This window comes from Rhodococcus tukisamuensis NBRC 100609, from assembly GCF_001894985.1.
In the GTDB taxonomy this organism is placed as follows: domain Bacteria; phylum Actinomycetota; class Actinomycetes; order Mycobacteriales; family Mycobacteriaceae; genus Rhodococcus_G; species Rhodococcus_G tukisamuensis.
In genome coordinates this window covers 1-56,438 of the sequence record NZ_BCXG01000026.1, presented here as the reverse complement: position 1 = coordinate 56,438, position 56,438 = coordinate 1, and the positions used below count along the sequence as shown (strand labels likewise).

General features: G+C 70.5%; 53 protein-coding genes and 1 pseudogene (1 of these 54 running past the window's edge). 25 read left to right on the top strand and 29 right to left on the bottom strand.

The window, feature by feature from the left end:
• Positions 1–913, top strand: the end of a protein-coding gene (locus tag RT2_RS20900) for an SEC-C metal-binding domain-containing protein (RefSeq protein ID WP_245709473.1). Its footprint begins 1,025 nt before the window's first position; 913 of the gene's 1,938 nt are visible here — the last part of the coding sequence; its start codon lies off the left edge, out of view; it ends in the stop codon at positions 911–913.
• Between the two features lie 138 nt (positions 914–1,051).
• Here RT2_RS20900 and greA read toward each other — a convergent pair whose 3' ends face one another.
• Positions 1,052–1,546, bottom strand: coding sequence for a transcription elongation factor GreA (greA, locus tag RT2_RS20895; protein WP_072846725.1), 495 nt, complete (start codon positions 1,544–1,546; stop codon positions 1,052–1,054).
• 249 nt (positions 1,547–1,795) lie between these two features.
• On the bottom strand, positions 1,796–2,221 hold the full coding sequence (locus RT2_RS20890; protein WP_072846724.1) for a DUF4307 domain-containing protein: 426 nt from the start codon (positions 2,219–2,221) through the stop codon (positions 1,796–1,798).
• A 208-nt stretch (positions 2,222–2,429) separates the two neighbouring features.
• Here RT2_RS20890 and mca point away from each other — a divergent pair, with 208 nt between their 5' ends.
• The 3 genes from mca to RT2_RS20875 are packed head-to-tail and all read left to right on the top strand — an operon-like array spanning position 2,430 to position 5,665.
• Positions 2,430–3,326 (top strand): mycothiol conjugate amidase Mca, encoded by an 897-nt coding sequence (gene mca, locus RT2_RS20885; protein ID WP_072846723.1) that lies wholly within the window; start codon positions 2,430–2,432, stop codon positions 3,324–3,326.
• The gene (locus tag RT2_RS20880; RefSeq protein WP_072846722.1) at positions 3,323–3,646 is read left to right on the top strand and encodes a hypothetical protein; all 324 of its coding nucleotides are present in this window, start codon (positions 3,323–3,325) and stop codon (positions 3,644–3,646) included. The genes mca and RT2_RS20880 overlap by 4 nt, the downstream gene beginning before the upstream one ends.
• On the top strand, positions 3,647–5,665 hold the full coding sequence (locus RT2_RS20875) for a thioredoxin domain-containing protein (protein ID WP_072846721.1): 2,019 nt from the start codon (positions 3,647–3,649) through the stop codon (positions 5,663–5,665).
• Positions 5,666–5,696: 31 nt separating this feature from the next.
• Here the strand turns inward: RT2_RS20875 and trhA are convergent, their stop codons facing one another.
• Complete coding sequence (gene trhA / locus RT2_RS20870) at positions 5,697–6,362, bottom strand: PAQR family membrane homeostasis protein TrhA (protein ID WP_072846720.1); 666 nt, start codon at positions 6,360–6,362, stop codon at positions 5,697–5,699.
• Between the two features lie 174 nt (positions 6,363–6,536).
• On the opposite strand from trhA, the gene RT2_RS20865 reads away from it, so the two are divergent.
• Positions 6,537–7,304: an isoprenyl transferase gene (locus RT2_RS20865; RefSeq protein WP_072846719.1), complete on the top strand. Its 768-nt coding sequence runs from the start codon at positions 6,537–6,539 to the stop codon at positions 7,302–7,304.
• A gap of 69 nt (positions 7,305–7,373) precedes the next feature.
• Here RT2_RS20865 and coaA read toward each other — a convergent pair whose 3' ends face one another.
• Positions 7,374–8,306, bottom strand: a complete 933-nt coding sequence (gene coaA / locus RT2_RS20860) for a type I pantothenate kinase (RefSeq protein ID WP_072846718.1) — start codon at positions 8,304–8,306, stop codon at positions 7,374–7,376.
• Between the two features lie 149 nt (positions 8,307–8,455).
• Here coaA and RT2_RS20855 point away from each other — a divergent pair, with 149 nt between their 5' ends.
• Positions 8,456–9,676: a DUF885 domain-containing protein gene (locus RT2_RS20855; protein ID WP_072846717.1), complete on the top strand. Its 1,221-nt coding sequence runs from the start codon at positions 8,456–8,458 to the stop codon at positions 9,674–9,676.
• A 3-nt stretch (positions 9,677–9,679) separates the two neighbouring features.
• On the opposite strand, the gene RT2_RS20850 is transcribed toward RT2_RS20855, so the two are convergent.
• Positions 9,680–10,153, bottom strand: a complete 474-nt coding sequence (locus tag RT2_RS20850) for a nuclear transport factor 2 family protein (RefSeq protein ID WP_072846716.1) — start codon at positions 10,151–10,153, stop codon at positions 9,680–9,682.
• Between the two features lie 191 nt (positions 10,154–10,344).
• On the opposite strand from RT2_RS20850, the gene glyA reads away from it, so the two are divergent.
• From glyA to phoH2, 3 genes are all read left to right on the top strand, one after another.
• Complete coding sequence (glyA, locus tag RT2_RS20845; protein WP_072846715.1) at positions 10,345–11,658, top strand: serine hydroxymethyltransferase; 1,314 nt, start codon at positions 10,345–10,347, stop codon at positions 11,656–11,658.
• A 226-nt stretch (positions 11,659–11,884) separates the two neighbouring features.
• Positions 11,885–16,126, top strand: a complete 4,242-nt coding sequence (locus RT2_RS20840) for a bifunctional nitrate reductase/sulfite reductase flavoprotein subunit alpha (RefSeq protein WP_072846714.1) — start codon at positions 11,885–11,887, stop codon at positions 16,124–16,126.
• 301 nt (positions 16,127–16,427) lie between these two features.
• A complete protein-coding gene (gene phoH2 / locus RT2_RS20835; protein ID WP_072846713.1) occupies positions 16,428–17,738 on the top strand; it encodes an RNA 5'-3' helicase PhoH2 in 1,311 nt (436 codons plus the stop codon).
• Between the two features lie 59 nt (positions 17,739–17,797).
• On the opposite strand, the gene RT2_RS20830 is transcribed toward phoH2, so the two are convergent.
• Together RT2_RS20830 and RT2_RS20825 are read right to left on the bottom strand one after the other, a co-directional pair.
• Entirely contained in the window at positions 17,798–18,232 is a 435-nt protein-coding gene (locus tag RT2_RS20830) for a carboxymuconolactone decarboxylase family protein (protein ID WP_072846712.1), read from the bottom strand.
• Positions 18,229–18,762, bottom strand: coding sequence for a limonene-1,2-epoxide hydrolase family protein (locus RT2_RS20825; RefSeq protein ID WP_083577527.1), 534 nt, complete (start codon positions 18,760–18,762; stop codon positions 18,229–18,231). The genes RT2_RS20830 and RT2_RS20825 overlap by 4 nt, the downstream gene beginning before the upstream one ends.
• A 90-nt stretch (positions 18,763–18,852) precedes the next feature.
• On the opposite strand from RT2_RS20825, the gene RT2_RS20820 reads away from it, so the two are divergent.
• Complete coding sequence (locus RT2_RS20820; RefSeq protein ID WP_072846711.1) at positions 18,853–19,503, top strand: L,D-transpeptidase family protein; 651 nt, start codon at positions 18,853–18,855, stop codon at positions 19,501–19,503.
• A gap of 8 nt (positions 19,504–19,511) precedes the next feature.
• Here RT2_RS20820 and RT2_RS20815 read toward each other — a convergent pair whose 3' ends face one another.
• The 3 genes from RT2_RS20815 to RT2_RS20805 form a co-directional block, all read right to left on the bottom strand.
• The gene (locus tag RT2_RS20815) at positions 19,512–20,915 is read right to left on the bottom strand and encodes a class II fumarate hydratase (protein WP_072846710.1); all 1,404 of its coding nucleotides are present in this window, start codon (positions 20,913–20,915) and stop codon (positions 19,512–19,514) included.
• Positions 20,916–20,994: 79 nt separating this feature from the next.
• On the bottom strand, positions 20,995–22,035 hold the full coding sequence (glpX, locus tag RT2_RS20810) for a class II fructose-bisphosphatase (protein ID WP_072846709.1): 1,041 nt from the start codon (positions 22,033–22,035) through the stop codon (positions 20,995–20,997).
• Between the two features lie 116 nt (positions 22,036–22,151).
• On the bottom strand, positions 22,152–23,417 hold the full coding sequence (locus RT2_RS20805; RefSeq protein ID WP_072846743.1) for a hypothetical protein: 1,266 nt from the start codon (positions 23,415–23,417) through the stop codon (positions 22,152–22,154).
• Positions 23,418–23,516: 99 nt separating this feature from the next.
• On the opposite strand from RT2_RS20805, the gene RT2_RS20800 reads away from it, so the two are divergent.
• Positions 23,517–24,086: a DUF4245 domain-containing protein gene (locus RT2_RS20800; protein ID WP_072846742.1), complete on the top strand. Its 570-nt coding sequence runs from the start codon at positions 23,517–23,519 to the stop codon at positions 24,084–24,086.
• Between the two features lie 46 nt (positions 24,087–24,132).
• Here the strand turns inward: RT2_RS20800 and RT2_RS20795 are convergent, their stop codons facing one another.
• Genes RT2_RS20795 through RT2_RS20785 form a run of 3 tightly spaced genes read right to left on the bottom strand, consistent with a single transcriptional unit; the run spans position 24,133 to position 26,242 of the window.
• Entirely contained in the window at positions 24,133–24,351 is a 219-nt protein-coding gene (locus RT2_RS20795; RefSeq protein WP_072846708.1) for an exodeoxyribonuclease VII small subunit, read from the bottom strand.
• A complete protein-coding gene (gene xseA / locus RT2_RS20790) occupies positions 24,348–25,634 on the bottom strand; it encodes an exodeoxyribonuclease VII large subunit (protein WP_072846707.1) in 1,287 nt (428 codons plus the stop codon). The genes RT2_RS20795 and xseA overlap by 4 nt, the downstream gene beginning before the upstream one ends.
• The gene (locus RT2_RS20785; RefSeq protein ID WP_072846706.1) at positions 25,631–26,242 is read right to left on the bottom strand and encodes a lipid droplet-associated protein; all 612 of its coding nucleotides are present in this window, start codon (positions 26,240–26,242) and stop codon (positions 25,631–25,633) included. Before RT2_RS20785 ends, xseA begins: the two co-directional genes overlap by 4 nt.
• A gap of 96 nt (positions 26,243–26,338) precedes the next feature.
• Here RT2_RS20785 and RT2_RS20780 point away from each other — a divergent pair, with 96 nt between their 5' ends.
• On the top strand, positions 26,339–27,352 hold the full coding sequence (locus RT2_RS20780) for a 4-hydroxy-3-methylbut-2-enyl diphosphate reductase (RefSeq protein ID WP_072846705.1): 1,014 nt from the start codon (positions 26,339–26,341) through the stop codon (positions 27,350–27,352).
• 24 nt (positions 27,353–27,376) lie between these two features.
• Here RT2_RS20780 and RT2_RS20775 read toward each other — a convergent pair whose 3' ends face one another.
• Both RT2_RS20775 and RT2_RS20770 read right to left on the bottom strand, forming a co-directional pair.
• Positions 27,377–28,246 carry a DUF6542 domain-containing protein gene (locus tag RT2_RS20775; RefSeq protein WP_307718222.1) on the bottom strand — a complete coding sequence of 290 codons (870 nt, stop codon included), beginning with the start codon at positions 28,244–28,246 and terminating at the stop codon, positions 27,377–27,379.
• A 59-nt stretch (positions 28,247–28,305) separates the two neighbouring features.
• The gene (locus RT2_RS20770) at positions 28,306–29,475 is read right to left on the bottom strand and encodes a DNA recombination protein RmuC (protein WP_072846703.1); all 1,170 of its coding nucleotides are present in this window, start codon (positions 29,473–29,475) and stop codon (positions 28,306–28,308) included.
• 95 nt (positions 29,476–29,570) lie between these two features.
• Here RT2_RS20770 and RT2_RS20765 point away from each other — a divergent pair, with 95 nt between their 5' ends.
• Positions 29,571–30,749: an exonuclease SbcCD subunit D gene (locus tag RT2_RS20765; RefSeq protein ID WP_072846741.1), complete on the top strand. Its 1,179-nt coding sequence runs from the start codon at positions 29,571–29,573 to the stop codon at positions 30,747–30,749.
• Positions 30,746–33,727 carry an AAA family ATPase gene (locus RT2_RS20760; protein WP_072846702.1) on the top strand — a complete coding sequence of 994 codons (2,982 nt, stop codon included), beginning with the start codon at positions 30,746–30,748 and terminating at the stop codon, positions 33,725–33,727. The genes RT2_RS20765 and RT2_RS20760 overlap by 4 nt, the downstream gene beginning before the upstream one ends.
• A 44-nt stretch (positions 33,728–33,771) precedes the next feature.
• Here the strand turns inward: RT2_RS20760 and RT2_RS20755 are convergent, their stop codons facing one another.
• The 7 genes from RT2_RS20755 to RT2_RS20725 all read right to left on the bottom strand — a co-directional run bounded on the left by RT2_RS20755 (position 33,772) and on the right by RT2_RS20725 (position 42,023).
• The gene (locus RT2_RS20755; protein WP_072846701.1) at positions 33,772–35,028 is read right to left on the bottom strand and encodes an AI-2E family transporter; all 1,257 of its coding nucleotides are present in this window, start codon (positions 35,026–35,028) and stop codon (positions 33,772–33,774) included.
• A 34-nt stretch (positions 35,029–35,062) separates the two neighbouring features.
• Positions 35,063–35,566 carry a methylated-DNA--[protein]-cysteine S-methyltransferase gene (locus tag RT2_RS20750; RefSeq protein WP_072846700.1) on the bottom strand — a complete coding sequence of 168 codons (504 nt, stop codon included), beginning with the start codon at positions 35,564–35,566 and terminating at the stop codon, positions 35,063–35,065.
• Positions 35,563–37,068, bottom strand: coding sequence for a DNA-3-methyladenine glycosylase 2 family protein (locus RT2_RS20745; protein WP_072846699.1), 1,506 nt, complete (start codon positions 37,066–37,068; stop codon positions 35,563–35,565). Before RT2_RS20745 ends, RT2_RS20750 begins: the two co-directional genes overlap by 4 nt.
• A 91-nt stretch (positions 37,069–37,159) precedes the next feature.
• Complete coding sequence (locus RT2_RS20740; RefSeq protein ID WP_072846698.1) at positions 37,160–37,351, bottom strand: YbdD/YjiX family protein; 192 nt, start codon at positions 37,349–37,351, stop codon at positions 37,160–37,162.
• A complete protein-coding gene (locus RT2_RS20735; RefSeq protein ID WP_072846697.1) occupies positions 37,351–39,651 on the bottom strand; it encodes a carbon starvation CstA family protein in 2,301 nt (766 codons plus the stop codon). The genes RT2_RS20740 and RT2_RS20735 overlap by 1 nt, the downstream gene beginning before the upstream one ends.
• Before the next feature lie 102 nt (positions 39,652–39,753).
• Positions 39,754–41,331 carry an FMN-binding glutamate synthase family protein gene (locus RT2_RS20730; RefSeq protein WP_072846696.1) on the bottom strand — a complete coding sequence of 526 codons (1,578 nt, stop codon included), beginning with the start codon at positions 41,329–41,331 and terminating at the stop codon, positions 39,754–39,756.
• Positions 41,332–41,450: 119 nt separating this feature from the next.
• Positions 41,451–42,023, bottom strand: coding sequence for a LysM peptidoglycan-binding domain-containing protein (locus RT2_RS20725; RefSeq protein WP_072846695.1), 573 nt, complete (start codon positions 42,021–42,023; stop codon positions 41,451–41,453).
• A gap of 147 nt (positions 42,024–42,170) precedes the next feature.
• Between RT2_RS20725 and RT2_RS20720 the strand changes: the two genes are divergently transcribed.
• Positions 42,171–42,749 (top strand): class I SAM-dependent methyltransferase, encoded by a 579-nt coding sequence (locus tag RT2_RS20720; RefSeq protein WP_083577525.1) that lies wholly within the window; start codon positions 42,171–42,173, stop codon positions 42,747–42,749.
• An 8-nt stretch (positions 42,750–42,757) separates the two neighbouring features.
• On the opposite strand, the gene RT2_RS25595 is transcribed toward RT2_RS20720, so the two are convergent.
• A complete protein-coding gene (locus tag RT2_RS25595; protein ID WP_139191249.1) occupies positions 42,758–42,982 on the bottom strand; it encodes a hypothetical protein in 225 nt (74 codons plus the stop codon).
• A gap of 257 nt (positions 42,983–43,239) precedes the next feature.
• Between RT2_RS25595 and ychF the strand changes: the two genes are divergently transcribed.
• Positions 43,240–44,319 carry a redox-regulated ATPase YchF gene (ychF, locus tag RT2_RS20715; RefSeq protein WP_072846694.1) on the top strand — a complete coding sequence of 360 codons (1,080 nt, stop codon included), beginning with the start codon at positions 43,240–43,242 and terminating at the stop codon, positions 44,317–44,319.
• A 12-nt stretch (positions 44,320–44,331) separates the two neighbouring features.
• On the opposite strand, the gene RT2_RS25190 is transcribed toward ychF, so the two are convergent.
• Positions 44,332–44,565 carry a tyrosine-type recombinase/integrase gene (locus tag RT2_RS25190; protein ID WP_245709474.1) on the bottom strand — a complete coding sequence of 78 codons (234 nt, stop codon included), beginning with the start codon at positions 44,563–44,565 and terminating at the stop codon, positions 44,332–44,334.
• A gap of 301 nt (positions 44,566–44,866) precedes the next feature.
• Here RT2_RS25190 and RT2_RS20705 point away from each other — a divergent pair, with 301 nt between their 5' ends.
• On the top strand, positions 44,867–45,541 hold the full coding sequence (locus RT2_RS20705) for a hypothetical protein (protein ID WP_139191250.1): 675 nt from the start codon (positions 44,867–44,869) through the stop codon (positions 45,539–45,541).
• A gap of 258 nt (positions 45,542–45,799) precedes the next feature.
• Here the strand turns inward: RT2_RS20705 and RT2_RS20700 are convergent, their stop codons facing one another.
• Positions 45,800–46,390 carry a TetR/AcrR family transcriptional regulator gene (locus tag RT2_RS20700; RefSeq protein ID WP_072846692.1) on the bottom strand — a complete coding sequence of 197 codons (591 nt, stop codon included), beginning with the start codon at positions 46,388–46,390 and terminating at the stop codon, positions 45,800–45,802.
• Between the two features lie 166 nt (positions 46,391–46,556).
• Between RT2_RS20700 and RT2_RS20695 the strand changes: the two genes are divergently transcribed.
• Positions 46,557–48,269, top strand: coding sequence for a DUF3556 domain-containing protein (locus RT2_RS20695; RefSeq protein WP_072846691.1), 1,713 nt, complete (start codon positions 46,557–46,559; stop codon positions 48,267–48,269).
• A 10-nt stretch (positions 48,270–48,279) separates the two neighbouring features.
• The gene (locus RT2_RS20690; RefSeq protein WP_072846739.1) at positions 48,280–49,725 is read left to right on the top strand and encodes a phytoene desaturase family protein; all 1,446 of its coding nucleotides are present in this window, start codon (positions 48,280–48,282) and stop codon (positions 49,723–49,725) included.
• A gap of 23 nt (positions 49,726–49,748) precedes the next feature.
• Here RT2_RS20690 and RT2_RS20685 read toward each other — a convergent pair whose 3' ends face one another.
• The 3 genes from RT2_RS20685 to RT2_RS20680 form a co-directional block, all read right to left on the bottom strand.
• Positions 49,749–50,741, bottom strand: a complete 993-nt coding sequence (locus RT2_RS20685) for a pseudouridine synthase (protein ID WP_072846690.1) — start codon at positions 50,739–50,741, stop codon at positions 49,749–49,751.
• Positions 50,742–50,924: 183 nt separating this feature from the next.
• Complete coding sequence (locus tag RT2_RS26595; RefSeq protein WP_255312561.1) at positions 50,925–51,059, bottom strand: hypothetical protein; 135 nt, start codon at positions 51,057–51,059, stop codon at positions 50,925–50,927.
• A 131-nt stretch (positions 51,060–51,190) separates the two neighbouring features.
• Positions 51,191–52,171 carry an NAD(P)-dependent alcohol dehydrogenase gene (locus RT2_RS20680; RefSeq protein WP_072846689.1) on the bottom strand — a complete coding sequence of 327 codons (981 nt, stop codon included), beginning with the start codon at positions 52,169–52,171 and terminating at the stop codon, positions 51,191–51,193.
• A 157-nt stretch (positions 52,172–52,328) separates the two neighbouring features.
• Here RT2_RS20680 and RT2_RS20675 point away from each other — a divergent pair, with 157 nt between their 5' ends.
• Both RT2_RS20675 and RT2_RS20670 read left to right on the top strand, forming a co-directional pair.
• Complete coding sequence (locus RT2_RS20675; protein WP_072846688.1) at positions 52,329–52,655, top strand: ArsR/SmtB family transcription factor; 327 nt, start codon at positions 52,329–52,331, stop codon at positions 52,653–52,655.
• 2 nt (positions 52,656–52,657) lie between these two features.
• A pseudogene (locus RT2_RS20670) lies at positions 52,658–52,867 on the top strand (SRPBCC domain-containing protein); the annotation flags it as partial.
• 62 nt (positions 52,868–52,929) lie between these two features.
• On the opposite strand, the gene RT2_RS20665 reads toward RT2_RS20670, so the two are convergent.
• Entirely contained in the window at positions 52,930–53,295 is a 366-nt protein-coding gene (locus RT2_RS20665) for a VOC family protein (protein WP_072846687.1), read from the bottom strand.
• 155 nt (positions 53,296–53,450) lie between these two features.
• Here RT2_RS20665 and RT2_RS20660 point away from each other — a divergent pair, with 155 nt between their 5' ends.
• The 4 genes from RT2_RS20660 to RT2_RS20645 form a co-directional block, all read left to right on the top strand.
• Positions 53,451–53,852 carry a hypothetical protein gene (locus RT2_RS20660; RefSeq protein ID WP_072846686.1) on the top strand — a complete coding sequence of 134 codons (402 nt, stop codon included), beginning with the start codon at positions 53,451–53,453 and terminating at the stop codon, positions 53,850–53,852.
• A 215-nt stretch (positions 53,853–54,067) separates the two neighbouring features.
• Positions 54,068–54,775, top strand: coding sequence for a GntR family transcriptional regulator (locus RT2_RS20655; protein WP_245709475.1), 708 nt, complete (start codon positions 54,068–54,070; stop codon positions 54,773–54,775).
• Between the two features lie 341 nt (positions 54,776–55,116).
• Entirely contained in the window at positions 55,117–55,905 is a 789-nt protein-coding gene (locus RT2_RS20650) for a TauD/TfdA dioxygenase family protein (RefSeq protein WP_174556738.1), read from the top strand.
• An 83-nt stretch (positions 55,906–55,988) separates the two neighbouring features.
• On the top strand, positions 55,989–56,438 hold a 450-nt coding region (locus RT2_RS20645; RefSeq protein WP_503826518.1), incomplete at its 3' end, for a Rossmann-fold NAD(P)-binding domain-containing protein.

Genomic DNA, 56,438 nt, shown 5'->3' with positions numbered 1-56,438 from the left:
GCTGCTCGAACACGCGCCGCGGCGGGCGAAGGCGTCGGCGCACTGGATCGCGGCCAAGGCCGCGGACCGGCTCGGCGACGTCTCGGCGGCGGTGGCGCACTACGAGAGCGCGCTGGACCGGGACCCGGACTGGGTGCCCGCGATCTTCGACCTCGCGCTGCTCGCCGCGGACGCGGGCGACGCGACCCGGGCGCAGTCGCTGCTCGGGCGCATCGAGGGCGGGGAGTCGGAGGCGCTGCACGAGGTGCTGCAGCGGTACCAGGCCGCCGAGCATCCCGGCCTCGGCCGCAACGACCGGTGCTGGTGCGGGTCCGGCCGCAAGTACAAGTCGTGCCACCTCGGCCGGTCGGAGCTGACGGCCGACGACCACGCGACCTGGCTGTACACCAAGGCGCAGCTCTTCGCGCGGACACCGGAACTGTTCGACCTGCTCTACAGCCTCGCCGAGATCCGGGCCGGCTACTGGTCCGACGAGGACGCCCTGCCCCGCGCGCTCGAGGGCGGCCTGGCCGTCGACGTCACGTTGTTCGAGGCCGGCGTGTTCGAGCTGTTCGTCGAGCGCCGGGGCGAACTGCTGCCGGCCGGGGAACTCGAGCTGGCCCGCCAGTGGCTCGGCACCGCGCGATCGGTGTACGAGGTGCTGGCGACGGCGCCCGGCGAGTCGTTGACGCTGCAGGACCTGCGCGGCGGTGACCCGGTCGAGGTCACCGACGAGTGGGGCAGCCGCAGCTTCGACGTCGGGGCACTGCTGTGCGCCCGGGTGCTGCCCACCGGGGAGTCGATGCGGGCCCTCGGCGGGATGGAACCCGTCGACCCGGATGCGCGCGACGAGCTGCTCGACCTGCTCGCCGCGGACGACGTGGAGCCGGATCAGCTGGTCGAATTCCTGGGCCGGCACTTCGCGTCGAGCTGACCGCCCGGTCCCGCCGCCCGCCCCGCACGTCCCGGTCCCACCGTGGGACCGGGACGGCACCGGGCGCCGGCCGGCACAACACAAAACCCCGGCCCGAGCCGAGGCTCGAACCGGGGTCGTGAAGGAAGCAGACGCGCGTCAGGCGTGGTAGGGCTCCGCGCTGACCAGCGTGACCTTCATGGTCTTGTTGTTCGGCAGCGTGTACTCCCGGGTGTCGCCGACGGTCGCGTTGAGCAGCGCCGCGCCGAGCGGGGAGTTGGGGGAGTAGACCTCGAGCTCGTTGTTCCGAACACCCTCCTCACGAGTGGCAATCAGGAACGTCTCGGTGTCGGTGTCGTCGCCGTCGTAGTAGACCTTCACCACGGAACCGGGCAGCGCCACGCCGGACTGGGTGGGCGCCTCGCCGACCTTGGCGTTGTTCAGCAGGTCCTGCAGCTGACGAATCCGCGCCTCCTGCTGACCCTGCTCCTCGCGCGCGGCGTGGTAGCCACCGTTCTCCTTGAGGTCGCCCTCTTCGCGGCGCTCGTTGATCTCGGCCGCAATGACCGGACGGTTGGCAATGAGCTGGTCGAGTTCGCTCTTGAGCCTGTCGTGGGAATCCTGGGTCAACCAGGTCACCTGGGTCTCGGTCATGCTCGATCACTCCTCGTAGTCGGAACCCTCGCGGGCCCCCCGGGCTGACCGCTGAACTCCAGCGGTCGACGGTGGCAGCGCGCGCGGTCCCCCGGAAAGTGTGATCCCCCGGTTGGCTCAGTCATGTGAGCAGTACACCCTGCCGCCAATGCAGCAATACACGGTTCCAGTCAGGAACCGTGTACCTGCGAATTCTAGCACGAAGGGGGTTTTTGCAGACGGAGGTCGAGTTCCGGTGCGCGTCGCCGGTCAGCCGGCGGTGAGGTATCCGGGGGTCTCGTTGCCGCAGCCGTAGATCTCCGCGATCGCCGGTCGCTGCGAGGTTCGGATGGGCAGGGTGATCTCGACAGTGCCGCTCTCCGACGGCGAGACGTACACCTCGCGGCGGCCGGTCTCCGAGCCGTCCTGGGAGCGGGCCCGCACGATGCACACAGCGGGGTCGGACGGCACCTCGCGGGTGACGGTGAACCGGACCCCGATGGTGGACTCGTTGACGATGTCGTAGGAGATGACCTGCGCTTCGACGTCCTTGTTGTCGAACTTGTTGTAGCCGAGGAACGCGAGCGCGACGCCGAGGGCGATGACGCCGATACTCAGCACGACCGCGAGGATCCGGGACCCGCGCAGGCTGCGCTGGGGGGTCGGGTAGCGGTCGGCGGGCAGGTTCTCGGTCATCGGCTCAGCTCTCGTACAGCGGTCCGGGCGAGCTGCGTCGCCCGGCGGGGCGCACCATCTTCCGGCGGCTGGGCAGGGCCACGGCTGACGTCGGAGGTATCGGGTGGAACTATAGGGGAAGGACAACGGCGTGCCGGTGGCGCGGTCCGCCGAACCGTCCGGCAGGGCCCACTGTGGCCGACAGGCGAAGCTGAGGTGAAGGAACACTGTGAGCGGATTGCGTCTCATGGCCGTGCACGCCCATCCCGACGACGAGTCCAGCAAGGGTGCCGCGACGATGGCCCGGTATTCGGCCGAGGGCAACGACGTGCTGGTGGTCACCCTGACCGGCGGCGAGCGAGGAGACATCCTCAACCCCGCGATGGACGTCCCCGGGGTCCGGAACCGGATCACCGAGGTGCGCAAGGAGGAGATGGCCGAGGCGGCCCGGATCCTCGGCGTGCAGCAGACCTGGCTGGGCTTCACGGACTCCGGACTACCCGAGGGCGACCCGCTGCCGCCGCTGCCCGAGGGCTGCTTCGCGTTGGTCCCCCTGGAGGAGCCGACCGAGGCGCTGGTGCGTGTCATCCGCGAGTTCCGTCCGCACGTCATGACGACGTACGACGAGAACGGCGGGTACCCGCACCCCGACCACATCCGCTGCCACGAGGTCTCGATGGCGGCCTACGACGCCGCCGCGGACCCGGAGCAGTTCCCCGACGCGGGCGAGCCGTGGGAGATCTCGAAGCTCTACTACTCACACGGCTTCATCCGCAAGCGCCTGCAGCTGTTCCAGGAGGAGTACGACCGTCGCGGCGAAGAGTTCCCGATGGCGGAGTGGCTCAAGAAGTGGAAGACCGAGCAGGGCGACCTGATGGCCCGGGTGACCACCCAGATCACCTGCGGTGACCACTTCCCGCAGCGCGACGACGCCCTGCGCGCGCACGCCACCCAGATCGACCCGAACGGGTCGTTCTTCGCCGTGCCGCTGGACATCCAGCAGAAGATCTGGCCGACGGAGGAGTTCGAGCTCGCGAAGACCCGCGTGCGCACGGCCATTCCGGAAACCGACCTGTTCGCCGGCATCGACCATGTCGGTGGCGGGCACCACGAGGAGAAGAAGTGATCTTGGCAAGCGCGGCAGTCGACTGGCTGGCGCAGACCCCCGGAACCCCCACCGGGCCCGAGTACGGCAAGGCCTCGCCGTTCGGCCTGATCCTCATCCTGGTGCTGCTGGCCGGCACCGCGCTGCTGATCCGCTCGATGAACCGCCAGCTCAAGAAGCTGCCGGACACCTTCGAGCCGGAACACCCGGAGGCCGACCAGGCCGCCGACGAGGGCACCGACCGCGGCGCCGCGAAGGCGCCGGAGGCGAAGGACCCCGAGGTGGACGCGCCGAAGACCGGCAAGAAGAAGACCGAACCGCCGACGCAGACGCCCGGCTAGATGACGGCCCAGGACCGCAACGCCCTCGGCGGGGCCACCAGCCCCTACCTGCGGCAACATGCCGACAACCCGGTGCACTGGCAGCAGTGGGGGCCGGAGGCGCTGGCCTGGGCGCGGGAACGGGACGTGCCGATCCTGTTGTCGATCGGCTACGCGGCCTGTCATTGGTGCCACGTGATGGCGCACGAGTCGTTCGAGGACGAGGCGACCGCCGCGGTCATGAATGCGAACTTCGTCTGCGTCAAGGTCGACCGCGAGGAGCGGCCGGATCTCGACGCGGTCTACATGAACGCGACGGTCGCGATGACCGGCCAGGGCGGGTGGCCGATGACCTGCTTCCTGACCCCCGACGCCGAGCCGTTCTACTGCGGTACCTACTACCCGCCCGCGCCGCGCGGCGGGATGCCCTCGTTCGGCCAGCTGCTCGAGGCGATCAGCGACACCTGGCACTCCCGCCGCGGCGACGTGCAGCGCGCGTCCGCGCAGATCTCCGCTGAGCTGCAGGCCAATTCGGCCGGCGTCCCCGGGGGTCAGCTGCCGGTGGACGCGGCCCTGCTCGACGCCGCGGCTGCCGCCGCGCTGCGCGACGAGGACGTCGCCCGGGGTGGCTTCGGCGGCGCGCCGAAGTTCCCGCCCACCGCGCTGCTGGAGGGGCTGCTGCGCGGGCACGAGCGGACCGGGGACGGGACCCCGCTGGCCGCCGTGGCGCGGACCGCGGAGGCGATGGCCCGCGGCGGCATCTACGACCAGCTCGGCGGTGGCTTCGCCCGGTACGCGGTGGACGCCGACTGGGTGGTTCCGCACTTCGAGAAGATGCTCTACGACAACGCGCAGCTGCTGCGGCTGTACGCGCACCTGGGCCGTCGCACCGGCTCGGCGCTCGCGGTCCGGGTGGCCGAGGAGACCGCAGGGTTCCTGATGCGTGACCTGTCCACGGACAGCGGCGCTTTCGCGTCCGCGCTGGACGCCGACACCGAGGGCGTCGAGGGCCTGACCTATGCGTGGACCCCCGACGAGCTGGCCGCGGTGCTGGGCTTCGAGGACGGCGTCTGGGCGGCAGGGCTGCTCGCGGTGAGTTCCGCGGGCACCTTCGAGGCCGGCACCTCGGTGCTGCAGCTGCCCGCCGATCCCGAGGACTGGTCGCGGTGGGCGACGGTGCGGGCGAAGCTCTTCGAGGCCCGCGCGCGCCGACCGCAGCCCGCCCGCGACGACAAGGTGGTCACCGCCTGGAACGGGCTCGCGATCACCGCGCTGGCCGAGGCCGGTGCGGGATTCGGCCGCCCGGACTGGGTGGACGCCGCCGCGGACTGCGCGCGGTACCTGGTCGACGCACACCTGGTGGACGGCCGGCTGCGCCGGGCCTCGCTGGGCGGACACGTCGGCGAGGCCGCCGGGGTGCTCGACGACCACGCCTGCCTTGCCACCGGGCTGTTCGCCCTGCACCAGGCGACGGGCGAGGCCGAGTGGCTCACCCGCGCACAGGAACTGGTGGACCTGGCGATCACGCACTTCGCGGACCCGGCCGAGCCGGGCTGCTGGTTCGACACCGCAGACGACGCCGAACGGCTGATCACCCGCCCGCGGGACCCGTTCGACGGCGCGACCCCGTCTGGGGCCTCGTCGATGGCGGAGGCGCTGCAGCTGGCGGCGTCGCTGTCGGACCCGGAGCGCTCGACGCGGTACGCCGCCGCGGTCGCCGACACCCTGGACCGGGGCGCGCCGCTGCTGGCCCGGTCGGCGCGGTCGGCGGGGCACTGGCTGGCGGTGGCGGAGGCGTCGGTGCGCGGCCCGATCCAGGTCGCGGTGGCGACGGACGGTGCCGAGACCGGGTTGCTGGACGCGGCCCGCCGCGCCGCGCCCGGAGGCGCGGTCGTGGTCGGCGGTGCGCCGGACTCGGTTCCGCTGCTGGCGGACCGCCCGCTCGTCGACGGGGCCCCCGCGGCGTACGTCTGCCGGGGGTCGGTCTGCGACCGGCCGGTTACCGGGACCTCGGAGCTGCGGGCCGCGCTGGGCAGGTAGTCCGTGACGGCTGTGGCCCGGCGTTCGCGGGTCAGCCGAACACGACCAGCCACACCGCGACGTAGTGGCACAGCGCGGCGACCACTGTGCCGGCGTGGAAGAACTCGTGATGGCCGAAGGTCGCCGGCCACGGGTTGGGCCACTTCGTCGCGTACAGCACGGCGCCGACGCTGTAGAGGACCCCGCCGACGGCGAGCAGGATCAGCGGCGCCCAGCCGACCTGACCGGCCAGCTCGCCCGCGACGGGCACGATCGCCCAGCCGAGGATCAGGTACAGCGGGACACCGACCCAGCGCGGGGCCGTGGGCCACAGCATCTTCAGGGCCACCCCGGCGAGCGCGCCCGCCCACACCACGGTCAGCAGGGTGCGGCCGGTCTCCGGCGGCAGCCCGAGCATCGCGAACGGGGTGTAGCTGCCCGCGATGAACAGGAAGATCATCGAGTGGTCGGCGCGCTTCATCCAGGTCCGCGCGCGGACCGTCGGCCAGTGCACGCGGTGGTACGTGGCGCTGACGCCGAATACGCCGCACACCGTCGCCGCATAGATGGCAGTGGCGAATCCGGCGCGGGCCGAGACGCCGACGGCACCGGTCACCAGGACGGCGCCCGCGATGACGGCGACCCCGAATGCCCACAGGTGAATCCAGCCGCGCAGTCGCGGTTTCACCGGAGTGGGGGCCTGGTCAAGTGCGGTCATGTCGCGCTCCCGTGATCGTGACGACGGCCGAACCTACGGTACCGTAGGTTCGGGTTCGGTGGTCACTGTACCGGCCCCGCAGACAGCCGGGGAGGCCGTCGCCGGCGGAATGCGGCGGCCCGCGCGAGGCGCCGGTGCGCGCGGCGTAATGTGACCTCTCGTGGTGATGTCCAGGTGAAGGTGCCGAACCTGCTGTACAGCATCTACGAGCGACGGCTGACCCGAAAACTCGAGGGCCTTCGCACGCCGCGCCACGTCGCGGTGATGTGCGACGGCAACCGCCGATGGGCGCGGGAGAACGGTTTCACCGACGTCGCGCACGGTCACCGGATGGGTGCGCTCAAGATCGCGCAACTGCTGCAGTGGTGCGACGAGGCCGGCATCGAGATGGCCACCATCTACCTGCTCTCCACCGAGAACCTGCGCCGCGAGCCCGAAGAGCTGGACACGCTGCTCGAGATCATCACCGACGTGGTCGAGGAGATCTCGGGCCCCGCGCACAACTGGAGCGTCAAGATCGTCGGCACGCTCGACCTGCTGCCCGACGCGCAGGCGCGCCGGCTGCGCGAGGCGGCCGAGGGCACCCAGGGCGGCACCGGCTGCCACGTGAACGTCGCGGTCGGCTACGGCGGCCGCCAGGAGATCGCCGACGCGGTGCAGTCGCTGCTGAGCGAGAAGCTGCGCGAGGGCCTGACCGGCGACGACCTGGTCAAGGCGATGAGCGTCGAGGGCATCGACGGTCACCTGTACACCTCCGGCCAGCCCGACCCGGACCTGGTGATCCGGACGTCGGGGGAGCAGCGGCTCTCGGGCTTCCTACTGTGGCAGAGCGCGTACTCCGAGATCTGGTTCACCGAGGCGTACTGGCCGGAGTTCCGCCGCGTCGACTTCCTGCGGGCCCTGCGCGACTACGCGGCCCGGCACCGGCGCTTCGGCGCGTAGGCCGCTCCGCGGCCGTGCGCCCTTCTGGTAGCGGGCGCTGCCAGAAAGGCGCACGGGCGACGCAGTCGCCTACAGCTTGCGCAGGCGGAGCCGGTTGATCGAGTGGTCGGCGTCCTTACGGAGCACCAGCGTCGCGCGCGGCCGGGTCGGCAGGATGTTCTCGACCAGGTTCGGCCGGTTGGTGGAGTTCCAGATCTCCTCCGCGGCCACCGTCGCGTGCTCGTCGGACAGTCCGGAGTAGTGGTGGAAGTGTGCGTTCGGGTCGGCGAACGACGTCTTGCGCAGCGCCAGAAAGCGTTTGACGTACCAGCGTTCGATGTCCTCGATCCGCGCGTCGACGTAGATGGAGAAGTCGAACAGGTCCGAGACCATCAGCCGCGGGCCGGTCTGCAGCACGTTGAGGCCCTCGATGATCAGGATGTCGGGCTGCCGGATGAGGTGGTACTGGCCGGCCAGCACGTCGTACGACCGGTGTGAGTACACCGGCGCCGCAACCTCTTCCGCGCCCGACTTGACCTCGGTGACGAAACGCAGCAGCTTGCGGCGGTCGTAGCTCTCGGGAAAACCCTTGCGGTGCATGATGCCCCGCCGGGTCAGCTCCGCGGTCGAGTAGAGGAATCCGTCGGTGGTCACCAGGTCCACCCGCGGGTGGTGGTCCCAGCGGGCCAGCAGTGCCTGCAGGACGCGGGCGGTGGTCGACTTGCCGACCGCGACACTGCCCGCCACGCCGATCACGAAGGGGACCTGGCGGTCGGGGTGCTTCTCGCCGAGGAAGGTGGCGGTGGCCGCGAAGAGCCGCTGCCGGGCCGCCACCTGCAGGTGGATCAGACGTGAGAGCGGCAGGTACACCTCGGCGACCTCGTCGAGGTCGATCTGCTCGCCCAGACCGCGCAGGCCGAGGAGCTCCTCCTCCGTGAGCACCAGCGGGGTGGACTTACGCAGGGTCCGCCACTGTTTACGGTCGAATTCGACGTACGGGCTGGACTCGCTCACCTTGGCCATGCGCTCACCTCGCGCTCGGTCTGCATGGTCGAATTGTGCGCGTTCACACACCGGCCCGCTGCGGCGGGTCCGGATTGCGCGCTCTGCCCCGAGGTCCTGGCGCGAGTCCGCCGCCGCGCCGGCCGGGCGGCGCACTACCCTCGGTCCACATGGATCCCGTTGCGTTCGTCCGCGAATACCTGCTGCTGGGGCTCGGTTTCGACCGGTTGGAGGAGGGTTTCGTCGACGCCTACACCGGCGACCCGGCGCTGCGTCGTCAGGTGGCGGACGCGCCGGCGCCGCTGCCGAGGGACCTGGCCCGGCGGGCCGCGGAACTGCGCACGGAGCTGCCCGACGTGGACCTGACCGCGGACCGCGCGGCCTTCCTCGACGTCCACCTGCGCGCGCTCGAGTGCTCCGGCCGCAAGTTCGCCGGCGAGGACATCGGCTTCGTCGACGAGGTTCACGCCTACTTCGACGTCCGCATCGAGCCGGGGTCGGAGGAGGACTACCGGGACGCGCACCGGGCGATGGACGAGGTGCTCGCCGGCGGCGGGGCGGCGGACCCGACGCGGTCGCTGGCCGAACGTCTGCAGGCACACCGGTCCGCCGACGAGATCCCGCCGGAGCGGCTGGCCGAGTGCGTCGAGGCCTTCTCCAGCGCGCTGCGCGACCTGGTCCGCGACCGCTACCCGCTGCCGGAGACCGAGCGCGTCGAGTACGAGGTGGTCGGCGACAAGCCGTGGTCGGGATTCAACTACTACCTGGGGGACTACCGGTCCCGGGTCGCGATCAACTCCGACCTCAAGCAGCACATGGCGAACCTGCCGCACCTGATCGCGCACGAGTCGTACCCCGGCCACCACACCGAGCACTGCCGCAAGGAGGCCGGGCTGGTGGCCGCCGGGCAGCAGGAGCAGACCCTGTTCCTCGTGAACACCCCGCAGTGCCTGATGGCGGAGGGGCTGGCGGACCTGGCGCTGAAGTCGATCGTCGGAGGCACCGGCGGTGCCGGCTGGGGGCTGTGGGCGCAGGAGATCTACGCGGACCTGGGGCTGCGCTTCGACGGCGAGCGGGCGGAGGCGCTCTCGGCGGCGTCGGGCAAGTTGCTCGGGGTCAGGCAGGACGCGGCCCTGCTGCTGCACGACCGCGGCCGTGACCACGACGAGGTCGCCCAGTTCCTGCAGCGCTGGACGCTCACCACTCCGGACCGGGCCCGGCAGTCGCTGCGGTTCCTGTCCTCGCCGCTGTGGCGCGCCTATACGTCCACCTACGTGGAGGGATACCGGCTGCTCGGGTCCTGGCTGGACCGGGGCGCGGACGCGGACGAGCGGTCGGAGCTGTTCCGGCGACTGCTCGACGAGCCGCTGATCCCGTCCGCGCTGCGCTGACGCTCAGCCGCGCGGTGCCCATCCGGCCGGACCGGGTCCGAGGACCTCGAACGATCCGGTGTGCGCGCTGCTGACCTTCACCCGCCTGCTCAGCAGCCATTCGCCGCCGCGCCGGACCCACTCGTCGTGGTAGTCGCCGAGGGTGCAGAACGTCAGGTGCGAGCGGTCGCCCGCGCCGACGTGCATGTCGCTGACGTACGCCCGGCTGGTGGCGGTCTCCCCGTCGACCTCGACGAGGACGTTGCCGAGCAGGTGCTGGGTGGGACCGCACTCGTCGAGGAACGAGCGGATGCTGGCGACGATGTCGGGGAGGCCGGTCAGCTCGCCGGTGCCGAGGTTCGCGGTCGCGTCCGCGAGCACGAGGTCGTCCAGCGCGGCCCAGGCCCGCTCGTCCATGGCCCGGGCGATCCGCGTCAGGGATCGGAGGATCGCGCGTTCGGTGAGCAGGTCCTCGAACGTCGTCTCGGCTGTGGTCATGGGCGCTCCTGGGCGGTCGCGGCGGGCTCGGGCCGGGCGGCCCGGTGGGCACGTTGACCCGGCCGCGCGGGGCCTTCGTCGCTGTGATCTCGATCACCGGGACCGAACTGGGGTAGGACCCGGGGGTTCGTGCTGTTCGCACGGTTCTAGACTGGAAGCGCCCCTGCCCGGCTTCCCTTGGAGAATCTTCGATGACCGCTGTGCCCAGCACCGACGTCAACAACGCTTCGCTCGCCGAACTCGACCCCGAGGTCGCCGCGGCGATGAACGGCGAGCTGGCCCGTCAGCGCGACACCCTCGAGATGATCGCCTCGGAGAACTTCGTGCCGCGCGCGGTCCTGCAGGCGCAGGGCAGCGTGCTCACCAACAAGTACGCCGAGGGCTACCCGGGCCGCCGCTACTACGGCGGGTGCGAGCACGTCGACGTCGTGGAGAACCTCGCGCGTGAGCGTGCCAAGGCCGTCTTCGGCGCCGAGTTCGCGAACGTGCAGCCGCACGCAGGCGCGCAGGCCAACGCCGCGGTGCTGATGGCGCTGATGAACCCGGGCGAGAAGCTGATGGGCATGGACCTCGCGCACGGCGGGCACCTCACCCACGGCATGAAGCTGAACTTCTCCGGCAAGCTGTACGAGGTGGCGTCCTACGGCGTCCGCGAGGACACCCACGTCGTCGACATGGACCAGGTGCGCGAGACCGCACTGGCCGAGCGCCCGCAGGTGCTGATCGCCGGCTGGTCCGCGTACCCGCGCCACCTCGACTTCGCGGCCTTCCGTTCGATCGCCGACGAGATCGGCGCCAAGCTGTGGGTCGACATGGCGCACTTCGCCGGCCTGGTCGCCGCGGGTCTGCACCCGTCGCCGGTGCCGCACGCCGACGTCGTCTCCACCACCGTGCACAAGACGCTCGGCGGACCCCGCTCCGGCATGATTCTGGCCAAGCAGGAATGGGCCAAGAAGCTCAACTCCGCGGTCTTCCCGGGCCAGCAGGGCGGGCCGCTGATGCACGCGATCGCCGCGAAGGCCGTCGCGATGAAGATCGCCGCCACCGACGAGTTCAAGGACCGTCAGGCCCGCACCATCGCGGGCTCGAAGATCCTCGCCGAGCGCCTCACCGGCGCCGACGTCGCGGGCAACGGCATCTCCGTGCTGACCGGCGGCACCGACGTGCACCTGGTGCTGGTGGACCTGCGCCACTCGCAGCTCGACGGCCAGCAGGGCGAGGACCTCCTGCACGAGATCGGCATCACGGTCAACCGCAACGCCGTGCCGTTCGACCCGCGCCCGCCGATGAACCCGTCGGGCCTGCGCATCGGCACCCCCGCGCTGGCCACCCGCGGCTTCGGCGAAGCCGAGTTCACCGAGGTCGCCGACATCATCGGCACCGCGCTGGCCGCCGGCTCCGCCGCCGACGTGCCGGCCCTGCGGGCCCGGGTCTCGAAGCTGGCGCTCGACTTCCCGCTGTACGACGGACTCGAGGGCTGGGGACTGCTCTCCAAGGACGTCTGACGTCACCGACGGCTCGCGCGGCGGCCCGCACTCCCGACGAGGGGGTGCGGGCCGCCGCCGTTCTGGTCGCAGACGTGCACGTCGAGGTCACGGCAACCGCACAGTCGATTCCCGTCCACGGAGTGCAAGTGTTGACCGATACGCAACACCGGGTGTGACGTCCCGAAACATCCGGGCCCGATGATCGGTGGCGACCTTGATCCGCGGCCGAAGGGATGCACGGACTATGGGCGCTCGCCGCGACGGCACCAGTGTCGACACACTCTGCGCGTACTGCGGCGTCGGGTGTGGCCTGGTCCTCGACATCGTCACCGACCCGGAGACGGGACGCCGGAGGGCTGCGAAATCGTCGGGCCTCGCGTCCCACCCCACGAATTTCGGGCGACTGTGCACCAAGGGCGCCACGACCGCGGACATGCTGGCCGGACCGGGCCGCATGGAGTCGCCGTATCTGCGGCCGGCCCGGGGACAGTCGCTCGAGGCGGCCGACATGGACGCCGTCATCACCGGCACTGCGCAGCGGTTGCGGGCGATCGTCGACGAGCACGGCCCCGATGCGGTGGCCCTGTACGTGTCGGGGCAGATGTCTCTCGAGGCCCAGTACCTGTCGAACAAACTGGCCAAGGGTTTCATCGGCACCAATCAGATCGAGTCGAACTCGCGCCTGTGCATGGCCAGCGCCGGCACCGGGTACAAGCAGTCCCTCGGCGCCGACGGGCCGCCCGGCTCGTACCAGGACTTCGAGCACGCCGACGTCTTCTTCGTGACCGGCGCCAACATGGCCGACTGCCACCCGATCTTGTTCCTGCGGATGATGGATCGGGTCAAGGCCGGAGCGAAGCTGATCGTCGTCGACCCCCGGCGCAGCGCCACCGCGGACAAGGCCGACCTGTTCCTGCAGGTTGCGCCGGGCACCGACCTCGCGCTGCTCAACGGACTCCTGCATCTGCTCGTCGAGAACGGTCACACCGATCCGGAGTTCATCGACGAATTCACCGAGGGCTGGGAGGTGATGCCCAGCTTCCTCGAGGAGTTCGCCCCGGACAAGGTCAGTGAGATCACCGGAATCCCGGCGGCGGACATCCGCACCGCCGCGCAGTGGATCGGCGAGGCCGGCAACTGGATGAGCTGCTGGACAATGGGTTTGAACCAGAGCACGCACGGGACCTGGAACACCAACGCGATCTGCAACCTGCACCTCGCCACCGGTGCGATCTGCCGGCCCGGCAGTGGCCCGTTCTCCCTGACCGGCCAGCCGAACGCCATGGGCGGGCGCGAAATGGGTTACATGGGACCGGGTCTGCCCGGCCAGCGGGCGGTGATGTTCGACGACGACCGCGAGTTCGTCGAGGACCGGTGGGGAATCCCCCGCGGATCGCTGCGCACCGACATCGGCGGCGGGACGATCGACATGTTCTCCCGGATGGCCGCCGGCGAGATCAAGGCCTGCTGGATCATCTGCACCAATCCCGTTGCGACGGTGGCCAACCGCAAGACCGTCCTCGACGGACTCGAGAAGGCCGAACTCGTCGTCACCCAGGACGCGTTCCTCGGCACCGAGACCAACGAGTACGCCGACGTGCTGCTCCCGGCGGCGCTGTGGACCGAGTCCGACGGAGTGATGATCAACTCCGAACGCAACCTGACCCTGTTCCAGCAGGCCCTGGACCCGGTCGGGCAGGCGCTGCCGGACTGGCAGATCATTGCCCGGATCGCCTGCGAGATGGGCTACGCGGACGCGTTCACCTACACCTGCGCAGAGGAGGTGTTCGAGGAGATCAAGCAGTTCTGGAATCCCAAGACCGGCTACGACCTGCGGGGGATCACCTACGAGCGCCTTCGCGAGAGCCCGGTCCAGTGGCCGTGCCCACCCGACAGCGATCAGGACCGTCACCCCATCCGATACCTCAACGACGGCGTGAGCCAGCGGCTTCTCGTCAGGGAGGACGGCGCCGCGCCGCGACTGGCGTTCCCCACCGCCAGTGGCCGCGCGATGTTCTTCGCCCGGCCGCACCTGCCGCCCGCCGAAATGCCCGACGACGACTACCCGTTCCTGCTCAACACCGGCCGTCTCGCGCACCAGTGGCACACCATGACCAAGACCGGCAAGGTAGCCAAGCTCAACAAACTCAATCCGGGGCCGTTCATCGAAATCCACCCTGACGACGCCGCCCGCCTCGGTGTCACCGACAAGGACGCGATCGAGGTGTCCTCGCGTCGCGGACGCGCGGTGTTGCCGGCCCTGGTCACTGATCGGGTGCGTCCCGGGAACTGCTTCGCGCCGTTCCACTGGAACGACTCCTTCGGCGAGTACCTGGCCGTCAACGCGGTGACCAACGACGCGATCGATCCCGCCTCGCAACAGCCGGAGTTCAAGGCCTGTGCCGTGACTCTGACCAAGGTCGCCGTGTCCACACCCGAGGCCACACCCACCGAGACCGCCGATGCGCCGGAGGCAACTCCCGCCGCCGCGTCCGCGCCGCCCGCCGCCGCCTCGGACGGCGGTTCGTCGCGACTCGACGTCCTCGCCGCCGTCCTCGGGCAGACCGATACGCCGGCAGTCGAGTTCGACCCGTTGGAGAAGCTCTACCTCGCCGGACTCCTGGCGGCCCTGCGGTCGGACGCGGGCCGCACCCCCGGCGTGCCGACCCTGCCCGCGAACACCCCGTTCGATGCCGGCAAACGAATGTGGGTCGACGGCGTCCTGGCCGGGCTGTTCTCGCGCACCCCGGTCCCCGGGGGCGAACGGCCCGAGCCGTCCCCCGGCGCCCCGCGGACGGTTCCGGCGGCGGTGCCCGTTCCCGGGCGGGCCCCGATCGTGGTGCTCTGGGCCTCGCAGACCGGTACGGCCGAAGAATTCGCCGCCTCCTGCGTCGCCCGGCTCGGCGAGGCCGGCCTGCCCGTGGTGATGCACGGCATGGAGGAGTTCGCGTCGGCCGACCTGCCGACGACACGCGAGCTGCTCCTGATCACCAGTACCACCGGCGACGGCGAACCGCCGGACAACGGCAGCGGCCTGTGGGACGTCCTGAGCTCGGACACCGCGCCGCGCCTGACCGAGATGCGCTACGCCGTCATCGCTTTCGGCGACTCCAACTACGACGACTTCTGCGGACACGGCCGAAAGCTCGACGACCGACTCACCGAGCTCGGCGCCACCCGCATCGTCGGCCGCGTCGACTGCGAACCCGACTACGAAGAGTCCGCCGCCGGGTGGCTGGACGCGGTGGCGGTCGAACTGCAGAACCCGCCGGCATCGATCGGCGGAGGGGCGGATCGCGACGCCGTCGCGGACGATTCCGGGACGAAGGTCAGCGCCCGCACGGTGACGGCACCCAGCGAAACGCGCCAGTACAGCAAGAAGTCGCCGCTGGTCACCTCCCTGACGCGCAACGTGGTCCTCAACCGGCCCGGGTCGACGAAGGACGTGCGGCAGTTCGGCTTTCACCTACCGACGGGCACCGTCAGCTACGAGGCCGGCGACGCACTCGGGGTCTGGCCCCGCAACAGCAGCCCGTTCGTCGACGAATGGCTCGCCGTCACCGGACTCGACGGGGATGCCGCCGTCGAACTAGCCGAGCACGGTGCGATGACGCTGCGCACTGCCCTCGTCGAACGCCTGGAGATCACCCGCCTCACCGGCGACCTGCTCCGGTTCGTGCAACAGCGCACCGCGGACGCGGACCTTGCGGAACTGATGAAGCCGGAGAACAAGTCCGCACTCAAGGACTGGTCGTGGGGGCGCCAGTCCGTCGACGTGCTCGGCCAGTCCCCGGTTCGAGCCTCCGTCGACGAGTGGCTCACTGTCCTGAAACCCCTTCAGCCGCGCCTGTACTCGATCTCCTCCAGCCCGAAGGCAAGCCCCCGCGAGGTGCAGCTGACGGTCTCCGCCGTTCGGTACAACGTCGCGGGCGTCCCGCGGCGAGGGGTGTGCTCGACGTACCTCGCCGACTACGCCGACCGCGACGACATCGGAATCTACGTGCAGAAGTCCAGTCACTTCCGTCCCCCGGCCGACTCCGAGACCCCGATGATCATGGTCGGGCCGGGCACCGGCATCGCCCCCTTCCGCGCGTTCCTGCACGAGCGACGAGCATTGGGACACACCGGACCGAACTGGCTGTTCTTCGGCGAGCAACACGCCGCGACCGACTTCTACTACCGCGAAGAGATCGAGGAGCTACGCAGGGACGGGTTCCTCACCGAACTCGACGTCGCGTTCTCCCGCGACCAGTCCGCGAAGGTCTACGTCCAGGACCGGATGCGCGAACGTGGGGCGCTGCTGTGGGACTGGCTGCAGAACGGTGCCCACTTCTACGTCTGTGGAGACGCGGCCAGGATGGCGAAGGACGTGGACGTCGCCCTCAACGGCATCGTCGCGCAGTTCGGCAGGCTTGCCCCCCGCAGCGCCGAGGCGTACGTCAAGGCCCTCGCAGCGGAGAAGCGGTACGTGCGTGACGTCTACTGACCCACCGGATCGAACGGCTGTGGACGAGACGGTGGCCCGCGGGCGCAGGTCTCGGCGGTTACGTCCCACCCGACGTTTACACAACGTTCATCGTGTTGGTCCGACAGGTGTGTGGCGTGTCGTCGTAGCGTTCAGGTCAACGGGTGGTGCAGAAGCCGCCCGTCCGGGAGGTTCGAATCGTGACTGACTTGTTCAGGGCGAAGGGGCCGGCGCCCGGCCCCTGTGGGACGTAAGTCCCACCCGGACCGAACGGCCCAGCGAACGCCGCTTGCGCGGGTGCCGCGCAGGTCGAGGAGCCACCGTGACCGAATCCCGCTCCGTCCGCACCTACGTCCTCGACACCTCGGTCCTGCTCTCGGATCCCTGGGCTGTCACGCGATTCGCCGAGCACGAAGTGGTGCTGCCGCTGGTGGTGATCAGCGAGCTCGAGGGCAAGCGTCACCACCACGAGCTCGGATGGTTTGCGCGAGAATCACTTCGAATGCTCGACGACCTGCGGATCGAGCACGGGAGACTGGACCGGCCGGTGCCGATCGGCACCGAGGACGGAACGCTGCAGGTCGAGTTGAACCACACCGACCCGGCGGTGCTGCCGGTCGGGTTCCGAACCGACTCGAACGACTCCCGGATCCTGGCCTGCGCGCTCAATCTGGCGGCCGAGGGCCGGGACGTGGTGCTGGTGAGCAAGGACATCCCGCTCCGGGTCAAGGCGGGCGCCGTGGGCCTGCCGGCCGACGAGTACCACGCCCACGACGTGGTGGCGTCCGGGTGGACGGGCATGGCGGAGCTCGAGGTCGACTCGGCTCGCATCGACGAGTTGTTCGGCGAGGGTGTCGCAGACCTGGACGACGCGCGGGACCTGCCGTGCCACACCGGGATCCGGCTGATCGGCGGTCGCTCCAGCGCCCTCGGTCGGGTCACCCCGGACAAGCGCGTGCAGTTGGTGCGGGGCGAGCGCGAGGCGTTCGGGCTGCACGGACGCTCGGCCGAACAGCGGATCGCCCTGGACCTGCTGCTGGACGAGAGCATCGGCATCATCTCCCTCGGCGGCAAAGCGGGCACCGGGAAGTCGGCACTGGCGTTGACGGCGGGACTGGAGGCGGTGCTCGAACGCCGGTCGCATCGCAAGGTGGTGGTGTTCCGCCCGCTGTACGCGGTCGGTGGCCAGGAACTGGGCTACCTGCCGGGCAGCGAGAGCGAGAAGATGGGGCCGTGGGCGCAGGCGGTCTTCGACACCCTCGACGGCCTCGCCAGCCCGGAGGTGATGGACGAAGTGATCGCCCGCGGCATGCTGGAGGTCTTGCCGCTCACCCACATTCGCGGTCGGTCCCTGCACGACTCCTTCGTCATCGTGGACGAGGCGCAGTCCCTCGAGCGCAACGTGCTGCTGACCGTGCTCTCCCGGCTGGGCAGCGGGTCACGGGTGGTCCTGACCCACGACGTCGCGCAGCGGGACAACCTGCGCGTCGGCCGGCACGACGGGGTCGCCGCGGTGATCGAGAAGCTCAAGGGGCATCCGCTGTTCGCGCATGTCACGCTCACCCGCAGCGAGCGTTCGCCGATCGCGGCACTGGTGACGGAGATGCTCGAGGAGTTCGGCCCCACCGCCTGACCGGGACTGTTCGACCCGGTGCCGCATCGGTCAGGCCGATGCGGCACCGGGCGTCCGGGTCAGGACTCGGTCGACGGCTCCAGCGGTCCGAGTTCCGCGGTCAGGACCTCCTGCACGACGCGCATCGCGGCCAGCCCGGCCGGTGCCCCGCAGTAGGCGCTGGCGTGGATCACCGTTTCGACGATCTCGGTGCGGGTCAACCCGTTTCGCAGCGCGCCGCGGACGTGGCCACGCAGTTCGTTCTCCGCCCGCAGGGCGATCAGCATGCCCAGGTTGATCAGGCTGCGACTGCGGCGGTCGAGGCCGGGGCGGGTCCAGACCGATCCCCACACGTTCGCGGTGACGAACTCCTGAAGTGCCTCGCCGTCCGTTCCCCGGGTGCGCTCGAAGGCCGCGTCCACGAAGTCCGCACCCATGACCTCGGTGCGGACCGCGAGCCCGGCGTCGAATGCGGGGGAGGTGGGGGAGATGGAGGTGTCGTCCTGATTGCTCATTTGACCTGGTCTTTCCGTGGGTAGTCCGGCGGCACCGTCGCGGGCGCCGCACCCGGAATCGTACCCGTGGAGCGTCCGTGGCCCGGGGCCGCCGGGAGGTGTCGCTGTCGGCCCCGCACCGACCGGAGCGTGCCGGTCACGGCGCCGAGAAGGACGTTGCGCCAACTGAAGTAGTCCCGCCACACGGCGATCTTCCCGTCGCGGATCTCGAAGGTGCCGCACACCCAGAAGGTCGAACGCAGCGGGCCGAGTGTCAGCGTGTCTGTCCGCTCGACGAGCACCGCGTCGCCGTCGCTGGCGATGTGGTGCACGACGGCCTCGAACCGGCACCGTGGCCGGGCCGCGGCCCGCAGCGCCCGGGTGACCGTCGGCAGCCCCCGGAGTGTGGGCAGCGTCGTGTTCCGCCACACCACGTCCGGGGTGAGAAACGTACCGGCACGAGGGACGTCGAGTGCGTCGAGTGCGGCGAAGAAGTCGGTCACCGTCGCCACGGCGGCGTCGCGACGGTCGGTCGATGCGGTGGGATCCACGGGTGCTCCTGGGGACGGCGCCGGGCCCGGTCGGGCCAGGTAGAGCCTATCGGGGTTGACGGGGCCTGTGACTCACGTCACTATGTCCTGATGCGGAGAGCGGGTAGCGCGGTCCTCTCGGTTGTCGTCGCGACGTTGCTAGCCCTGCTGTGTGCGCCACACGCGGTCGCGCAAGGTCCGTGGTTCGACCACGCGGTCGGCTCCGCGAACCAGGTGATCGCCGTCCGCGGCTCGGGTGCGGGTACCACCGTCGAGGCCTGGCAGCGCTCCCCGCTCGGTTGGCACCGGATCTCGCCGGCGATTCCCGCGGAGGTGGGGGCCGCGGGTTTCGCGGCGGAGGCGGCGGACGGCGTGCCGGCCACTCCGGAGGGTGTGTTCACCCTCGACGCGGCGTTCGGCACCCAGCCGTCCCCGGGCGGCGGGCTGCCCTACCGGGTGGTGGGCCCGGACGACTGGTGGGACGGCGACCGGCAGAGCCCGACCTACAACACCCACCAGGTGTGCCCGCCCGGCAGCTGCGGCTTCGACGAGTCGCAGAGCGAGCAGCTCGCGATCCCGGCATACCGCTACGCGGTGGTGATGGGCGTCAACGCGGAGCGGCGGCCAGGTGGGGGCGGCGCGTTCTTCCTGCATGTGGCCAACGGCCAGCCCACCGAGGGCTGTGTCGCCGTCGACGAGGCCCCGCTGGTGTGGTTGATCCGCTGGCTGCGGCCCGGCGCGGTCATCGCGATCACGGGCTGAGCCGAACGCTATTCCTCGACCTTCGTCATGGCGAGCACGTCGAGCCGTTGGTCGAGCTCCGCCTCGGAGAGTGTGTCGCCGATCAGTCCACGGTCGATCACGGTCTGCCGGATCGTCTTCTTCTCCTTCAGTGCCTGTTTGGCGACGGCGGCCGCCTCCTCGTAGCCGATCGCGGAGTTGAGCGGCGTGACTATGGACGGGGACGACTCGGCGAGTGTCCGTAGACGCTCGATGTCGGCCTCGAGTCCCGCAACGCACCGGTCGGCGAACAGTCGGGAGACGTTGGCCAGCAACCGAAACGACTCGAGCAGGTTGCGGGCCATCACCGGGATGTACACGTTGAGTTCGAAGGCGCCCGCGGCGCCACCCCAGGCGACGGTGGCGTCGTTGCCGATCACCTGCGCCGCGACCTGGGTGACGGCCTCGGGCAGCACCGGGTTGACCTTGCCGGGCATGATCGAGCTGCCGGGCTGCAGGTCCGGCAGGTGCAGCTCGCCCAGTCCGGTCAGCGGTCCGGAGCCCATCCACCGGATGTCGTTGGCGATCTTCGTCAGTGACACCGCGACGGTGCGCAGTGCGCCGGACGCCTCCACCAGGCCGTCGCGGGCGGCCTGCGCCTCGAAGCTGTTCCGTGCCGGGGTCAGGGAGTCCAGCCCGGTCGACTTGACAAGTTCCGCAACAACTTTGGGTCCGAACCCGTCGGGGGCGTTGAGTCCGGTCCCGACCGCGGTCCCGCCGATCGGCAACTCGCCCAGCCGGGGAAGCGCCGCCATGACGCGTTCGACGCCCGCCTCGATCTGCCGGGCGTAGCCGCCGAACTCCTGGCCGAGGGTGACCGGGACGGCGTCCATCAGGTGGGTGCGGCCCGACTTGACCACGGTCCGCCACTGCGCGGCCTTGTCGCCGAGGGCCAGACGTAGGTGGTCGAGCGCGGGGATCAGCTGGGTGACCGCGGCCTCGGTCGCGGCGACGTGCGTCGCGGTGGGGAACGTGTCGTTAGATGACTGCGACATGTTCACGTGGTCGTTGGGGTGCACCTCGACGCCGTGGGCCATGGCGATGCTCGCGATGACCTCGTTGGCGTTCATGTTCGAGCTGGTGCCGGACCCGGTCTGGAAGACATCGATCGGGAACTGGTCATCGTGGCGGCCGTCGGCAATCTCGTTGGCGGCGGCGACGATGGCGTCGGCCTTGTCGGCGTCGAGCAGCCCGAGGTCCTTGTTGACCTTCGCGCACGCGGCCTTGAGCAGACCCATCGCGCGGATCTGGGCGCGTTCGAGACCGCGGCCGCTGATCGGGAAGTTCTCGACGGCGCGCTGAGTCTGCGCGCGCCAGAGTGCATCCTTGGGGACCCGGACTTCACCCATGGTGTCGCGCTCGATCCGGAACTGCGATTCGCTGTTGTCCGTCATGCCAACCAAGCTTGCCACCAGAAACAACTGTCCGCGCCCTCCTCCGATCGGATCGGGGGAGGGCGCGGACAGCGGGGGATCAGAAGGTGGGCGGAACCGCGCCCTCTTCGCCGTCGAAGTCGACGGACGAGTACTCGCGCAGCTTCTCGAGGCGGTGGTACGCGTCGATCATGCGCACGGTGCCGGACTTGCTGCGCATCACGATGGACTGGGTGCTCGCGCCGCCGCCGTAGTAGCGGACGCCGCGCAGCAGGTCGCCGTCGGTGACGCCGGTTGCGGTGAAGAAGACGTTCTCGCCGGAGACCAGGTCCTCGGTGAGCAGCACGCGGTCCAGGTCGTGGCCCGCGTCGATGGCCTTCTGGCGCTCGTCGTCGTCGGTCGGGGCGAGCTTGCCCTGCAGGGCGCCGCCCATGCAGCGCATCGCGGCCGCGGCGATGATGCCCTCGGGGGTGCCGCCGATGCCGACCAGCATGTCGGTGCCGGACTCGGGGCGGGCCGCGGCGATGGCGCCGGCGACGTCGCCGTCCGAGATCAGCCGGATACGGGCGCCGGTCGCGCGGACCTCGGCGATCAGCTTGGCGTGGCGGGGCCGGTCCAGGATGCAGACGGTGACGTCGGAGACCGACGCCTTCTTGACCTTCGCGACCCGCTTGATGTTCTCGGCCATCGGGGCGGTGATGTCGATGACGTCGGCGGCGTCCGGGCCGACGGCGATCTTCTCCATGTAGAACACGGCGGACGGATCGAACATCGCGCCGCGCTCGGCGACGGCGAGCACGGAGATCGCGTTCGGCATGCCCTTGGACATCAGCGTGGTGCCGTCGACCGGGTCGACCGCGAAGTCGCAGTCGGGGCCGTCGCCGTTGCCGACCTCCTCGCCGTTGAACAGCATGGGCGCCTCGTCCTTCTCGCCCTCACCGATCACGACGACGCCGCGCATGGACACGCTGCTCACGAGCTGACGCATCGCGTCGACGGCCGCGCCGTCCCCGCCCTCCTTGTCGCCCTTGCCGACCCAGCGGCCGGCCGCCAGGGCACCGGCTTCGGTCACTCGGACGAGCTCCAGCGCGAGGTTGCGATCCGGGGCCTCGCGGCGACTCGATGGGGTGCTGGCCGTCATGGGCAGTGCCTCCTTGCACGCGACGCTGTTGGCGTCGGCATAGGTTTCTTCTCCGGGGAGAATGTGGTCTCGAAGCGTGATTGTCTCATCACGGGTCGGACCAATTCGTCGTCGGGTTACGGCTCCCGGGTCAGTGACCAGCCGCTGCTCAGGTCGCGGGCGAGCTCGGGCGCGCGCCGAACGACCCGCTGCCGGTCCATGAAGGCGCCGAACGGCTGCGACAGCACCGCCTGCGCCGGCCGCGGGCCGTCGGCGACCAGGCGCGCGTAGGCCACCGCGGTGTCGCTCGCGATGTACTGCCACCGCGGGGCGCGGTCGGCCCAGTTGAAGCCGGGGAGCGGGGCCTGCAGCCGGAAGCCGGCACCGGTCACCGACAGGGGGGAGACCACCCCCGGCGCCTGCGCGCCCGGGATCGCGGGCTGCGCGGCCACGGTGGTGACGTAGGCCAGCACCCGGCCGACGCCGTCGCGGCCCGCGGCCGTGGCGTCCCACTGGTCGGCGACGATCTGGTTCTGCTCCCGGTCGGCCATCCGCAGCGTGGCATCGGCGAGGCCGGCGGGGGTGCCCGAGAAGATCGCGTCCCACGCGGCCCGGGCGTTGTCGTCGAGCAGGCCCGCCGCGCCGAGTTCCTCGACGGCCGGGCGGCCCGCCTCCAGGTAGGCCTCGTGCATGGGCACCATGTCGAAGTAGATGTGCTTCTGCATGATCAGTAGGCGCTTCTGGTACCAGTCCAGGTCCGCCGTCGTGGTGGCCGGGCCCAGCGCGGCGAGGGCCCGCACGTCCGCGGGAAGCGCTGCCGCTGCGTCGGCGGGCAGCGACGCGACGGCTCCGGCGACGGCGGTCCCGAGGGTGTGGACGGCGTCGACGGAGACCAGGTCGCGGCCCATGTCGAGGTCCCAGAAGCCGGCGGCGAAGGACGCGCCCGCCATGCCTGCCATGCCCGCCCAGTTCAGTTCGCCGCGTTCACGCTGGTAGCGACCGTAGTTCGAGTACACCCGCTCGACCAGGCCGGCGTTCGCGGCGAAGCCCGCGTTCGGGTCCCAGCCGGCCAGGTCGATGCCCGATGCCGCGGTGCCGCGGGCGAGCCAGTACTGGTGCAGCAGCGCGGCGTAGCGGGTCGGCGGGACGCCGTCGGCGCGGGCCGCACTCAGGGCCGCGTCGAGCGCCCCGGGGTCGGTGGGCAGGCGGGGGTCGAGGCCGCCGGCGAGCTCGGCGTCCGAGTTGGCGGGCACCAGGTCGAGGAGGCCGGCGTAGCCGGCCGGGGCGCCGGTGGCCGTGGCGGTGGTCGTGGTGGCCACCGCAGCGACACCGAGCAGCGCGACGACTGTTCGTCGCCGCCAGCGGGCGCGACGGGACGGGCGGGAGGTCTCGGTCGCACTCATGCTGCGATTGAACAACATGTATGTGACTGCCGGTACCGGATTCGCCGCACACGGGAACCGGCACGAGCGCGACCGCGGGCTACTGGGATACTGGTGCCCGTGGCCGCCGACAAACCCCGAATTCTGCACAACAACCGCGACATGCTGCTCTCGATGCTGCCGTTGGTGCTGATCTGTCTGGTCATCGCGGGTATCGCGAGCCAGTGCACGCTCAGCCCCGGCGGACCGACGCCGGGTCAGGTGCCGCACGTCGACATCGACGCGGTGCTCAAGTACGACGCCCGCGACCTCGGGTTCCCGATCCGCAACCCGGGCGTGCCCGAGGGCTGGCAGCCGAACTCCGGCAGCCGCGGCACCGTCGCGGGCGATCACGGCGGCGACGTCAGCACCGTCGGCTTCATCACCGACAAGGGTCGCTTCGTGCAGCTGACCCAGAGCTCGGCGAGCGAGGAGACGCTGGTGCCGTGGGTGGCCGGCGACAACCGCAGCCCGTCCGGCGCGGAGCAGGTCGGCGCAGAATCGTGGACGCTCTACCCCCAGGAGGGCAGCGAGCAGATCTGGGTCACCGACCTCGGCGACGTGCGCGTCCTGCTCACCGGCAGCGGGTCGACGGAGGAGTTCACCACGCTCGCCGACGCGGTCGGTGCGGCGCAGCCCATCGTTCCCTGACGCGCCCGTCGCACCGGCCGGCCGGGACTCGGCCGGCGTTGCGGGACTAGTCGGACCCGGACTCGTCGGCGTGCGAGAGGGCCTTCTCGACCCGGGCCCGCGCACCCGCGAGGTGTTCCTCGCAACGCTCGGCCAGGGCCTCGCCCCGCTCCCACAGCGCCAGCGAGTGGTCCAGGTCCAGCCCGCCCTGCTCGAGCATCTTGACCACCTCGGCCAGCTGGTCGCGCGCGGCCTCGTAGCCGAGTTCCGCCACCGGTTCGTTCACTTCTTCTCTCCTGACTTGTCGCGGCCCATGACGGCCGCGATGACCGCGCCGTCGCCCACTCGTACCCGCAGCTGGGTGCCGGGCGGTGCGTCGTCCACGAACCGCAGCACCTCGGGATCGGCGCCCGGCACCATCTTCTGTACCACCGCGTAGCCGCGGGCCAGCGTCGCCGCCGGCCCCAACGTGGTCAGCCGCGCGGCGAGGTGCTCGACGACCGTCGCCTGGCCGTCGAGGAGCCGGGTGACGTCCCGGCGCCCCGCCGCCCGTAGCCGGTCGACGTCCTCGGCGCGGCGTTCCACGGCTGCCAACGGGTCGGCCAGTACCGGTCGGCTGCGCAGGTCCGCGAGCGAGCGCGCCTCGCGGGCCACCCAGTTCCGCAGGGCCGCGGCCCCGCGGGAGCGGAACTCCGAGACCAGCGCCTGCTCGGCGCCGGCGTCGGGCACCACCCGCTTGGCCGCGTCGGTGGGGGTGGCGGCGCGGACGTCGGCGACGTGGTCGCACAGCGGGTTGTCCGGTTCGTGGCCGATCGCGCTGACCACCGGGGTGGTGCACTTGGCGATGGCGCGACACAGCGTCTCGTCGGAGAACGGCAGCAGGTCCTCGACGCTGCCGCCGCCGCGCGCGAGCACGATCACGTCGACCTCGGGGTTCTCGTCGAGTTCGCCGAGCGCCGCCACGATCTGTGCGGTCGCGGTCGGTCCCTGCACCGCGGTGTTCCGGACCTCGAACCGGACGGCCGGCCACCGAGTTCCGGCGACGCTGAGGACGTCGCGTTCGGCGGCGCTGGCCCGGCCGGTGATCAGCCCGACGGTGCGCGGCAGGAACGGCAGCGGGCGCTTGAGGCGGGGGTCGAACAGGCCCTCGGCGTTCAGGAGGGCACGCAGGCGCTCGATCCTGGCCAGCAGCTCGCCGATGCCCACCGCCCGGATCTCGGTCACGCGCAGCGAGATGGTGCCGCGTCCGGTGTAGTACGACAGCTTCCCGAACATCACCACCCGGCTGCCCTCGGTCAGCGGGACGGGGGAGTCGCGGACCAGGGTGGGCGAGCAGGTCACCGACAGCGACATGTCGGCGGACGCGTCGCGCAGCACCAGGAACGCGGTGCGGGTGCCGGGACGGACGTTGATCTGGGTGATCTGACCCTCGACCCAGATGCTGCCGAGTCGGTCGATCCACTGCGCGACCTTCGTCGAGACCGACCGCACCGGCCACGGGTTCTCGGCCGAGTTCGACGTCTGCGCGGACGGCGGGCCGCCCGGCCGGCTGGTCTGGGCGGAAGTCACTTGGCGGTGGCGGTGGTGATCCGGTTGCCGAGCATCGTCTGGAACGGGGCCCGGGACCGGGCGGCGTTCTCGTACTCGAGCAGTGCGGTGAGCTCCGGGACGGACAGCGAGCGCAGCCGCGCGCGCAGTTGGGCGAGGGTGAGGTTGTCGTAGTCCAGGTACTCGGCGATCTCCGGCGCGGCGGCCGCACCGCCGGTCCCCGCCTCGGGTTTCGGCGATGCCGGCGTCGCCGCGGGTGCGGCCGGGTCGGCGTCGGTGCCGGCCGGCATCGAGTAGAGCTCGAACCGGCCCTGGTTGGCGGGCTTGGCGGAGGTGGCACCGTTTCCGGTGGCCGTCGCCTTGCCGTTGGCCGGGGTGGGCGCCGCGTCCTCGTCGAACGTCGCCCAGGTCGGCTGCTCCTGGTCGGTGTGGAACAGCACCGACAGCGCCTCGTCGCCCTTGATGGCCAGCGCCGTGACCGACTGCTGGACCCGCATGGTCGTCTGCAGCATCTGGCTGACCGCCGTCATCGGCAGCGAGACCGCCGTGCTCGGCAGCTTCTGTACCTCTTCGACGACGGTGACGGCGATTCCGGCGGCCACTCGGGCGGCGAAAGGAGGACGAATCATGGTCCTAGCCTGCCTCACCGACGCCCCGATGGGTAGCCGACCGGGCCGTCCACGCCTGATCCGACCGCACCCGCGTGGCCCCCGTACCCTTGAGGCATGTCTTCTGCTGTCCCCTTGAACCTGGGTATCGCCCGTTCCGGTACTTCCGCGACGGGTACCACCGGCAAGCGCATCCTGCTCGCGGAGCCGCGTGGGTACTGCGCCGGCGTCGACCGCGCCGTCGAGACGGTGGAGCGGGCGCTGGAGAAGCACGGCGCGCCGCTCTACGTCCGCAAGGAGATCGTGCACAACCGGCACGTGGTCGAGACGCTGACCGAGCGGGGCGTGATCTTCGTCGACGAGACCGACGAGGTTCCGGAGGGTTCGGTCCTGGTGTTCTCCGCGCACGGGGTGTCCCCGGCCGTGCACGAGGCCGCGGCGGAGCGCAGCCTGCACACCATCGACGCCACCTGCCCGCTGGTCACCAAGGTGCACCAGGAGGTCAAGCGGTTCGCTCGCGACGACTACGACATCCTGCTGATCGGGCACGAGGGTCACGAAGAGGTCGAGGGGACCGCGGGTGAGGCGCCCGAGCGCGTGCAACTGGTCGACGGCCCCGACTCGGTGGAGGCGATCACCGTCCGGGACGAGTCGAAGGTGATCTGGCTCTCGCAGACGACGCTGAGCGTCGACGAGACGATGGCGACGGTCGCGCGACTCCGGGAGAAGTTCCCGCTGCTGCAGGACCCGCCGAGCGACGACATCTGTTACGCCACCCAGAATCGTCAGGTCGCGGTGAAGGCGATGGCGCCGGAGTGCGATCTGGTGATCGTGGTGGGGTCGCGGAACTCGTCGAACTCGGTCCGGCTGGTGGAGGTCGCGCTGGGCGCCGGTGCGAAGGCCAGCTACTTGGTCGACTATGCCCGCGAGATCGACCTCGGGTGGCTGGACGGGGTGCAGACGGTGGGCATCACCTCGGGCGCCTCGGTGCCGGAGATCCTCGTCAGTGGGGTCATCGAGTTGCTCGCCGAACACGGTTTCCAGGACGTGCAGTCCGTGACGACGGCAAACGAGACGCTGGTGTTCTCGCTGCCGCGCGAACTGCGGAAGCCCGCGACGCCGAGCGTCTAGCCCGGCCCGGCCGCCGCGGCGCTCCTACGGAGCGTCGTGCCGGTCGCGGTACCGGACCTGCGGGAGCGGATGGACCGGGACATCGGGGTCGGCCGGCTGGGTGTACTGCTCGACCGCGTGTCCAACCGGTTCCGACTGACGGACGTACTGCCGGGTGGCCGGTTCCGGCCGGAGCGTGGCCGCGGGCACCGGAGCGGACGCGGGCCGGAACGGTTCACGCGGCGATCCGCCGGTGGACGCGGCGCGGTAGGAGCGTCGATCGCCCTCCATGTCCAGTCGCCGGTCCCGGTCGAACTGATCGGTCAGGTCGAACTGACCGCTGTCGAGTTGGGGCTCGGCGACCCGGCGCCGCGCGCCGGTGGCGTTCTCGCCGCCACGGGTGCGACGGCCCGACTGCGCGTGGACCTGGGTGTGCGGCGCGGTCGCGGGCCGGCTCGCCGGTCGGGCGGGGGCTGCGGCGGGCTCCGCCGCGCCGCGCGCCGAACGTGCAGGCTGCGGCCGCGCCTGGTGGTTCAGGTAGCGCCGGCCGGCCGCGATCGCGAGGACGACGAGCGCCGTCACCAGCATCAGGGGAAAGCGGTTGACCAACGGGAGGGCGGTGTTGAAGATCAGGTCCTTCATGCCGCCGCCGGTGCCGGAGGTGAGGCTCTGGTACGCGAGCGGCACGCCGACAACCAGGATCAGCGGCGGCTGGACGGCGGCGGCGAACAGTCCGCGACTGCGGACCGCGAGTGCCGCCCCGACACAGCCGAGGAAGTAGAAGACCGCGAACGCCGACGTCAGCTCTGTCCCGCGCATGGCGTCGAGGAGAAACCCGACAAATGTGGCGCCCACCGCGATGAGAACCGCGCCCCAGGCCGGGACGCCGGGGACCGTTGGGAGAATTGACCGCACATCGAGCGGCACCCCAGAGCGAGCACGTTGGGTTGCTGACACCCTACAAGACTAGCGGTTCACGACCCGATCGCCTCGTTGGCGGGACCGTGCGCGTGCCCGAGATCGGCGAGGCCGACCGTCCGTGGCCAGGAATCGATGCGGCTGACCTCCGGTACTTCGCCGTCGCCGACCTCCAGGTCGTGAAGCTTGCGTGCGGTCACCGCGACCCGCGTCTCCATCGACGCGGCGGTGAGGTTGAACGACTCGACCGCCTTGCCGAGCTGCGAACCGAGCCGGTCCAGATGGTTTCCGACGATGCCGAGCCGGCCGTACAGCTCACGGCCGAGTCGGTGGATGGTGTCGGCCTCGCGGGAGAGGGTCTCCTGTCGCCAGGTGTGCGCGATGGTCCGCAGAAGTGCGACCAGGGTGGTCGGCGTCGCGAGGATCACATTCTTCGCGAAGGCGTGCTCGAGCAGTCCGGAGTCGGCGGTCAGCGCGGCGTCGAGGAACGAGTCTCCGGGCACGAACAGCACCACGAACTCGGGAGTGGGGTCGAACGACGCCCAGTAGGCCTTGGCGGAGAGTTGGTCCACGTGGGTGCGCAGCTGTCGGGCATGGCGCACCAGGTGCGTGTCCCGGGTCGAGACGTCCTCCTCCTGTGCCGCGTCGAGGAACGCGGCCAACGGGACCTTCGCGTCCACCACGATGTTCTTCCCGCCGGCCAGCCGCACCACCAGGTCCGGCCGCACGCCCTCCTCACTCACCTGGGTCTCGAAATCGCAGTGCTTGACCATCCCGGCAAGCTCCACCACCCGTTCGAGCTGGATCTCGCCCCACCGACCCCGGACCTGGGGTGCACGCAGCGCGGTCACCAGCTGGCCGGTCTGGGTGGTCAGCAACTGAGAGGCCCGGCGCATCCCGGCGACCTGCTCGGTGAGACCGGCGTAGGCGTGCACCCGGCTGCGCTCGACCTGCTGCACCTGCACGGACAGGGCGTCGACGGCGTCGTGCAGCGGCCCGACCAGGTGCGCGACCTGCTCGCCCACCGCCCCGGACGTGCGTCGGGCCGCGTCCTCGTTCACCGACGCGAGGGACTGCCGGAGCAACTTCTCGTTGTCGCGGAGCGCGGCGAGTTGAGCCTCCGCGCGCGCGGCGTGCTGGCCGGTCCGGGAGGCGTGCCAGAGCCAGCCGACCGCGATGCCGAGGCAGAGCGAGACGAGGAGTCCGAAGCCGGTGACGGGTTCCATGCCGAGATAGTGCACGAGGGCACCGACATGCCTCCGGCGGTCGGGAAGAGGTGCACGTCAATGGGCCTGTCGGTGGGGTGAACTACGGTCGGCGCATGCGAATCCTGCACACCTCCGACTGGCACATCGGGCGCACCTTCCACGGGGTGGACCTGCTGGCCGACCAGGCACTGGTGCTCGACGCCGTCGCCGGCCTGGTCGCCGAGCACGCCGTCGACGTCGTGGTGGTGCCGGGCGACGTCTACGACCGGGCCATCCCCAGCGCCGATGCGGTCACCGTGTGCAACAAGGGCTTCGAGGCGATCCGTGCGGCGGGTGCGATGATCGTCGCGACCTCCGGGAACCACGACTCCCCGGCCCGGCTCGGCGCCGGTGCGGCCTTCTCGGCGGCGGGCGGACTGCACCTGATGACCCGGGTGTCGGAGGTGGACCGGCCGGTGGTGCTCGAGGACGAGCACGGTCCGGTCGCGTTCTACGGGATCCCGTACCTCGAACCGGAGGCCACGCGCGCCGAACTGGGGGTGCCGTCGGCGCGATCGCACGCCGCGATCCTCGATGCGGCGATGACGCGGATCAGGACGGAGCTGGGCGGCCGCGCCGTCGACGGCACGCCGCCGCGCGCGGTCCTGCTCGCGCACGCGTTCGTGGTCGGTGCCGAGTCCACCGGCTCGGAGAGGTCGATCTCGGTCGGCGGGGTGGAGACCGTCGCCGCCTCGTCGTTCGACGGGGTCGACTACGTCGCGCTCGGCCACCTGCACTCGCCGCAGACCCTCACCGACCGGGTCCGCTACTCCGGTTCCCCGCTGCCGTACTCGTTCGGGGAGCGCTCGCACCGCAAGGCGGTGTGGATCGTCGACCTCGACGCGGACGGACTGCGCGAGGTGGTCCGGCACGACCTGCCGGTGGTGCGCGGGCTCAGCCAGCTCACCGGCACCGTCGAGGAGTTGCTCACCGGGGACCAGTTCGCGGCGGCCGAGGCAGACTACGTGTCTGCGGTCCTCACCGACCCGGTCCGTCCGCAGGACGCCATGCGCACGCTGCGCGAGCGCTTCCCGCACATGGTGCACCTCGAGTGGAACCGGCCGGAGGGCGTGACCGACCTGCGGTACCGGGAGAAGGTGCGCGGCCGCACCGACGCCCAGATCGCGACCAGTTTCCTGACCGACATGCGCAGCGAGCCCACCTCGGGGGAGACCCGACTGCTGGAGCAGGCGTTGAGCTTTGCGGTCCGGGAACCGGAGAATGCGGCCGTCGCCGCGGAGGACATCGCATGAGACTGCACGAACTGGAGATCTCGGCGTTCGGCCCGTTCGGCGACACCGCGACCGTGAATTTCGACGCGCTCGGCGCCGACGGGCTGTTCCTGTTGCACGGCCAGACCGGTGCCGGCAAGACGACGGTGCTCGACGCGGTGGCCTTCGCGCTGTACGGCACCGTCCCCGGCGCACGCCAGCAGGGCAAGCGCCTGCTGTCCGATCATGCCGCGCCCGGTGCGGTGCCGAAGGTGGTGCTCGAGGCCACCATCGGCGGCCGCCGCCTGCGGTTGACCCGCAGCCCCGAGTACCAGCGACCGAAGCTGCGCGGTACCGGCACCACCAAGGAGAACGCGAAGGCCACGCTCGAGTGGCTGGACGGGCACGGCCAGAACCTGACCCGGCTCGACGAGATCGGCGAGGCCGTGGGCCGACTGCTCGGGATGAGCTCCGACCAGTTCTTCCAGGTGGTGCTCCTGCCCCAGGGCGATTTCGCGCGGTTCCTGCGCGCGGACACCGACGAGCGGGGAACTCTGCTCGAGCGGCTCTTCGACACCTCCCGTTTCGGGACCGTCGAGGACTGGTTCGTCACGCGGCGACGGGAGAGCGCCGCCAAACTCGAGGCGAGCCGAAAGTCGGTGGATCTCATGGTCGCCCGGGTCTCCACGGCCGCGGGCATCGAGGCGGGCGCGGACGCGGAGCCCCTGGTGTGGGCGCGCAAGCTCGAGGCCGACGCCGCGGACGTCTCGGCCCGCGCGCTGCTGGAACTGGCCGACGCGGAGGCGCTCGCCTCCCGCGCCGCCGCCGAGCTCGCCGAGGCCAGACGGGTGCAGCGTCTGCAGCAGCGGGCCGCCCAGGCGCGGGCGGAACTCGCCGCCCACCAGCAGGCGACGCCGGTCCGTGAGGCCCTGGCCGACGAACTCGGCCGGGCCCAGCGCGCCGCGCCCGTCGCGGCCCTGCGTGCCGAGGCGAAGGCCGCGGCCGACGTCGCGGCCGGGGAACTGACACGGATGACGGACCTGGCCGCGAAGATCGGTGCGGCAGGCGAGGGGGCGGACCTGCTCGCCCGCCTGTCCTGGCCGCCGGCTCCGGCCGACAGCGAGGTGCTCGCGTCCGCGGTACGCGACTGGACCGGCGAGGTGGCACGTCTGGACGCGCTCATCGCCGAGTCGCTCGCCGCCGACGCCCTGCAGGATTCGATGCGTGCCCACCGGGTCAGCCGCGACGAACTCGACTCCGAGGCAGCAACACTGGCGCGGCGACGTGACGTCTTGCCGGAACTGGTCCGGGCCGCCGAGGCGGACCTGGACGCGGCCCGGCTGGCCGCGGCCACAGTGCCGGCGCTCGAGCGGGCCAGGGTCGCGGCCACCGAGATGCTGGCCGCCGCCACCGAACTGGCGGTGCAGCGGCGGGCCCAGGCCACGGCCGCACGCGATCTCGCCGAGGCCCGGGACCGTCACCACCAGGCGCGCACCGCGCTGCTCGACGTCCGTGAGCGCAGGCTGGCCGGGATGGCCGCCGAGCTCGCCGCCGGACTGGTCGACGGCGAGCCGTGCGTGGTGTGCGGGGCCGACGAGCACCCGCGGCCCGCCGCCCAGCCGGACTCGGTGGTCACCAAGGCCGACGAGGACGCGGCGCGCGCGGCCGAGCAGCACCGCGCGGACGCGGTCGCCGACGCGTCGGCACAGCTGACGAAGGTGGAACTGGCCGTCGAGGTCCAGATCGAGCGGGGCGGAGACCGGGACGCGGACGAACTGTCGGCCGAGGTGCGTGACGCCACCGAGCGGCATGCCGCCGCCGCGTCACTCGCCGACGGCGAGCCCGGGTCGGCGACGCGGCTCGCGGAGTTGCGGTCGGAATCCGGCCGGGTGCAGGAGCGTGCCGCCGCCGTCAGCGCCGAGGCCGCGGCGCTCGACGCGCAGATCGCCGGCATGGCCACGCAACTCGACCAGATCCGGGCCCGTGTCACGGCCGCGACGGGCACCGACGAGAGTCCGCGGATTCGCCGTGACCGGCTCGAGGAACTCGCCTCGGCGGCGTCGCGGCTGCGCGACCAGCGCACCGCGACCGGGACCGCGCAGGACGCCGCGGAGGCCTTGGCGCAGAAGGTGATCGGGGCTGCCGCCGAGGCCGGATTCGCCGCCGTGGATGCCGCCGTCGACGCGGTCAGAGGGGCCGGTCGGATCGCCGAGATGGAGGCCTCGCTGCGGGACGCGCGGGACCTGCAGGTGCGGGTCGAGTCGGTGCTCGCCGAACCCGAGACGGCGGCCGCGGCCTTGCTCGGGCCGGTCGATCCCGCGGAGGCCGAGGCCGCGGACCTGGCGGCGAAGACCGCGGCGAAGGCCGCGGTGGGGGTGTCCGCAGACGCGCAGCGCAGGCTGCAGGACCTCGACCGGCTGGTGGGGCAGCTCGCGGCGGAGGTCCAGGCACTGGCCCCGGCGCAGGCGCGGCACGACGAGTTGGCCGGGCTGGCCGACGTGATCGAGGGCCGTGGGCAGAACGCGCGCAAGATGTCGTTGCGGTCCTACGTGCTGGCGGCCCGGCTCGAGGAGGTCGCGCTGGCGGCGTCCACCCGGTTGCGGCGGATGTCGGCCGGACGGTACGAGTTCGTGCACGCCGACGGCGCCGGCACGGGACGCAAGCGGGGCGGGCTGGGACTCGACATCCGCGACGACTACACCGGGGTGGTGCGGTCGGCGAAGACGCTCTCCGGCGGCGAGTCGTTCCTCGCGTCGCTCTCGCTCGCCCTCGGACTGGCCGACGTCGTGGCCGCGGAGTCCGGGGGACTGGTGCTGGACACGATGTTCATCGACGAGGGCTTCGGCACACTCGACGCCGACACCCTCGAATCGGTGATGGGCGTCCTCGACGAGCTCCGGGAGGGCGGCCGGGTGGTCGGCATCGTCAGCCACGTCGACGAGATGAGGCAGCGGATCCCCAGCCGGCTGCACGTGATCCGAGGCCGGACGGGATCCACGGTCGAACTGATCGCCGGCTGACGCCGCGCCCGTGCGTGGCGTCAGCCGGGTGAGTCGCTGGTCGCTCAGACGGGGTCGGGGAGGACGGTGTCCTCCGCGGGCGAACCCGCGTCCGCGGCCGGGGACTCGGCGTCCGCGCCCGGTGACTCCGCGTCGTCCGTGCGAGGTTCGCTCGGGCCCGGCGGCGCGCCGTCCGGGTCGTCGCCCTGCTCGTCGAGTTTTCGGTCCACCTGTTCGCCGATGTAGCGGATCACCACCGCGCCGCAGGCGGCCACCGGGACGGCCAGGAATGCGCCGACGATCCCGAACAGCGACGATCCCGCGGTCACCGCGAGCAGCACGATCGCGGCGTGCAGGTTCATGCTCCGGCTCTGCAGCACCGGCTGCAGCACGTTGCCCTCGAGCTGCTGCACCGCCAGCACGATGATCAGGACGATCAGGGCGGTGGTCCAGCCCTTGGCCACCAGCGCCACCAGCACCGCCAGCGCGCCGGCGACGAAGGCACCGACGATCGGGATGAAGCCGCCGAGGAAGGTGAGCACCGCCAGCACCGGTGCCAGCGGCACTCCGAGCACGATCAGCCCGAGGCCGATGAAGAACGCGTCGACGAAACTGACGAGGGCCTGGGTCCGGATGAAGCCGCCGAGGGTGTCCCACACCCGCACCGCCACGGCCTCGAAGTGCCGGCCGGCGCGGCCGCCGCTGACCCCGTGCAGCCACGGCAGGAACCGCGGTCCGTCCTTGATGAAGAAGAAGGCCAGGACCAGCACCAGGAACAAGGCGATCAGCATCGAGGCGGTCGCGCTGACGCCGCTGAACACGCCCGTCGCGATCGACTGCGCGCTCGACTGCAGCTTGGTGATGATCGCCTGGACGGCCGAGTCGATCTGGTCGTCGCGCAGGTTCACCGGCGGGCCCTTGAGCCACTCCTGGACCTGGCGCAGACCCTGGCTGGCCTTGTTGGCCAGCTCGGGGGCCTGGTCGACCACCGAGGGGATGATCAGCGCGATGATGCCGGACAGGACGGCGATGAACCCGACCAGGGTGATGCCGGCCGCCGCGGCGGGAGGGAGGCCGCGACTGGTCATCGCCCGGGTCGGCGGCCACAGCACCGTGGACACCACGATGGCCATCAGCACCGGCAGCACGACCACCCACAGCTGGCCGAGCGCCGCCCACACCACCCAGGCGCCGGCGGCGATCGCGACCAGGCACAGCGACCACTTGGCAAGCCACATGCCGCCCGCGCCGAGCACGTCACCGCGGTCGACGAAGTGTCGCCGCGCCGGATTCGGGGCGGCGGTGGTGGGCGTTTCGCTCACATTCGGTCCTTCCTGGCGGGATCTTGGGCCGAATCTACCGCGCCGACCCCTCGTGGGAGAGGAGCCAGCGTTTCGTCGGCAATCCCCACCGGAAGCCTCCGAGCGCGCCGCCGACCCGCACCACGCGGTGGCACGGGACGAACAGCGCGGCGGCGTTGCGGGCGCACGCTGCCGCCGCGCCTCGGACCGCGGCGGGCCGGCCGGAGCGGACGGCGAACTCGGTGTAGGTGATCGGCTCGCCGGCGGGCACGTCGCGAAGCACGTCCCAGGCGTGCGTCAGGAACTCGCCCGAATGCTGTTGCACCGCAATGGCATCGACGGCCTCCAGGTCGCCGTCGTGGTAGCGGGTCACGGCGCGGGTCACGGCCCCCAGATCGGCTCGCGGGGTGATTTCGGCGGGCCGCAGGCTGGGATGGATCAGCGCCCGCAGCTCCTCGGCGTCGCCGGTCCAGCCGGAGGCGAGCACCGCGCCGTCTGCGTCGACCACGGCGGTGAAGGGGCCGACAGGGGTGGGAACGGTGGCGTAGTTGGCAGTCATCTCTGGTCCTCGTGGTCGGGGAGTGTGGGTGGGATCGCGCCGCGCCGCGAAAGTGCGGCACGCCACAGGTGCATCGACGCGTACGAGCGCCACGGCGCCCAGCGCTCGCCCTCGGACAGGTTCACCCCGAGCGCGGCGGCGCCGCGGCGCACCACCAGGTCGGTGCCGAGCAGGGTGTCAGGGTCGGCCAACGTGCGCATCGCGACGTAGTCGGCGGTCCACGGCCCGATCCCGGGGTAGGACATCAGGTCCGCGCGCAGGTCCGCGGCGGTGCGCCCGGCGTGCAGGACGAGGGTGCCGTCGGCCAGCGCGGCGGCGGCGCCGATCACGGCGTCGATCCGGCGCGCCGGTCCGGCCAGCACCTCGTGGCCCCGCGCGGCAATGGTTGCGGCGCTGGGGAATCCGTGCGTGAGTGCCGCGTCGTCGACCGGTTCGCCCAGGTGTGCCACCAGCCTCGCGGTCGCGGTGGCGGCCGCGGCCAGCGAGATCTGCTGACCGATCATGGTGCGCAGCAACAGTTCCTCGGCGTCGATGCTGCCGGGCACCCGGATCCCGGGCGCGGAGTCGACGCTCTCGGACAGGGCGGGGTCCGCGCGCAACGCGGCGTCGACGGACTCGGGGTCCGCGTCCAGGTCGAGCAGGTGCCGCAGCCGGGCCACGGCGGGCGCGAGGTCGCGCATGTCCTGCAGGGTCAGGTCGGTCAGGACGTGGCCGAAGTGATTTTGATGAATGGGGTTGATCCGGACGGCGGCGACCCCGGTGCCGTGCGGCAGGCGCAGCGTCCGGCGGTACTCGCCCGCGGCGAACAGTTCCAGGCCGTCGACGGCGTGCGCGGACAACTGCCAGGTCAGCCAGCCCGCATCCAGCGGTTCCCGGTAGGGCAGCCGCAGTCGGACGGTGCCCGCCGTCGGTCCGGCACCGTCGGTCCGTCGTGCAGCCTCGGCACGCATCGCCGACGGCGTCGCGGCGAAGACCTCGCGGACCGTGTCGTTGAACTGCCGGATGCTCGAGAAGCCCGCCGCGAATGCGACGTCGGACATCGGCATGGCGGTGGTCTGGATCAGCAGCCGCGCGGTGTGGGCCCGGTGCGCCCGGGCGAGGGCGAGCGGTCCGGCGCCGAGTTCGCTGGTCAGCGTGCGGGTGAGCTGACGCGTGGAGTACCCGAGCGAGGCGGACAACGCGGCCACCCCGCCGCGTTCGACGGCGCCGTCGGAGATCAGGCGCATCGCCCGGGCGGCCAGGTCGGAGCGGACATTCCACAGCGGCGAACCGGGTGCGGCGTCGGGCAGGCAGCGTCGACAGGCCCGGTAACCGGCCTGCTGGGCGGCGGCCGCGGTGGGCAGGAAGGTGACGTTGCCGGGTTTCGGGGTGATCGCAGGGCAGGACGGCCGGCAGTAGATGCCGGTGGTGCGCACCGCGGTGATGAACTGCCCGTCGAAGCGGGCGTCGCGGGCGGACACCGCGCGGTAGCAGCGCTCGAAGTCGAGGTGTGGTGCGGTCACACGACCACTGTGGCAGCCGCGCCCGGCTCGACGCTAGCGGGAATCGGACATCACCGTGTCGTCGAGGTCGTACCCGCCTGGCGGGGCGCGGTCAGCAGCAGCGTGTGCTCGGGTGCGCGTCCGCATCCGCGTACCGGGCGCGCCAGTACTCGCGTTCGCTGGGCACCGGGGCGTCGGGATGGGCGCGGCGCAGGTGCTCGGCGTACCGGGCGTAGTCGTGGTCGCCCATCACCGAGGTGACCCACCACCACAGCCCGTGGGCGACCCGGCGCAGCCCGGCCATCAGTGGTGCCCCCCGACGGTGTGGGCGGCGCCGGGCGCTCGGACCTTGCCCTCCGCGATCAGCTCGTCCCACTCGTGCTGGACGGCCTTCTCCGCGGCGGTGGGCACGAAGCCGGCCGGACCGAAGAGCCTCGACGGCACCGGTGGGGTCTCGGTGTCGGGCAGCCCGCCGGCGCGAAAGGCCTTGACGCAGACGAGGAGTCCGACCACCGCGACGATCAGGACCAGCACCGCGAACACGATCGACAGGGTGCCCTGGACGAAGGTGTTGCGGATGACCGCGTCGATCGCCTCGGGTGTCTTCGCCGAGCCGAAGCTGCTCAGCCCCGCGTTCCGGGCGTCGACGAAGTCGCGGTGCTGAGCCCAGTACCCGATCGCCGGGACATCCGAGAAGATCTTCTGCCAGGACGCGGTCATGGTCACGATCAGGTCCCAGACCAGGGGCACGGCCGGGATCCATGCCCACTTGAACAGGCCCTTCTTCATCACCACCACCAGCACCACCGTCAACGCGATCGCCGCGAGCAGTTGGTTCGCGATGCCGAACAGCGGGAACAGGGTGTTGATGCCGCCGAGCGGGTCGGTGACGCCCATCAGCAGGACCGCGCCCCACAGCCCCACCACGACGATCGAGCAGAACCAGGCGCCGAACCGCCAGGACGGGTCCTTGAACTTGTGGGCGGCGCCGCCGAAGTTGCCGAGCGAGTCGGAGAGCATGAACCGGGCCACCCGGGTGCCGGCGTCGACGGTGGTGAGGATGAACAGCGCCTCGAACATGATCGCGAAGTGGTACCAGAACGACTTGAGGCTCTCCCCGCCGATGAACTGGCTCATCACCTCCGACATGCCGAAGGCAAGCGTCGGGGCGCCGCCGGTGCGCGAGACGATGGACTCCTCCCCGACGTCCGTAGCGGCCTGGTTCAACTGCTCGGCGGTGATGTCGGCGCCGGGCAGGCCCAGGCTGTTGAGGTACTCGGGCGCGCTCTCCGCGGTGCCGCCGGTCAGCGCGGCGGGCGCGTTCAGCGCGAAGTAGAGGTGCTGGTCGAGGATGCACGCGGTGACCAGGGCCATGACGGCGACGAAGGACTCAGTGAGCATCCCGCCGTAGCCGATCATCCGGGTCTGCCGCTCCTTCTCGAGCAGTTTCGGGGTGGTGCCCGACGCGATCAGGGAGTGGAAGCCGGACAGGGCGCCGCAGGCGATGGTGATGAACAGGAACGGGAACAGTGACCCGGAGAACGCCGGGCCGTCGCCGTCCCAGGCGAACGAGGTGGTCGCGGGCATCTGGATCTGGGGGTGGGCCACCAGGATTCCGGCGGCAAGCAGCGCGATCGTCCCGACCTTCATGAAGGTGGACAGGTAGTCGCGGGGAGCGAGCAGCAGCCACACCGGCAGCACCGACGCGGCGAGCCCGTAGCCGATCATCAGCCACGCGAGGGTCACCTTGGAGAGGGTGAACCAGTCGGTGCCCCAGCCGGTGTCGGCGACCCAGCCGCCGGAGACGATCGCGAGCAGCAGCAACACCACGCCGATCAGGGAGACCTCGGAGACCTTGCCGGGTCGGAGGAACCGCAGGTAGACGCCCATGAACAGGGCGATGGGGATGGTCAGGGCGATGGAGAAGACGCCCCACGGGCTCTCGGCGAGCGAGTTCACCACCACCAGCGCGAGCACCGCGATGATGATGACCATGATGACGAAGACGCCGATCAGGGCGGCGATCCCGCCGACGACGCCGAGTTCCTCGCGGGCCATCTGACCGAGGCTCCGGCCCCGGCGCTTCGAGGAGATCCACAGCACCAGGAAGTCCTGGACGCCGCCGGCGAACACCACGCCGATGATGATCCACATGGTCCCGGGCAGGTACCCCATCTGTGCGGCGAGCACCGGACCGACCAGCGGACCGGCCCCGGCGATCGCCGCGAAGTGGTGACCGAAGAGCACCCGCCGGTCGGTCGGCATGAAGTCCTTGCCGTTCTCGAGCACCTCGGCGGGCGTCGCCCGGTCGTCCCGGGGCTTGACGATGCGGCTCTCGATCAGCCGGGCGTAGAAGCGGTAGGCGATGAGGTACGTGCACACCGCCGCGATGACGAACCAGACCGAGCTCACGTGCTCGCCGCGCACGATCGCGATCATCGTCCAGGCGACGGCACCGACCACGCCGATCGCCGCGAACACCAACTTCTTCGCGGGGGTGATCGGGGTCCGGTCGACGATGCCGACCGGCGGCAGGTCCGGGTCGGTGTACAGGTACTCGATGTTCGGGTCCGACGCGGGTTTGCCGGGGGTGGTGGTGGTCATGGGGACCTCCTGGGCAGGCATCGACTGTGACCTACGTCACCCTATTCCGGTGGGGTCCAGTACGCGCGCCGTCCGCGACGGTGTGCGGTCGAAGCCGGGAGGTCAGAACCGGTCTGCGTCGGCGTCGATCCAGTCCGTGAGCCAGCCGTCCGGCGGGTTGTCGAGCAACTCGCCGGGCAGCAGCCACTCGTACAGCTCGGCGTACGTCCGGGTGGTGTGCGCGTCGATCCGGCGGTTGAGCATGGACGGACGCAGCTCGTCGAAACCGTCGAGGCCCATCGAGGCCACCATCTGCTTGGCGCTGGCCACCGTCGACTTCTGGAACCGGTGGACGCGGGCGGCCTTGTCGGGGACGTCCAGCGCCCGGGCACGGGCGGGGTCCTGGGTGGCGACGCCGACGGGGCAGTGGTTGGTGTGGCAGGCCTGCGCCTGGATGCAGCCGACCGCGAACATCATCGCCCGCGCCGCCAGGGTGAAGTCGGCGCCCTGGATGACGCGCTTGACGATGTCGCTGCCGCTGGCGACCTTGCCGGATGCCCCGATCTTCACCCGGTCCCGCAGGCCGGCCCCGACCAGTGCGTTGTGCACGAGCATGAGGCCCTCGGTCAGTGGCATGCCCATGTGGTCCTCGAACTCCACCGGCGCCGCGCCGGTGCCGCCCTCGGCCCCGTCCACGATGACGAAGTCCGCGGTGACGCCCTTCTCGACCATGGCCTTGCAGATCCCGAGGAACTCGACCCGGGACCCGACGCACAGCTTGAACCCGACCGGCTTGCCGCCGGACAGGGTGCGCAGGGTGGCGATGAAGTCGACGAGCTCGTTCGGGGTGTCGAAGGCGCTGTGCGCGGGCGGGGAGATCACGGTCTGGCCGACCGGGACGCCGCGGGTGGCGGCGATCTCGGCGCTCACCTTGGCGCCGGGCAGCACCCCGCCCAGGCCCGGCTTGGCGCCCTGGGAGAGCTTGACGGAGATGGCCTTGACCTGGTCGTCGGCGGCCTTGGCGGCAAACAGTTCCGGGTCGAAATGTCCTGTGGCGGTGCGGCACCCGAAGTAGCCGGAGCCGATCTCCCAGATCAGGTCGCCGCCGTGCCTGCGGTGGTGGGAGCTGATGCCGCCCTCGCCGGTGTCGTGGGCGAACCCGCCGCGGGCGGCGCCCGCGTTCATCGCCTCGACGGCATTGCCGGACAGCGAGCCGAAGCTCATCGCGGAGACGTTCAGGAGTGCGATGTCGTACGGCCGGGCGCAGTCCGGCCCGCCCAGTCGCACGGTCGGCGTCTCCTCGCCGGCATGCCGGGCGCGCAGCGAGTGCGCCATGAACTCGTGCCCGGGCGCCTGCACGTCCCGTTCGGTGCCGAACGGCTCGTCGTCCTTGGTGCCCTTCGCTCGCTCGTAGACGAGGTCGCGGGTCTCCCGGTCGAACGGCGTTCCGTCGGTGGCTGATTCGACGAAGTACTGCTGGATCTCGGGTCGGATCCGCTCGAGCAGGAAGCGCGCGTGTCCGAGGACCGGGTAATTGCGCAGGATGCTGTGGCGACGCTGCAGCAGGTCCCGGGTGCCGACGCAGGCGAACGCCAGGGCGATCACCGCGAGCACCCACCAACCCGACGCCACCGCGACGGCGAGCGCGACCGCGGCCAGCCCGACCAGCCACATCCCGGCCACGATCAACCAGCGCACGATTTGCCACCTCCAGCTCGGCCGGCCCGAAGTGGGGCGCGGCGCAGGTCATTTCGACGGTGATGCGACTCGGCGACCCGGGCATGGGGTGCCGGGGTCGCCGAGTCGGGTGCTGCGGAGAACTACGCGGGGATGGTGAGGACCTGGCCCGCGTTGATCAGGTCCGGGTTCGCGATGCCGTTGGCGTCCGCGATTCGCTGGTACTGGTTGCCGTCGCCGTAGTAGCGCTCGGCGATGACCCACAGCGACTCGCCGTCACCGACGGTGTGGGTCTGCGGGGCCGGCGGCGCCGGGGGAGCGGGCGCGGGAGCCGGCTCCGGCTCGGGAGCGGGAGCGGGCGCGGCCTCGGGGGCAGCGGCCTCGACCGCGGTGTCGGTGGCCCAGACGGCCTTGTCGCCGGCGTACAGCACGACGTTGCGGTCGTCCTGCACGACGAGGCGGACGCCCGAGTTGCCGGCGGTCTGCGAGGCCCAGACGGGGTCGTTGCCCTCGGTGTAGAGGACGAAGTTGCCGTCGTCCTGGAGGTCGGCCTTGACCGCGCTCTTGCCGTTCGTCTTGCTGGCCCAGACGGCGTTGCCGGCCTCGCTCAGCACGAGGTTGCCGTCGTCCTGCAGCGTCAGCGCGTAGGCGCCGTTGCCCGAGGTGAGCGACTGTCCGGTCGACAGGCTCGATCCGGCCTGCAAGGTGTCCGCCACGTGTGTCCCCTTTCAAGGGCAATTTCAGGTGATGTGTATTTCGGTGCGAACCATGACGGACCCCGGGAACATGGCCCCCCACCGTCCGCGGCGAAGCCTACCTGCGGGCGGCGGCAAATCGGCTGTGCGAAACGTACTCTGGGCGCCGTGACCCGATGGCAGAACGAGCGAGACGAGGCGCAGTCGCGCGCCTACATCCAACGATTCGAGCAGCTGGCGGCGGACGGCGCGGACCTGCACGGTGAGGCGCGGATGGTCGACGCGCTGCTGACGCCGGGGTCGCGGGTGCTCGATGCCGGCTGCGGCACCGGGCGTGTCGGCCTCGAACTCGCCCGGCGCGGCCACGCGGTGACCGCGGTAGACCTGGACCCGGTACTGGTGGCGGCGGCGCGGGAGCACGCCGAGCTGACGGTGTACCTGGCGGACCTCGCGGAGCTGGACCTGCCGGGCGAGCAGTTCGACGCGGTGGTCGCGGCCGGGAACGTGATGATCTTCGTCGAGCCCGGCACCGAACGGACGGTGCTGGGCCGGCTCGCCGCTCACCTGGCGCCGGGCGGGGTGCTGGTCACCGGCTTCGCCACGGACTACCGGTACACCGCCGATCATCTCGACGCGGATCTCGAGGCGGTGGGGCTGGTCAAGGAACACCGCTTCGCGACCTGGGACCTGCGGCCCTGGCGAGCCGACGCGACATGGGCGGTGACGGTCGCGCGAAAGCGAGGGTAGCGCCCGCCTCAGGCCCAACAGGCCAGGGCGAGGCCCCCGGCGAACGGAATCACGGCCAAGGGTGCACAGGACAGTGCGGCACCCAACGGGCCCTGCTGTGGGTTGAGGTACGCGGGCTGGACGGGCGCGGGTATCGGCGATGCCGGTCCGGCGGCGGCGATACCTGGGGCGAACGCGAACACCGGCACCGTGGCCGCGGCCACGATCGCTGCGCGGAGTGAATTTCTGGTCATTGTGTTCCTCCTGGTGGCGGCGTCGCGCACCGCGCGGCTCCGGGGTGCCCTCGGATTGCGCTCTTCTCATTGTGAGCGCCGGGACACCGCATGTCACGGCCGTGAGCTACCCGTTCTGCCCGCCGTCGACGAGCCTTGACGCGGATCATCGCCGCCGCGATCAGCGGCATTGAGGACAGCACCAGCGGGTACCGATCCGCAGGTCTACGGACCGGTGTGTGCAGGGCGCCCACACCGGTCCGTAGACTCTGGAGACCGTGAGCCTTACCCTCGGAATCGTCGGACTGCCCAACGTCGGCAAGTCCACCCTTTTCAACGCGCTGACCAACAACGACGTGCTGGCCGCGAACTACCCGTTCGCGACCATCGAGCCCAACGTCGGCATGGTCGAGCTGCCCGATCCGCGGCTGGTCAGGCTCGCCGAGATCTTCGGCTCCGAGCGGATCCTGCCCGCGACGGTCTCGTTCGTCGACATCGCCGGGATCGTCAAGGGCGCGTCCGAGGGCGCCGGCCTGGGCAACAAGTTCCTGGCCAACATCCGCGAGGCCGACGCCATCTGCCAGGTCGTTCGCGTGTTTGCCGACGACGACGTGGTGCACGTCGACGGCCGCGTCGACCCCGCGTCGGACATCGAGGTGATCGAGACCGAGCTCGTGATCGCCGACATGCAGACCCTCGAGAAGGCCCTGCCGCGGCTGGACAAGGAAGCGCGCAAGAACAAGGAGCTCAAGCCGCTGCACGACGAGGCGGTCAAGGCCCAGGCGTTCCTCGACGAGGGCAAGACCCTGTTCAGCGTCAAGGACAAGCTGGACTTCGGGCTGCTGCGCGAGCTGAGCCTGCTCACCACCAAGCCGTTCCTGTACGTCTTCAACGCCGACGAGGCCGTGCTCACCGACGAGGCGAAGGTCGCCGAGCTGCGGGCGTCGGTCGCCCCCGCGGACGCGGTGTTCCTCGACGCGAAGGTCGAGCAGGAGCTGCTCGAGCTGGACGAGGAGGACCGCCAGGAGATGCTCGACTCGATCGGTCAGTCCGAGCCCGGCCTGCACGCGCTCGCCCGGACCGGCTTCCACACCCTCGGGCTGCAGACCTACCTCACCGCCGGCCCCAAGGAGTCGCGCGCCTGGACCATCCACAAGGGCGACACCGCCCCGCAGGCGGCCGGCGTCATCCACACCGACTTCGAGCGCGGCTTCATCAAGGCCGAGATCGTGTCCTTCGCGGACCTGGACGAGGCGGGGTCGATGGCCGCGGCCAAGGCCGCCGGCAAGGTGCGCATGGAGGGCAAGGAGTACGTGATGGCCGACGGCGACGTGGTGGAGTTCCGCTTCAACGTCTAGAAGAACCCTTGGTCAGCGGTCTCTTCGAGGCCGTTTGTCCGCAGCAGAACCCGCAGAGGCCCGGAACAGCTCGTCCCCGGCCCTGCGGGTTCTGTCGTCTGCGTCGGGCTGCAGGTGCGAGTAGGTGTTCAGCGTGACAGTGGGGGAGGAGTGCCCGAGCGCCCGCTGGACGGTCACCACGTCGCACCCGGCGGCGATCAAGCCCGAGGCGTAGAAGTGGCGCAGGTCGTGCAGCTTCGTTGACACCGGCATCCTTGCGGGTCTTTCGCCACCGAATCACTACCAGACGGCCGTGTCCGCCCGAAGCCGCCCTGGCCGCCACGGATCCCGTAGGTCAGCGTCCATCAATCATGACTTTGCCGAGGCCCTGCCCGTATACCGGGTGGCACCATTGTGTTTAACGACAAGTGCAGCGCAACAACAGGATTCGCATTACCGAACCAAATCGGACGTCGGTCAATACGATAACGCGACGCGTGTCTGGGGCCGGGGGAGTTCAGCGGTACCGAGGTGCCGCGTGATCATCCCTACTGAATGGAGTTCGTAGATGCTTCGTCCCACCATGCGCCGGGTCGCATCCGTAGTCTTCGCCTCGGCCGTGCTGGCCGGTGGCCTCGCCGCCGGTGTCGGCACCGCGACCGCCCAGTCGGCCCTGCCGGATCTCGGGTCCTCGGGTACGACCGACCCGAATACTCCGAGCACGGCCACCGAGACCTTCGAGAACCTGTCCGTGACAAGGGAGGTCATCGGCCGGAACGTCCTCGCGCCGAGCCAGGTCGTCACTTACCGGACCACGATCTCCGCAACCGGTGCGCCTGTCAGGATCATCAACCGGATCACTGATCATTTCGGGGGATATGTGCCCGGCAGTGCCAAGATCACTGCCTGGCGTGACGGGTCGATGAAGACCGAGAATGTGACACCCACGGTCATGGGGAGGGATGCGGCCTTCAGCGGCAACTGGACGGTGTCGTCCGACGGTGGCAAGACCCTGACCCTCGAGGTCAGTTACCGCCTCGGCGGCCTGGCGGCGTTCCCGGCAGGAGGTTTCGTCCTCGACAGCGGGTTCTCGGTCCAGGCGGATGGTCTCGGACTCAAGACCTGGGATCCGATGGGGGTCAAGGTGACGGTCCGCGACCCGAACGCGATCGAACTCGTGGAGAGTCTCGGATGGTGGGCCCTGTGCACCGGAGATGGCCTCAACATCCCCTGCGGCTCGTAGCCCCCGTCGTCGCAGCAGGCAGCGGCCGCACCAGGGCCGTCCGGGATTCTTCCGGGCGGCCCTGACCGCTCAGGCCATGTCGTCCTCGTCGCCGCGGGTCACCCGCCGCAACCAACGTCTAGAACCCGTGGTCGGCGGTCTCTTCGAGGCCGTTTGTCCGCAGCAGAACCCGCAGAGGCCCGGGACAGCTCGTCCCCGGCCCTGCGGGTTCTGTCGTCTGTGCCGGGCCATAGGTGGCGGTAGGTGTGCGGTAGGTGTTCAGTGTGACGCTGGGCTGAACGCCGGACCGAGAAACGTCTGCAGGTAGGCCAACAGGGCCTCCCGATCGTCCACGTCGACTGCCGATCCCGGCGTCCCCACCAGGGAGACGAGCATCCGGACCAGCCATTCCGCCGCCCCGGGCAGGTCGAGGTCCTCGCGGGCCAGGCCGCGTCGCTGGGCGTCACGCAGCCGGTCCACCCAGAAGTCGGACAGCTGGGCGACCACGTCCTGGGAGTAGGTGCCCATGATCTCGGCGTACTCGTGCGGTTCCCGGGCGGCCAGTTCAACGGCCAACGGCCCCAAGGGATTCTGCCTCGACAGCACGACCGCCTCGGTCAGCATGCCGGACACGCTGTCCTGTCGCGCGATCCGATCGGCCGCGTCCTCCCAGAAGTCCGCGCCCCGGCGGATCAGTGCCGCCGAGAGCAGTGTCGCCTTGTCGGTGAAGAACCGGTACAGATAGGCGCGGCTGACAGCGGCTTCCTGCGCCACGGCTCGCACGGTGGTGCGGCGGATCCCGTCGCGCGCCAGACAGAGTTCGGCGGCGTCCAGGATGCGGTCGCGCACGACGCTGGAGTCGGGTTTCATTGCCGCTCGATCATAGGGCGCCTGGAAGTTCGGAGAATTCTTCTTGTAAACACTTGTGTCGAAGTGTCTACAAAGCACTACGTTCTCCACCATGACCGGCCGTGCGGAGGCCCGGTCGCCGACCGGGGCGACGTCGTGTCGGAACGGTGAGCGCTACGGAGGACCTATGGGATTCCTGCTACCGGTGGAACCGGACATCGACGCGGACGAGTTGCGCCGCGGCCGGCGACCCACCCAGATGCGCATCCTCTCGGAGAACTACCTCTCACAAGGTTTCGGGACACCCGATGTGGTGTACGTCGGCTATCTCGTGAAGATCGCCCTGCTCATCCTCGGCGCGGCATGCTTCGCGTTGACCACGCCCGGCGTGGACGGCCTGCTCGACGTCGGCCAGTGGTGGGCCATGCCGGTCGTGTGGCAGAAGGTCGTGCTCTGGTGCATCCTCTTCGAGGTCACCGGCCTGGGCTGCGGGTTCGGGCCCCTGAACCTGCGCTTCCTGCCGCCGCTGGGTTCGTTCCTCTACTGGTTCCGCCGGGGAACCGTCCGGATGCCGCCGTGGCCCGGGCGGGTCCCGCTCACCTCCGGGCACCGGCGCGGCGTCGTCGACATCGCCGCGTACGCCGCGCTGCTCGTCTCGCTGCTGGTGGCGTTGGTCTCCGCGACCGCTGCCGGGACGGTTCAGCTGCCGTGGCAGAAGGTGGTCGTCGTCCTGGGACTACTCGCGGTCATCGGACTGCGGGACCGGACGATCTTCCTGGCCGCCCGTGCGGAGGTCTACGGCGCGATTGCCGTGACCTTCCTCGTGCCGTTCCCCGACTCCATCGTGGCCGCCAAGTTCGTCCTGCTGTGCATCTGGTGGGGTGCGGCGGTTTCGAAGCTCAACGTGCACTTCCCGTCGGTCGTGCAGGCGATGGAGGCGAACAGCCCGCTGTGGCGAACGAAGCGCATCAAGCACCTCTTCACCAAGTCGTACCCCGATGACCTGCGCCCGTCCGGGCTCTCGAAGTTGCTCGCCCACGGCGGAACCGCGATCGAGTTCGGCGTTCCGCTCGTGCTGATCCTGTCCGGAGGCGGCACCGTCACGACGGTCGCAGCGACCGTGATGATCCTGTTCCACCTGCACATCATCGTGACGATCCCGATGGGGACGCCGCTCGAGTGGAACGTCTTCATGATCTTCGCCGTGCTCACGCTGTTCGTGGACAAGGCGTCCCTGGGGCTCGACGACCTCGCGCATCCCGCGGTCCTGCTGATCCCGGCGGTCAGCTTCCTCCTCGTGATCCTCGGCAACCTGTTCCCGGAGCGGATCTGCTTCCTGCTCGGGATGCGGTACTACGCCGGGAACTGGGACACCACCGTCTGGTGCCTCTCGCCCAGCGGCGAGCAGAAGCTGACCGACGGCACGATCCGCTTCGCGATGCTGCCGCACCGCCAGTTGGAGAAGGTCTACGGCGGCGAGGACGAGGCCCGGGCCACGCGGCTCACCGGCTTCGCGTTCCGCGCGATCCACACGCACGGTCGCGCGCACGCCGCCCTGCTGCCCCGGCTCTTGGCCGACCGACCCGCGACGGAGTACGTCGAACTCGACGGCGAGACGGTAGCCGGCGTCGTGCTCGGCTGGAACTTCGGCGACGGGCACCTGCACTCCGAGCAGCTCGTCGAGACGCTCCAGGACCTGTGTGCCTTCGAGCCGGGTGAACTGAGGGTGCTGGTCCTGGACGCCCAGCCGATCCACCGGCAGACCCAGGCCTACCGGTTGCTGGACGCCGCCACCGGTGAGTTCGAGCGGGGCACGGTTCGGGTCGCGGACATGGTCAACCGGCAACCGTGGGCCGACGACATGCCGGTGACGGTGACCGGCGACGCTCGGGCGCGCTGACATGGCGAACGTGAGGACCGCGGTCGTGGTCGGTTCCGGCCCCAACGGGCTGGCCGCCGCCGTCCGGCTGGCCGGGCACGGAGTGAAGGTGACGGTGCTCGAGGCTGCCGAGAGTCCGGGGGGAGGCGCGCGCACCAGCGACCTGACGCTGCCCGGCCTGCTGCACGACGTCTGTTCCGCGGTGCACCCCTTCGGGGTCGCCTCCCCGTACCTGGCGACCCTGCCGCTCGCCGAACACGGCCTGCGGTGGCGGTGGCCCGAGATCGACCTCGTCCATCCGATGGCGGACGGGTCGGCCGGTGTGCTGGCCGGCGATGTCGACCGCACGGCCGCCGGGATGGGTGTGGACGCGGACGCCTGGCGTCGGGTCTTCGGGCCCCTGGCGCGCAGCTTCGACACCCTCGCCCCGGAGGTGCTCGGTCCGCTCCTGCGAGTGCCCAGGCACCCGATCGCCCTGGCCAGGTTCGGGCTCCGGGCCGGACTCCCGGCCACCGTGCTGGCCAAGGCATTCCGCACACCGCAGGCCCGGGCCCTGTTCATGGGGTGCGCGGCGCACCTGTTCCAGCCGCTGAACCGTCCGCTGTCGGCGTCGGTGGGCGTGATGTTGGTGGCGGCCGGGCATCGTCACGGTTGGCCGGTCGCCGAGGGCGGCTCGCAGGCGATCACGTCGGCGCTGGTGTCGGTCCTGCGTGAACGCGGAGGCGAGATCGAGTGCAACGCTCCGGTCGGGTCGTTCGCCGATCTGCCGGCGGCCGACGTGACGCTGTTCGACACGACTCCGCAGGCGGCCGCCGAGATCCTGGGCGAGCGGCTCGGCGGGCGAGGCAGGCGCCGGTACCGGTCCTACAAGTTCGGCCCGGCCGCCTTCAAGGTGGACCTGGCCGTGCGCGAGGGAGTCCCGTGGACCCACGAGTCCGCGCGCCGGGCTGGCACGGTCCACCTGGGTGGCACCGCCGGTGAGGTGGCGGCCGCGGAGGCCGCCGTCGTGACGGGCCGGATGCCGGAGCGACCGTTCGTGCTCGTCGGGCAGCAGTACCTGGCCGACTCGACCCGATCGGTCGAGGGAGTGCATCCGATCTGGGCGTATGCGCACGTCCCGTCCGGCTACGACGGGGATGCGACGGAGGTCGTGCTGGACCAGATCGAGGCGTACGCGCCCGGTTTCCGCGGCCGGGTCGTCGCGGTGCATGCCACCGGTCCGACAGAGTGCGAGCGCTACAACGCGAACTACGTCGGGGGCGACATCGGGGGAGGGGCAAACACGCCGCTCCAGATGGTCGGGCGACCGGGGTTCGTGCTCGACCCGTACGCGACCGGGGTCGACGGCATGTTCTTGTGCTCGGCCTCCACGCCTCCCGGTGCGGGCGTGCACGGCATGTGCGGGGCGGGTGCCGCCGCCAGCGCGTTGCGCAGTCTGGGCGTCGATGTGCAGCCCATCGGGCGCCGAGCCGACTGACGGGCTCGATCCAGAGCCCGCTTCTACCGTGAGCCGACCGCCAAGTGCCCCGCAGGCGCCTCGGCCAAGGTCCGGCGGGTGACGAACCGCCGCGGCGTCCCGGACAGTGGATCGGTGAATTCCAGTTCCCGCGCGAGCAATTGGAGCGGGAGGGAATGATCGTCCGGCGCGTCGGGCAGCAGGTCGGGGTATCGCCGGTCGCCCAGGATCCCGACGCCGAGTGCCGCCAGGTGCACCCGCAACTGGTGCATCCGTCCGGTGTGCGGACGCAGCACCGTGTGCAGCACAGCACGTCCGGAGGCGCTCACGCCCGTCCCTCGCACCTCGACCGCCGTCTCGGCGTTGGGCTCACGGACGTCGTCGACGACAACCCGCAACTCGCCGCGCCGAGCCTCGATGTGGTTGCGGTAGACGAGGGGAACGGCGCGTCCGTCGAGCGCCGGTGCGTCCTGGTCCCACCCGGGCGGTCGCGCCGACACCGCCTCGTAGACCTTCACGACCCGCCGCTTCTCGAACAGCGACTGGTATGCGCCGCGCGTCGCGGGGCGGGCCGAGAACATCACCACGCCCGCGGTCCCGCGGTCGAGTCGATGGATCGGCGCCAGGTCCGGGTTGTCGAGGCGGACCCGCAGTCGGACGAGCGCCGACTCGCGCAGGTAGCGCCCGCTCGGGGTGGTCGGTAGGAAGTGCGGCTTGTCGATCACGACGAGGTCGTCGTCGACGTGCAGGATCTCCTCGTGGAACGGCACCGGGTCCTCCGCCGGCAGATCGCGGTAGTACCAGACGAACGGGTGCGCGCCCAGCGCCGTGCCGCGACCGATCGGACGGCCGTCGGTGCCGACGATCTCGCCGGCATCGAACCGTCGGTGCAGGTCGTCGGCGCCGAGGTGGTCGAACCTCGCGACGACGTACTCGGCGATCGTCGCCCACGGCCCGGACGCCGGGACGCGCAGCCGCGTCGGTCCGACCCCGTTCTTGACGGGCAGCGGTGAGGGCATCGGCATGCGCGTCATCATCCCACCGGCTACTGGCTCGGCCGCGCCGCGGGCCGCGACGAGACGTGGGCGATGCGTCAGATTCCCGTTGTGTTGCCGACGAACGAACGAGAATGGCCCCGCCTCGAGGCGGGGCCATTCTCGTTTTGGAGGCGCCGCGTCCGAACCGGACGGCCCTGACGCGCTACCTCTCACGTTCGTCGGTCAGATCACGGCGCCTTCGAAGAGCACGCTGTACAGTCCGCCCACCACGAATGTCACGACGTAGAGCGCCCCCCTGATCGGGTCTCCGGCATTCGCGCCCTCTTGAAGCCAATTCATGATCTCGATCGATCCCATGTCCCCACTCCTCACCTCACGCTGACAGTGTCCATCGACTGTGTCGCTGTCACGGGCGCCGGCGTTACAGGTCGCGTGGGAGGGCGAATCCCCTTACCGGACTACAGAAGTCCGGACTCCAGAAGTCCGTTTCAGCGGGGACCGGGCTGACGGCCGACGGTGACCGTCACGTTGCCGACCTTGTGGCCCAGGTCCACGTATCGGTGTGCCTCGACGATCCGATCCATCGGAAAGCTGCGGTCGACGACGACGCGCAGCCCGTCGGACTCGAGCAGCTCCTTCACGAACGCAAGCGCCGACTTCTTCTCCACGGACATCCCGGGCCGGACGGTCCTTCCGCCACGCAAGGCAGTCCACGCACCGAGTGGCCAGTTGATCAGGCCGGTGGTGGGGAGGTAGCAGCCGTGCGGCGTGAGCGCCCGGCGGCATCGCGCGAACGACGTCGCGGTGATGGTGTCGAAAATGACGTCGTAGGTGTCGTGGCGGGAGCTGAAGTCCTCCCGGTGGTAGTCGACGACGTGGTCGGCTCCCAGTGCGGTGACCAGGTCGGCGTTGCGGGAGCTGCACACCGCGGTGACTTCGGCGCCGAAGCGTTTGGCCAGTTGCACCGCGTAGGTCCCGATGCTGCCGGAGGCGCCGTTGACCAACACGTGCTGGCCACCGCGGACGCGTGCCCGGTCCCGAAGGAAGTACAGCGCGGTCGACGGGCCGTCCACCGCGGCGGCCGCCTGCTCGAAGCCGATCCCGGTCGGCATCCGCTCGAGCGACGCGGTCTCCGGCAGGCAGACGTACTCGGCGCAGGCGCCGAGACGGAATCCGGTGAACCCGAAAACCTGGTCGCCCGGCCCGAACCGGCTGCCGTCCCCGCCAGTAGCTTCGATCTCTCCGGCAAATTCGAGCCCCAGGGTCCGCCGCTTCGCTCGTGGTCGCGTGACGCCGAGGATCAGGCGTCCCCAGCGGGGGCGCCCCCTGCGCATCAGGGTTTCGGCCCGGGTCACCGTCGTCGCGCGCACTCGCACAAGCACCTCGCCCGGCCGCGGCGTGGGGCGGTCCACCTCGTGGATGCCGAGGACTTCCGGCGGCCCGAACTCGGTGTACATGACGGCTTTCACCGGTAGACCCTCCTCCCGGGGTGCGCGGCCCAGACCCTCGCCCCGCGCCCGGTTCCATCGTCGTCCAATCGGAGGCGGAACGAGTACCGGGACGGTGCCGGAGTACTGGCGCCCGGGCCATTGACACCAGTCGGGCCACCGGTAAATACTGAACTAGATGGTTCAGTATTCCCGCCTCGACGTCTCGTTCGCGGCGCTCTCCGATCCCACCCGACGTGGGATCCTCGAGCACCTCGGGCGGACGGACGCCACGGTCAGCGAGCTGGCGGAGCGCTTCGAGATGACCCTCACCGGCATCACGAAGCACCTGCGTCTGCTCGAGGACGCGGGCATGGTCGTGACCGAGAAGCGCGGCCGCGTGCGCCACTGCCGGCTCGGCACGAACCCGCTCGACCGGGAGGCCGCCTGGATCAGGGGCCACCAACTCGAGATCGAGGGCCGCCTGGACCGTCTCGGACAGTTCCTCAACCGCATGGAGGAGTAACGATGACCACGCAACACACCCCCGCCGCCGCGACCGTGTCCACCCCCGGCGACCGGGACATCCACGTCGAACGCGTCTTCAACGCCACCCGCGACCGGGTCTGGGCCGCATACACCGAACCCGACCAGCTCGCCCAGTGGTGGGGGCGCGGAAACCCGCTCGACGTCGAGCGCTGGGAATTCGAGCGCGGCGGCCACTGGCGATTCGTCGAGCAACGCCAGCCATGCGGCGCTCGACGCGCTACTGGCGAAGGCCGGCTGAACGCTGCCGCGCTTCAGTCGCGGCGGCACAGGCAGAAGTAGTGCCCGGCAGGGTCGGCGAACACCGTGAAGCTCGGATGGTCCCGGGGGCCCTCGACCCGCCGGGCGCCGAGTCCGACCACCCACGCCTCGGCCGCGTCCAGGTCGTCGACGAGCAGGTCGAGATGGACGCGGACGCCCTCGGCCGGCCAGTCGAGTGGGCTGAAGTCCGGTGCCGGCTGAAACGCCAGCCGTTGTGCCCCCGGCCCCTGGAGGACCACCCAGTCGTCCTCGGATCTCGTGACCTCCCAGCCGAGCACGTCACGGTAGAAGCCGGCCAACGCGGCCGGGTCCGGGCAGTCCAGTACCGGGTAGTCGAACCCGATGTCGGGGCGGGTCATGGGCTCAACCCTAGGCGGCAGGACCGGGCGCTCGACACCCTTCGTGCGATCGCCGACTGCTGCCGGCTCGCCGGTGGAGTTAGGCTCGGTACTTCTTGGGTCGGGTCTGTCCAGTGGGGGAGGAGATCGCCGTGAATGTCGTTCGTAGGTTCGGAATGTGCGCCACAGTCGTTGTGGCATCGGGGTTGTCGGTGGTGGGCGTTGCTGCCGCGGCGCCGGTGACGGTTCCGTTTCAGGTCGATCCCGCCCCGTTCGGGAATCCGAACGGAAGCTTCGACGTGCCCCCGATCCGGTGCGCGGCGGTGGTCGGCGACCGGCCCGGCGTCGTGCTGATCACCGGCGGGAAGCCGGGTCGGTGGGGCTGCCCGCTCTCCTCCCAGGTGCATTGGCTGAACCTGTCGACCGGGGCGACCGGTTCCGCTCAACTGTCGGACGGTCTGCACGGGTTCCCGGCCGAAGCGACGCTGAACACCGGTGCCGGACAGGTCGTTGTCACCGTCAACCCGCTGGGGGGCGGATCGGTCACTCCCGGCTTCGCCACGTTCGCGGTGCCGTGACAGGCGGGCTGCCGGCCGAATGGTGACCGGGATCGGCATTGCGCGGCCGATCCCGTCCCTCGAAGGAAAGTCCGGGTCGGTGCATCATGGGAGTGAAAGGTCAAGGCTAGAATCGGCCGCACAATCATTACCGAGTGGAAGGGTCGACCATGGGGAGGAGCAGGACGCGGGATCTCCCCGACCTTTCCGTCTTACTCCTTCCGCAGACCGAGTTGATGCTCGCAGTCGAGCACGCGGTCCTGCGGAATCGGAGCACGGGATGGGTGGCGGCGTCGCTGGCCGAACAGATCGCGGCCAAGCTGGCGGGAGTCATCACCCTCGACCTCGTGAGCACCGGCCAGCGGCTGCTGGAGCAGGACATCAGCGAAGTCCTGGAGGTCAGCCGCGCGCCCGTTCGTGAGGCTCTGCGGATTCTCGAGCGCGACCGGTTGGTCGAGTTCCAGTCTCGCCGGGGCGCCATCGTGATGGCGCCGACCTCCAGCGAGCTTCAGGACACCTTCGCGGTCCGGGGGGCTCTCTACGCCATGCTGCTGCGGCAGGAGGTGGAGTCGCAGCCGGTCCGGCTGAAGGAAGTCTTCGAGGAGCACCTGCCTCGGATCCTCGTCTCCTCACGCGAGTCGCCGGATGCGTATGCGGGGTCGACGTTCATGCTGAACTGCGCGATGGCCGAGATGGCCCGGAATCGCACTCTGGGGGAACTGCTCCTGTCGCTGTCGACCCAGACCATGCGGTACGTCCGGCTGGGCCTGGTGTCGAACCCCGAGCAGTTGCCCGAGCTCGAAAAGAGCTGGGAGAGCTTGTACAAGGCCGTCGGCAACGGTGACATCGACCGGGTGATCGAGATTGCCGAGGGTCGAGTCGCGAAGATCCAGGACCTCGCGGTCGAGGCACTCAAGCGCGTCGAGGCGTCGGCTTCCGACTGACCGCATCGGTCGGGCCGCCACACCCGTGATGTGTGCGCGGACTCCGAGTGAGCCGAAGTGCCGGCGAGGCATGGACTCTGCGACTGCCTGTACCGGTGTCGAATGGGGATGCCCGTCGCGGACCCGACTCGCCACCTCGTAGTGGCCGGCCGCGACCTTCGGGCGGCGGATCTGTCTCCTGTAACCTGCCCGGTCCCGAGAAACCTTCACTATCTTGTCGACATTAATCGCGCGAAGTGCTAACTTGTGATCCATGCCATGGCGAGCTTCCGCGCTGGCGGTGGCACCTAGGACTCGAACTGGTCAGCACTACCCCTTGAGACAGAGGAGGAACCGTGAACATGAAGGTCACCCCACTCACCGGTGCGATTGGCGCATCTGTGGAGGGCATCCGGCTCGACGAGCCGATCGGGCGAGACGTCTTCGAGACCCTGCACACGGCTTTTCTCGAGCGGTGCACCCTTGTCTTCCGCGGCCAGCACATCTCGCCCACCACTCAGGTTCAGTTCGCCCGGCTGTGGGGTGACCCCGTGGTGACGGCGATGCTGAACCCGCTCGACGGCAACCCCGAGGTCGTCCAGCTCACGAACATCAAGAAGGAGACCACGGCAACGGAGGCGTGGCACTACGACGCGGCCTTCACCGAGGCGCCCCCGAAGATCTCGATCCTGTCCGCGGTGACGGTGCCCGCGGGCGGGGACACGATGTGGTCCAACCAGTACCTCGCCTACGAGAACCTGTCCGCGGGTCTGCAGAAGACCGTGCGAGGCTTGAACATTCGGTTCCACGGCCTCCGGCTCGGCCGAATGATGAATGTCGCCGAGGATGAGATTCCGACGGCAGTCCACCCGCTGGTGCGGACGCATCCGGAGACCGGGCGCAAGGCTCTGTATGTCGGTCACCGCGAGAACGTCTGCATCGACGGCTGGAGCCGCGAGGAGAGCGCCGACTTCCTGGAGTACCTCTACACCGCGTCGGTCACGCCCGACAACGTCTATCGGCACATGTGGCAGGAGGGCGACGTGGTCATGTGGGACAACCGATGCACCATGCACTACGCCGTGCACGACTACGACGATGCGGACCGGGTACTCAATCGAGTCACCCTCCACGGCGAAGTTCCGGCGTAGCCGGTCCATTCAAAAACGTTGCACAGCAATCGAACCAGATTGACTGCGGGAACGAATCCGATCTAGTGCAGGAAGTCGAGACATTGGATACAACGAACAGAGCGGTAAGGGCGCGCCCTGCCGTCGGCGTCGTCCGGGAAACGAACGACGGTGAACGGCGGGTCGCACTGGTCCCCAAGATGGTCGCCTCGTTGATCGGCAAGGGCGTCGACGTCATCGTCGAGTCCGGTGCCGGGCTCGCCGCCCTGATGCCCGACGAGCTCTACAAGGAGGCCGGTGCGGCCATCGGCGACGCGTGGTCCGCCGACGTGGTCCTCAAGGTCGCCGCCCCCAACACCGAGGAGACCGGCCGGCTGCGGCCGGGTCAGAAGCTGATCGGGTTCCTCGCCCCGCGCACCAACGAGTCCGGCATCGCCGCGCTCGCCGCCGCGGGTGTCGAGGCGTACGCGGTGGAGGCGATCCCGCGTATCTCCCGCGCGCAGGTGATGGACGCGTTGTCCTCGCAGGCCAACGTCGCCGGCTACAAGTCGGTG

What these genes read in the sequence shown, in the direction of transcription:
- greA (WP_072846725.1), bottom strand. Translation starts at nt 1,546, where the DNA reads ATGACCGAGACCCAGGTGACCTGGTTGACCCAGGATTCCCACGACAGG.
- RT2_RS20890 (WP_072846724.1), bottom strand. Translation starts at nt 2,221, where the DNA reads ATGACCGAGAACCTGCCCGCCGACCGCTACCCGACCCCCCAGCGCAGC.
- RT2_RS20875 (WP_072846721.1), top strand. Translation starts at nt 3,647, where the DNA reads ATGACGGCCCAGGACCGCAACGCCCTCGGCGGGGCCACCAGCCCCTAC.
- trhA (WP_072846720.1), bottom strand. Translation starts at nt 6,362, where the DNA reads ATGACCGCACTTGACCAGGCCCCCACTCCGGTGAAACCGCGACTGCGC.
- coaA (WP_072846718.1), bottom strand. Translation starts at nt 8,306, where the DNA reads ATGGCCAAGGTGAGCGAGTCCAGCCCGTACGTCGAATTCGACCGTAAA.
- RT2_RS20855 (WP_072846717.1), top strand. Translation starts at nt 8,456, where the DNA reads ATGGATCCCGTTGCGTTCGTCCGCGAATACCTGCTGCTGGGGCTCGGT.
- RT2_RS20850 (WP_072846716.1), bottom strand. Translation starts at nt 10,153, where the DNA reads ATGACCACAGCCGAGACGACGTTCGAGGACCTGCTCACCGAACGCGCG.
- glyA (WP_072846715.1), top strand. Translation starts at nt 10,345, where the DNA reads ATGACCGCTGTGCCCAGCACCGACGTCAACAACGCTTCGCTCGCCGAA.
- RT2_RS20840 (WP_072846714.1), top strand. Translation starts at nt 11,885, where the DNA reads ATGGGCGCTCGCCGCGACGGCACCAGTGTCGACACACTCTGCGCGTAC.
- RT2_RS20830 (WP_072846712.1), bottom strand. Translation starts at nt 18,232, where the DNA reads ATGAGCAATCAGGACGACACCTCCATCTCCCCCACCTCCCCCGCATTC.
- RT2_RS20820 (WP_072846711.1), top strand. Translation starts at nt 18,853, where the DNA reads ATGCGGAGAGCGGGTAGCGCGGTCCTCTCGGTTGTCGTCGCGACGTTG.
- RT2_RS20815 (WP_072846710.1), bottom strand. Translation starts at nt 20,915, where the DNA reads ATGACGGACAACAGCGAATCGCAGTTCCGGATCGAGCGCGACACCATG.
- glpX (WP_072846709.1), bottom strand. Translation starts at nt 22,035, where the DNA reads ATGACGGCCAGCACCCCATCGAGTCGCCGCGAGGCCCCGGATCGCAAC.
- RT2_RS20805 (WP_072846743.1), bottom strand. Translation starts at nt 23,417, where the DNA reads ATGAGTGCGACCGAGACCTCCCGCCCGTCCCGTCGCGCCCGCTGGCGG.
- RT2_RS20785 (WP_072846706.1), bottom strand. Translation starts at nt 26,242, where the DNA reads ATGATTCGTCCTCCTTTCGCCGCCCGAGTGGCCGCCGGAATCGCCGTC.
- RT2_RS20780 (WP_072846705.1), top strand. Translation starts at nt 26,339, where the DNA reads ATGTCTTCTGCTGTCCCCTTGAACCTGGGTATCGCCCGTTCCGGTACT.
- RT2_RS20770 (WP_072846703.1), bottom strand. Translation starts at nt 29,475, where the DNA reads ATGGAACCCGTCACCGGCTTCGGACTCCTCGTCTCGCTCTGCCTCGGC.
- RT2_RS20765 (WP_072846741.1), top strand. Translation starts at nt 29,571, where the DNA reads ATGCGAATCCTGCACACCTCCGACTGGCACATCGGGCGCACCTTCCAC.
- RT2_RS20760 (WP_072846702.1), top strand. Translation starts at nt 30,746, where the DNA reads ATGAGACTGCACGAACTGGAGATCTCGGCGTTCGGCCCGTTCGGCGAC.
- RT2_RS20750 (WP_072846700.1), bottom strand. Translation starts at nt 35,566, where the DNA reads ATGACTGCCAACTACGCCACCGTTCCCACCCCTGTCGGCCCCTTCACC.
- RT2_RS20740 (WP_072846698.1), bottom strand. Translation starts at nt 37,351, where the DNA reads ATGGCCGGGCTGCGCCGGGTCGCCCACGGGCTGTGGTGGTGGGTCACC.
- RT2_RS20735 (WP_072846697.1), bottom strand. Translation starts at nt 39,651, where the DNA reads ATGACCACCACCACCCCCGGCAAACCCGCGTCGGACCCGAACATCGAG.
- RT2_RS25595 (WP_139191249.1), bottom strand. Translation starts at nt 42,982, where the DNA reads ATGACCAGAAATTCACTCCGCGCAGCGATCGTGGCCGCGGCCACGGTG.
- RT2_RS20705 (WP_139191250.1), top strand. Translation starts at nt 44,867, where the DNA reads ATGCTTCGTCCCACCATGCGCCGGGTCGCATCCGTAGTCTTCGCCTCG.
- RT2_RS20700 (WP_072846692.1), bottom strand. Translation starts at nt 46,390, where the DNA reads ATGAAACCCGACTCCAGCGTCGTGCGCGACCGCATCCTGGACGCCGCC.
- RT2_RS20695 (WP_072846691.1), top strand. Translation starts at nt 46,557, where the DNA reads ATGGGATTCCTGCTACCGGTGGAACCGGACATCGACGCGGACGAGTTG.
- RT2_RS20685 (WP_072846690.1), bottom strand. Translation starts at nt 50,741, where the DNA reads ATGATGACGCGCATGCCGATGCCCTCACCGCTGCCCGTCAAGAACGGG.
- RT2_RS26595 (WP_255312561.1), bottom strand. Translation starts at nt 51,059, where the DNA reads ATGGGATCGATCGAGATCATGAATTGGCTTCAAGAGGGCGCGAATGCC.
- RT2_RS20675 (WP_072846688.1), top strand. Translation starts at nt 52,329, where the DNA reads ATGGTTCAGTATTCCCGCCTCGACGTCTCGTTCGCGGCGCTCTCCGAT.
- RT2_RS20665 (WP_072846687.1), bottom strand. Translation starts at nt 53,295, where the DNA reads ATGACCCGCCCCGACATCGGGTTCGACTACCCGGTACTGGACTGCCCG.
- RT2_RS20660 (WP_072846686.1), top strand. Translation starts at nt 53,451, where the DNA reads ATGTGCGCCACAGTCGTTGTGGCATCGGGGTTGTCGGTGGTGGGCGTT.
- RT2_RS20655 (WP_245709475.1), top strand. Translation starts at nt 54,068, where the DNA reads ATGCTCGCAGTCGAGCACGCGGTCCTGCGGAATCGGAGCACGGGATGG.
- RT2_RS20650 (WP_174556738.1), top strand. Translation starts at nt 55,117, where the DNA reads ATGAAGGTCACCCCACTCACCGGTGCGATTGGCGCATCTGTGGAGGGC.